The 45,829-nt window shown below is 64.1% G+C and carries 30 protein-coding genes (1 of these 30 running past the window's edge); 2 read left to right on the top strand and 28 right to left on the bottom strand.

Annotated features, from left to right (window positions below; genetic code table 11):
• The 17 genes from NFL01S_RS18220 to NFL01S_RS18295 all read right to left on the bottom strand — a co-directional run.
• Window positions 1-3,993: the 5' portion of an NAD-glutamate dehydrogenase gene (locus NFL01S_RS18220; RefSeq protein ID WP_168433951.1), read on the bottom strand. Its footprint begins 930 nt before the window's first position; 3,993 of the gene's 4,923 nt are visible here — the first part of the coding sequence; the start codon lies at window positions 3,991-3,993; the stop codon falls past the left edge of the window.
• Between the two features lie 141 nt (window positions 3,994-4,134).
• Window positions 4,135-4,419, bottom strand: coding sequence for a hypothetical protein (locus NFL01S_RS35570; protein ID WP_157116654.1), 285 nt, complete (start codon window positions 4,417-4,419; stop codon window positions 4,135-4,137).
• A 471-nt stretch (window positions 4,420-4,890) separates the two neighbouring features.
• On the bottom strand, window positions 4,891-6,012 hold the full coding sequence (locus NFL01S_RS18230; protein WP_062976854.1) for a discoidin domain-containing protein: 1,122 nt from the start codon (window positions 6,010-6,012) through the stop codon (window positions 4,891-4,893).
• 86 nt (window positions 6,013-6,098) lie between these two features.
• Entirely contained in the window at window positions 6,099-6,440 is a 342-nt protein-coding gene (locus tag NFL01S_RS18235) for a helix-turn-helix domain-containing protein (RefSeq protein WP_062976856.1), read from the bottom strand.
• 16 nt (window positions 6,441-6,456) lie between these two features.
• Window positions 6,457-8,172, bottom strand: coding sequence for a type VII secretion protein EccE (gene eccE / locus NFL01S_RS18240; protein WP_062976858.1), 1,716 nt, complete (start codon window positions 8,170-8,172; stop codon window positions 6,457-6,459).
• Window positions 8,169-9,521, bottom strand: coding sequence for a type VII secretion-associated serine protease mycosin (gene mycP, locus NFL01S_RS18245; protein WP_062976860.1), 1,353 nt, complete (start codon window positions 9,519-9,521; stop codon window positions 8,169-8,171). Before mycP ends, eccE begins: the two co-directional genes overlap by 4 nt.
• Window positions 9,521-11,065 (bottom strand): type VII secretion integral membrane protein EccD, encoded by a 1,545-nt coding sequence (gene eccD / locus NFL01S_RS18250; RefSeq protein WP_062976862.1) that lies wholly within the window; start codon window positions 11,063-11,065, stop codon window positions 9,521-9,523. Before eccD ends, mycP begins: the two co-directional genes overlap by 1 nt.
• On the bottom strand, window positions 11,062-12,069 hold the full coding sequence (locus NFL01S_RS18255) for a MinD/ParA family ATP-binding protein (protein WP_245670766.1): 1,008 nt from the start codon (window positions 12,067-12,069) through the stop codon (window positions 11,062-11,064). Before NFL01S_RS18255 ends, eccD begins: the two co-directional genes overlap by 4 nt.
• 634 nt (window positions 12,070-12,703) lie before the next feature.
• Window positions 12,704-13,555 carry an ESX secretion-associated protein EspG gene (locus tag NFL01S_RS18260; RefSeq protein ID WP_062976865.1) on the bottom strand — a complete coding sequence of 284 codons (852 nt, stop codon included), beginning with the start codon at window positions 13,553-13,555 and terminating at the stop codon, window positions 12,704-12,706.
• A gap of 60 nt (window positions 13,556-13,615) precedes the next feature.
• Window positions 13,616-13,912, bottom strand: coding sequence for a WXG100 family type VII secretion target (locus NFL01S_RS18265; protein ID WP_062976867.1), 297 nt, complete (start codon window positions 13,910-13,912; stop codon window positions 13,616-13,618).
• A gap of 34 nt (window positions 13,913-13,946) precedes the next feature.
• Complete coding sequence (locus NFL01S_RS18270) at window positions 13,947-14,324, bottom strand: hypothetical protein (RefSeq protein ID WP_062976869.1); 378 nt, start codon at window positions 14,322-14,324, stop codon at window positions 13,947-13,949.
• 30 nt (window positions 14,325-14,354) lie between these two features.
• Window positions 14,355-15,689: a PPE family protein gene (locus NFL01S_RS18275; RefSeq protein ID WP_062976871.1), complete on the bottom strand. Its 1,335-nt coding sequence runs from the start codon at window positions 15,687-15,689 to the stop codon at window positions 14,355-14,357.
• A 17-nt stretch (window positions 15,690-15,706) separates the two neighbouring features.
• Window positions 15,707-16,018 carry a PE domain-containing protein gene (locus NFL01S_RS34575; protein ID WP_168433950.1) on the bottom strand — a complete coding sequence of 104 codons (312 nt, stop codon included), beginning with the start codon at window positions 16,016-16,018 and terminating at the stop codon, window positions 15,707-15,709.
• Between the two features lie 115 nt (window positions 16,019-16,133).
• Window positions 16,134-20,087 (bottom strand): type VII secretion protein EccCa, encoded by a 3,954-nt coding sequence (gene eccCa / locus NFL01S_RS18280; RefSeq protein ID WP_063915985.1) that lies wholly within the window; start codon window positions 20,085-20,087, stop codon window positions 16,134-16,136.
• 59 nt (window positions 20,088-20,146) lie between these two features.
• Window positions 20,147-21,688, bottom strand: a complete 1,542-nt coding sequence (eccB, locus tag NFL01S_RS18285; RefSeq protein WP_245670768.1) for a type VII secretion protein EccB — start codon at window positions 21,686-21,688, stop codon at window positions 20,147-20,149.
• A gap of 117 nt (window positions 21,689-21,805) precedes the next feature.
• A complete protein-coding gene (gene eccA, locus NFL01S_RS18290) occupies window positions 21,806-23,617 on the bottom strand; it encodes a type VII secretion AAA-ATPase EccA (RefSeq protein ID WP_245670769.1) in 1,812 nt (603 codons plus the stop codon).
• Between the two features lie 413 nt (window positions 23,618-24,030).
• Entirely contained in the window at window positions 24,031-25,008 is a 978-nt protein-coding gene (locus NFL01S_RS18295; RefSeq protein WP_245670770.1) for a C40 family peptidase, read from the bottom strand.
• 165 nt (window positions 25,009-25,173) lie between these two features.
• Here NFL01S_RS18295 and NFL01S_RS18300 point away from each other — a divergent pair, with 165 nt between their 5' ends.
• On the top strand, window positions 25,174-26,247 hold the full coding sequence (locus NFL01S_RS18300) for a hypothetical protein (protein WP_062976879.1): 1,074 nt from the start codon (window positions 25,174-25,176) through the stop codon (window positions 26,245-26,247).
• A gap of 115 nt (window positions 26,248-26,362) precedes the next feature.
• On the opposite strand, the gene NFL01S_RS18305 is transcribed toward NFL01S_RS18300, so the two are convergent.
• The 11 genes from NFL01S_RS18305 to NFL01S_RS18355 all read right to left on the bottom strand — a co-directional run bounded on the left by NFL01S_RS18305 (window position 26,363) and on the right by NFL01S_RS18355 (window position 43,064).
• Complete coding sequence (locus NFL01S_RS18305) at window positions 26,363-28,729, bottom strand: hypothetical protein (RefSeq protein ID WP_062976880.1); 2,367 nt, start codon at window positions 28,727-28,729, stop codon at window positions 26,363-26,365.
• A 79-nt stretch (window positions 28,730-28,808) separates the two neighbouring features.
• Window positions 28,809-30,704, bottom strand: a complete 1,896-nt coding sequence (locus tag NFL01S_RS34580; RefSeq protein ID WP_084492848.1) for a type VII secretion target — start codon at window positions 30,702-30,704, stop codon at window positions 28,809-28,811.
• Window positions 30,705-30,771: 67 nt separating this feature from the next.
• Entirely contained in the window at window positions 30,772-32,688 is a 1,917-nt protein-coding gene (locus NFL01S_RS18315) for a type VII secretion target (protein WP_062976884.1), read from the bottom strand.
• 91 nt (window positions 32,689-32,779) lie between these two features.
• The gene (locus NFL01S_RS18320) at window positions 32,780-35,203 is read right to left on the bottom strand and encodes a hypothetical protein (protein WP_157116656.1); all 2,424 of its coding nucleotides are present in this window, start codon (window positions 35,201-35,203) and stop codon (window positions 32,780-32,782) included.
• 5 nt (window positions 35,204-35,208) lie between these two features.
• Window positions 35,209-35,520 carry a hypothetical protein gene (locus tag NFL01S_RS18325; protein ID WP_062976889.1) on the bottom strand — a complete coding sequence of 104 codons (312 nt, stop codon included), beginning with the start codon at window positions 35,518-35,520 and terminating at the stop codon, window positions 35,209-35,211.
• A 22-nt stretch (window positions 35,521-35,542) separates the two neighbouring features.
• Window positions 35,543-35,896 (bottom strand): hypothetical protein, encoded by a 354-nt coding sequence (locus NFL01S_RS18330; RefSeq protein ID WP_062976891.1) that lies wholly within the window; start codon window positions 35,894-35,896, stop codon window positions 35,543-35,545.
• 34 nt (window positions 35,897-35,930) lie between these two features.
• Window positions 35,931-36,596, bottom strand: coding sequence for a hypothetical protein (locus NFL01S_RS18335; RefSeq protein ID WP_062976893.1), 666 nt, complete (start codon window positions 36,594-36,596; stop codon window positions 35,931-35,933).
• On the bottom strand, window positions 36,593-36,961 hold the full coding sequence (locus tag NFL01S_RS18340; RefSeq protein WP_245670771.1) for a YbaB/EbfC family nucleoid-associated protein: 369 nt from the start codon (window positions 36,959-36,961) through the stop codon (window positions 36,593-36,595). Before NFL01S_RS18340 ends, NFL01S_RS18335 begins: the two co-directional genes overlap by 4 nt.
• A complete protein-coding gene (locus NFL01S_RS18345; RefSeq protein ID WP_062976895.1) occupies window positions 36,958-38,412 on the bottom strand; it encodes a PPE domain-containing protein in 1,455 nt (484 codons plus the stop codon). The genes NFL01S_RS18340 and NFL01S_RS18345 overlap by 4 nt, the downstream gene beginning before the upstream one ends.
• 31 nt (window positions 38,413-38,443) lie before the next feature.
• Window positions 38,444-40,321 carry a hypothetical protein gene (locus NFL01S_RS18350; RefSeq protein WP_169812143.1) on the bottom strand — a complete coding sequence of 626 codons (1,878 nt, stop codon included), beginning with the start codon at window positions 40,319-40,321 and terminating at the stop codon, window positions 38,444-38,446.
• A gap of 568 nt (window positions 40,322-40,889) precedes the next feature.
• Complete coding sequence (locus tag NFL01S_RS18355; protein WP_062976899.1) at window positions 40,890-43,064, bottom strand: hypothetical protein; 2,175 nt, start codon at window positions 43,062-43,064, stop codon at window positions 40,890-40,892.
• A gap of 461 nt (window positions 43,065-43,525) precedes the next feature.
• Here NFL01S_RS18355 and NFL01S_RS18365 point away from each other — a divergent pair, with 461 nt between their 5' ends.
• The gene (locus tag NFL01S_RS18365) at window positions 43,526-45,727 is read left to right on the top strand and encodes a hypothetical protein (protein ID WP_157116659.1); all 2,202 of its coding nucleotides are present in this window, start codon (window positions 43,526-43,528) and stop codon (window positions 45,725-45,727) included.
• Window positions 45,728-45,829 lie beyond the last annotated feature (102 nt).

Here is a 45,829-nt window from a genome sequence, read left to right on the forward strand (position 1 = left end):
CGGGAAGTACTCCGCGAGCACGGCGGCGAAGGCCGGATTCTCCGGCAGGTCGCCGGCGAGCACATCGGTTTTCAACCCCAGCTTGACATGGGCCATCAGGGTCGCCAATTCGGCCGATGCGAGACCGGAACCCGCGGCGATACGCCGCTTCATCTCCGCATCCGCGGGCAATGCCTCCAACCGGCGGTCGAGTCCGCGGTTGTTCTCCAGATCGGTGAGCAGGCGGCGGTGTACCGCCGCGTGCGCCTCGGCAGTGGTCCGGGACAGCCCCATCCGGAAGTTCTGGGAAACGTTGTCCCGCAGCACCAGTGCCGCGACCTCGTCGGTCATCGCGGCGAGCAGCGGGTTGCGCTCGGCGGCCGGCAGTTCCCCGCTGGAAACCACGGTGTCGAGCAGGATCTTGATATTGACCTCGTGGTCGGAGCAGTCCACACCCGCCGAGTTGTCGAGTGCGTCGGTGTTCATGCGGCCACCGCCTCGGCAGAATTCGATACGGCCCAGCGAGGTGGCGCCGAGATTGCCGCCCTCACCGATCACCTTGACGCGCAGCTCGTCTGCGTTCACCCGGACCGTGTCGTTGGATTTGTCCCCGACATCCGCGTGGGTCTCGCTGCTCGCCTTGATATAGGTGCCGATACCGCCGTTCCACAGCAGGTCGACCGGCGCGGTGAGGATAGCGCGGATGACCTCCGGCGGAGACAACCTGGTGACGTCGGCCTCGAGGCCGAGCGCCTGCCGGATCTCGGGGGTGATGGTGATCGCCTTGGCGTTGCGGTCGAATACGCCGCCGCCCGTGCTGATCAGCGACTGGTCGTAATCCGCCCAGCTCGACCGGCTCAGTCCGAAGAGGCGTTCGCGTTCCCGGTACGATCGCGCGGCATCCGGTTCGGGATCCAGGAAGATGTGCCGGTGGTCGAACGCGGCCACCAGCCGGATGTGCTCGGAGAGCAGCATGCCGTTGCCGAAGACGTCGCCGCTCATATCGCCCACCCCGACGACGGTGAAGTCCTGTTTCTGGGTGTCGATATCCATCTCGGCGAAATGACGTTTGACACTTTCCCAGGCACCCTTTGCCGTGATGCCCATGGCCTTGTGGTCGTAGCCGACCGAGCCACCCGAGGCGAAGGCGTCACCCAGCCAGAAGCCGTGCCCGGCGGCCACCTCGTTGGCGATATCGGAGAAGGTGGCGGTACCTTTATCGGCGGCAACGACGAGATACGGGTCGTCGCCGTCGCGGCGCACCACGTTCTCCGGCGGCAGGACCGCCCCGCTCACCCGGTCGAGATTGTCGGTGATATCGAGCAGGCCGGCGATGAACATCCGGTAGCAGGCAACACCCTCGGCCTGGCGGTTACGCCGATCCTCGGCCGGGTCGCCGGTGGCGGCCGGTGGGCGTTTCACCACGAAACCGCCCTTCGCGCCGACCGGCACGATCACCGCGTTCTTCACCGCCTGGGCCTTGACCAACCCGAGGATCTCGGTCCGGAAATCCTCCAGCCGGTCCGACCACCGCAGTCCGCCACGAGCCACCGACCCGAACCGCAGATGTACACCCTCCATCCGGGGCGAGTACACGAAGATCTCGTACCGCGGACGCGGCTGCGGCAGGAATTCGATCTGCTGCGGATCGAATTTCACCGACAGGTAGGACAGCGGGGCGCCGTGTTCGTCGCAGCGGAAATAGCTGGTGCGCAGCGTCGCCGAGATCAGCGCCAGGACCGCGCGCAGGACCCGGTCGGTATCCAGGCCCGTCACCGCATCGATCTCGGCCTCGAGCCGGCGCGTCGTCTCCCGGGCCCGCTCGGCGGCGTCCTCGGCGGCGGCCGGGTCGAAGTACGCCTCGAACAATTCGACGAATCCGCGGACGGTCATCGGGTTGGCCAGCAGTACCCGGGTGATGGCAGCGATGCCGTAGCCGAATCGCGACTGTTTCAGATACTTCGCATAGGCCCGCAGCATCGTCACCTGGCGCCACCGCAGACCCGCCCGCAGCACCAGCTCATTGAGCCCGTCGACCTCGGCCGCACCGAACCACATCGCTTCGACGGCGTCCTGGAACCGCTGGGCCAAACCGTCACCGGAGCGGTCGTCGCCGGGGACGGCCTCACCGAGATCGGCGGAGCCGCTGTCCAGCACATCGCGCAGCAACTCCGCCGGTACGCGCAGCGTGAAATCGTAGATCCAGCGTCGCCGCCCGTCGCCCAGGACCAGCGGATACGGCCGTTCGTCGACGACTTCGACACCGAGGCTGTGCAGGACCGGCAGTACCCGGCTCAACGAGACGCCCTCGCCTGCCACATAGAGCACGAACCGCCAGGCCCCCTCCGGACCACCGGCCTCCCGGTACAGCGCCGTACCGATGGCACCCTCTTCGAGACGTTCGAGCCGGCGCAGTTCGGAAAGGCCGCGTTCGGGTTCGAACTCCTGTTGGTAGCCGGCCGGGAAGGCGGCGGCATATTCCCGGATCGTGGTCCGGGAGAGATCCGCCGTTCCGCCGGCGGCGGATTCCAGCCGGTCCGCCCAGGTGCGGGTGGTGGCGAAGAGCAGGTCCTGGATCCGCTGGCGGTTCTCCTCGGAGAGGTCGGCCGGCGGCGTGCCGGTGTCGCGGTGCACGGTGATGTAGACGACCGCCAGATCGGATTCGGTGACCCGGGCCGAATAGCCGATCCGCCGCCCCTGGAACTCGCAGCGCAGAATATCCTGCATGCGCAGCCGTACCTGGTTGGAATACCGGTCGTTGGGCATATAGACCAGGCAGTACACGGCACCGCTGCGGGAATCCTCCCGCAGGAAGAGCCGGACCTGGCGGCGCAGACCCAGATTGACCACCGCAGAAACGGTCTCGAACAGCCGGTGGAAATCGGCGGTGAACAGTTCGGCGCGCGGGACGCTCTGCATCACTTCGAGCATGCCCTGGCCGGAGAACGAATTCAGGTCGAACCCGGCGGTTTCGATGACCTGGTGCACACGGCGCGAGATCACCGGGATATCGAGGATGTCCTCGTGCAGCGCGGTGACGGTGAGCGTGCCCACGAAGATGTGCTCGTGGTAGGGCGGCGGCACGTCTTCGCCGGACTGCTCCCGTGCGGCGGGGTCGGTGCTCTCGACAACGCTCACGAAGTACAGGTCCGAGGCTCCCGGAACCGCCGAATCCGCCGAACCGTTGGCCATCCGCAGCGCCTGATCACCGGGCCCCGGTGCCGGGATCTGGATATCGGCGGCTGATCCGGCGCGCAGGACGCCGAGACCGGTGTCGGGAATCGTCTGCGCCGCCGCGTCGGTATCCACATCGGCGAGAGCAGGGTACACCTTGCGCCCGGTGTACCCGAGCACGGTGAAATGGCCGTCGGCGAGCCAGCGCAGCAGGTCGACGTAATCGGTGAAATCGATATCGTCGCCACCGCCGGCGGTACGTTCGAGCCGCTCGGCGACATCGATCAGGGCCTCGGTCATCGCGGGGGTGTCCTCGTCGACCGCGCGCAGACCGGCGAGGAGCTGCGGTATCTCGCGTTCGATGCGGTCGAGCAGTTCGTCGGGAACCGGGGCAGCGAGTTCGATATGCATCCAGGATTCAGCAGTGGCCGGATAGATCTGCCCCGCGCGTTCGTCGGCGGCGCGCGGGGCGATATCGCGCAGCAGTCCCCGCACATCCCGGGTCACCTCGAAAACCGGGTGCACAACACCGGTTACGGCTGCACCGAGCTGGCTCAATCGCGAGGTGACCGATTCGACCAGCAGCGGCATATCGTCGTTGACGATCTGCAATGCCACGCCGAGCCCGCTGGGGTCGCCGGCCCGATAGAGCCGAGTCGCGATCTGCCCCGGTGTCCGTTGCTCGGCGAGCTCGAAATGATGCTGGAGGATTCGCTCGGCACGGCCGGCGATCGCCCAGGTTGCCGTTTCCGATCTACTCCACCGGAAGTAGGCCGATTCGAGTTCGTTCGGATCGCCCCGGAACCGCTTCTGCGAAACCGTTTGCTGCACTGTGGTCACCTCGACACCTGCACTTTCCCTCACCGGATACGCCACCAATCCAACCGAAGTTTGATGTACCGTTACTTAACGGTACATCATCAGCGAGCTAAAGCGTAGACCCGGCTACCACCCAAACCGGCTGGCAGCGGGAACTCTCTGCTACCCCAGCAACCCAGAACGAGACAGAAACGTCTGTGCCGCAGCCTTGTTCGCGAACGATCCGGTGTCTATCCGCAGACCCGAATCGGTATCCGCGTACAGCACCGACGAGGAGGCGCTGATCGACGCGAAGACCATGCCGTCGGATACCACACTGCCCCCGGTCGACCGCCACTTCCGGACAGTCTGAGTTAGCTCCACCGGAGCCACAACCTGCACCCGCAACAGCAACTCCCCGCCCCCAGTGATCCCGCCGGACAGCAGCGGGTCGCTCGCGGCGATCACACACCGCTCGACACCGTTCGCCTGATCAGGCGGCTCGCAGACCGCGGTCGCCAACGGCCCGGGCAACGCTGGAGCCGGGCCATCCGCCAGTCCCGGAGTCGTGAAACCACCACCAGGCGGAGCCGGCAGCGAACACGACCGGATCATCAGAAAGGCCAACAGCAACACAGCCGCAACTAGCACCGCGCCCGCCGCCCGCCATTGCCAGGCCGGATGCTTGTCGAGTACAAGCCTTTCTGCCTCGGGCACCATACGTGACCGAATCGCCCCCATAACGGAAGCGGCCACCGCTTTCGGGTCCGGGACGCTACCGCGCCCATGCTCCTCCTGCGGCCCGGCCGAGCCTGGTGACGCCGCGGCGACGGCCGGACCCAGGTCCGCCGGCGCCGGTGCGCCGCAATGCGCGCAGACCGCTCCAGATACTGAATGACCGCAGTATCGACAGTTCAGCCCGGCCACCGCCGCTACCTCCTATTGCCCGGTGATGACGATCGAAGAGATCGCGACGGTGTTGGCGGATACTTCGCCACTGGATTTCAATACGGTGAGCACGATCTCGTTCGCGGTCACCGGGGGGTCGATCTTCGTAACCACCAAGGAACGCTGATCGAGCGTCTCCTGGGTGAACGTCGTCTTGTCCGTTTCCTCGTTCCCGTCGTCGAACTCGTAGGACACCCGGCTCACCGTCCGAAACTTCGTCCATTGATCGGTCCCGTCACTGCCGACGTGGTCCCAGCCCGGCACAATCCCGATCGAGTCCACTTTGTATTCTTTGCCGAGGTCGATCCGCAGGACCTGCCCGTCCACCTTGTACGCCCGAACACACGACCACGCCTTGTCCGGGGCACCCGAGAAGGCAGCCATCCCTTCGGTGCTGCCGGGTGGACATTTCGATTCGGCGGATTGTACCTCGATGGTGCCACCGGTCTCGGCCGCATCAACCGGCGGCGACGCTGCCGACGTGGGTGCTGGAGTGATGGCAAGCGGCCGTGTCTGCTCGTTGTTCTCCCCGCCGGTGAACACGAGCAGCACCACGATCAGCAACGCCACCACCGCAGCCACCGCCAGCGCTACCTTGGGCTTCCGTAGCTGAGTGGCGACCTCCTGCACCATCTGCTGCGGACTGGGCTTCTCGTTCGCGGCCGAAGCCGCCGCCGGCGTCTGCTCCGTGCCCTCCTGCCGGCCCTGGGCTTCCCTGTTGATCCGATCAGCAGCTGCCTGGGCGTAATCCGGACCGAAATCGTCGTCGACGCGAGGCGACTGACCGCTCAACAGCGCGTTTATCCGCTCACTGGCCGAAGGGCCTACCGAAGATCGTCGTGGTGACGTCGTTTCGACTGGCTCGTCGTCCGGCAGCACGTTGCGGTCGAGGGCAGGCTGTTCCAGCGGTGGAGAGTCGGATAGTACGAACAGAGAATCGTCCACCAGGGGCGCCGAAACATCTGATCGCGCGGAGACAGCGCCCACAGCATCAGCCGCGGACTCCTCGGCCGTATCGTTCTCCGAGGCGCCGAAATACGGATCTGACAGCAGCGCATCGAGAATCACACCGCGATGGCAGAGAAATAGATCTCCCGGATCCGCGTCGGGCATAGCCGGATAGTAGCCGCTTTCACCACGGCATCGGGGCCGCTATTCCCGCGCCCGAGAACACAACAGGACGCGAGAACACGGGGCGGCTACCGGACGAAATACTCCGGTGGCACATCGAATACCCGGGCCAGCGCGATGATCAGGTCCAATCGCGGAATCGCGTCACCGTGTATCAGCCGATACAGGCCCGACTGCGATACCGGTACGTCCGGATAGGCCAGCTCCAGGTGCTGGGCCAACGAGTACAGGGTCAACGAACGGGTCGACCCGTCTTCGGTGGAGACCACCGATTCGGCGATCAGCTCCGATAATCGACTGGAAAAGATCGCTGCCGCCGCCCGCCGGGGAGTCAGCTCGTCTCCATTACCTGGGTGCTCGACAGCGTCGACCCCCGAATGAGAATCCTCCGGTGTCACAATGAACGACATTACCTGCCTGTCCGAATCACTGGGCCCGACGCCCGATAGGTCGCGAAAGCGGTGTCGTCACGCCGGCCGAAGCAGGTGGCGGTGCGACCTGCCGCCCGGGTTCGACGAATTCGAGATAGCGGGTTTCCCCACGCGGTTCGATGAGGTCGACCCGCACCGTACGCATCGGAATGCTCACGTCCAATGTGGACTCGCCAACCTGTTCGATGGCCAGGTCGGCCGAACGACTCCGGCGGCCGCCGGGATCATTGATCGACACTGCCGTGGGTGCCGCAGTGCCCTGCACCGGAACCTGATCAAACACCGCGATGGTGGCGTCAGTGCTCGAGGTGCGCTCGTCACCTCCAGATTCGCCGGCGAGCCACAGCGACCGAGGATCACCGACCGCGCTGACCAGATGCTGCCAGCGTTGCGGCCGGCTGGTATGGACCTCGATATCGGCGCCGGTCACCGTCGCCCGCAGGATGATCTGCTGGGCCACCGGCAAGTCGGCGTGGACGTCCACGGACCGGCGGCGCGGATTGTAGCGAGCGGGGTCGAACAGCGGCATCGCCAGGCGGTGCCGGGGTTGACCACTGATGGCACCCAGGATCTGTCCATTCGGCCCGATCGGCACGGACAAGCGGCCGGCGATCTCCTCGAGTGCTGAAGACACGGCACGTTCGTCGCGGGTGAGGTCCCGGACGGAGGTTCCGGTGGGTAGCGTTGCCCGGAAAGCCGCGAGCTGCTGCCCCGGTAGCCGGCGCAGATAGTCGGGCAACACGTCCTCCATTGCGGGTCCCACGTAACGCACCACCGCCCGCGGACCGTGGTGCAGTCCGGAAAGGCTCACCACCAGCGTGGTGCGGCCATTGCTCCAGGTCCAGCAATCGTCGAGTGTAACCTCCTCCAGGCGGTTCCAGTCGATTCCGAAACTGGTGACGAAGCGGCCGGGCACCGCGGTCGGCACGCAATGCCACGCCTCCCGAATATTGTCGAGTTCGATACCGGCGTGCAGAGCACCGAACGCATCGGCCAATGCGTCGGCGGGTAATGCATGTGCCGCCACCCCGCGTTCGCGCAACCGGCCCGCGATGCGATGCGCGGCCGTGGCGAGTGCCTTCGGTGCCACCACCGAACAGGGGCCTCGTTTGGCGAGCGCGGCCAGATTCCGCTGCTGGTCCAGTCGCACCACCAGCCAGGTCAGCCGATTGCCCACTACGGGATTCGGGCCGATCAACTGGTCGTAGAGCATGCTGTAACTTCCGGCGGAACGCACCCGCTGACCGGTGGTGACAATATCGATATCGACCACGATCCCGTACTGATCGAGCATCGGCAGCAACGCGGCCGGCCCTACCGTGTCCTCGGTGTACACGGTCTGCTCGGCGATCACCGTCGGCAGGTCGAGATTGGGTGCCAGTTGGATCATCGCGACCATGACGTCGCCGTCCTCCTGGATACCGCAGACCCCGGCCGGTACCCGGACCTCACGGATCGGCGGCAGACCTACCAAGGCCGATATCTGTCTGGTTCGGCCTCGCCGGAAAGCGACCCAGTCCAGCCCCCAGCGCACCGGAGTCCGGCCGCGTATCCGCACAGTCACCGACAGGATCACAAATCCGAAGACCACCGCGCCCACCCACAGCGGCGCCTGCGGAGTCAGCCCGACTCCCACGACGCTGCCTCCGACCACGGCACAGGCGAAGGGGCCACGCTCCACTCCGGCGACCCGCTGATCGGGCACATTCACCGCGCCCCTCGCTTCGTACCGCCCCGGTACGCGGCTCCCGCACCGAGCAGTACCGCCACCACGATCACAATGGCGGCCACTGTCCCCGGCGTCCGGTCTGCGGGACGATCCGGCGGCGGTAGTTCCAGCACATACGCCTGGAACAATCCCTCGGGCGGCTCGGGCGGGGTCCGATAACTCAATGCCCGCAACGGATCGATCACGCCTGCTCCCACGGCATTGTCGACGCCCCGGGCGGGAGCGTGCGCACTGGCCTGCAAACGGGCAGTAATCTCTGCAGGTGTCTCGTTGGGAAAGCGAGACCGCAACAGCGCTGCAGTACCCGCGACGTACGCGGCCGCAAACGACGCTCCACCTACCGGTACCAACCGATCCGGGGTGCCGACACCGTTGATGAGTCCGCCGCCACCCGGGCCCAGCGATTCGATTCCGGTGCCGGGCGCAGCCACCGAGACCCACGGACCGGTCAAGGTTTCGTCGGCGACCGCCCCCGAGGCGGTGGTGAATCCGACGGTGAGCACCGCAGGACTGAACCACCCGGGCGCGGAAATGGTTTTCACGTCACGCCAGTTCCGAGGGTCACCGGGCCGACCGGGATCGATCGCGGGATTCTGCTGACAGCCCTCGCTACCGGTGTTGCCGGCGCCGGCAACGATCAACGAGCCTCGGACATGGACAGCGTATCCGACTGCAGCCGACAGCATTGTCTGGTCGATCCCTGCCTCGGCTGGCAGGCAGACAGGAACCGGGACGACAATAATACCGGCACCCAGATTGGTCGCATGGGTGATCGCCTGCGCCAGCACCCTGATCTGGGATGCCAGCCGTTCGCGCTGATCCGGAGAACGACGTTCCGGACGGAACGCCCCCGACCGGTATCTGATCGAGATAATGCGCGCTTCGGGCGCGACGCCACTGAACCCGTCGGCCGGGTCGGCAGCTGCTCCGATGATCCCGGCGATCAGAGTTCCGTGCGCGTCACAATCCGACAGCCCGTCGCCGGCTGCGACATAGTCGCCGCCTCCCACCAGATTGGGCAATCGAGGGTTCGGCGCGACACCGGTATCCAGGACGGCGACCGTTGTCCCGGCCCCACGGCTGAGCGCCCGCGCGCGGGACAAACCGAGCGCCAGGTCCGGTGGCGGCACCCTGGAGATATCGCTGTCCGGCAGGACACCTGCGGCGAGACACCCCTTATCTTGTTCGGTGGGTTGCTCAGGGGCGGGTGGCCCGTCGGGCGGGGGCGCTCCGATGATTACCTCTGGAGGCTCGAGAGCCGTCGCCGGGGCCGCGCTGATACATACCACCAAGCCTGCCAGGGCTGTGGTAACGGCCCTGCCGAATCTCATCAGATCCCTCGCATGGCGGTATAGACGCCCATAATCCAGAACGCGATGACCGGCACCACGAGAATCAAGAGGTACTCGATCAAGTCGATCACTCTGCGGGTCACCGGTGTCAACCGCTTCCCGGGCAGACGCAACGCGGCAATACAGGCACCAGCCGCTGCCAGTGCCACAACGGCGATGACGATCAACCTCGGAAGCGGTGTCCCATAGTGACCGACAAGCACGGCGGCGAGCCCCAAGACGATCATCGCCGAGCCCGTCACCAACGCTATGGCTTGTACCCGATCCGGATACCACCGTGATCGCATGGCCAGCAGTCCCGCCACAGCCACGCCCATGACGATCTCCCTGATTCCACCAGGACTCACAGCGGCGGAAGTTATCGTAGCCACCGCCAGCAGAGCCGAGATCGCGATGATCAAACCTCTGAGGCTTGTCACCGCCAACCGCGCCCGGCTTTCGATTCCCGCTTCGGTCCGCTGCCGTTGCTGCTCGGCGTCCGCAGACTGCTCGGCGTCGAGATCGCTCTCCGGAGTTGATGCAGCATCGAAGATATCGGTCAGTGTCGTGGGCGAGACCTCACTTCCCGGATCAGGCAGATCCGGCGGACGGATCCGGGCGATGGCAACCGATATCCGCGGCGCCTGGGTCAACAGGATCAGTCCGACGAAGACGGATCCACCGGCAACCTGCCGGGGCAGGAGATCGGTATATGTCAGCGGTACTGCCGCCGCGGTCGAAACGATCCCCAATCCGGTAACGGCCATCAGCGTGGCTACTCCGGTTCCGGTTGCCCGCAACATGGCGGCCATGGCAACCGCAACGACCACCGCTCCCGCTGCGATGTTGGCGGGCGCAAACGGTCCCGGCTCACCGTGAGCGGGTGGCACGAACATGGCGCTGCCGGCAAACAACAGTGGTACGGAACCCAGGGCAAATCCCAGCGAGATCCGCTCCGCAGCACCGCGGTTGCGGGCGACGTAACCGCTTACCCAGCAGGCGATGCCCAGCAGCAGTGCGAGAATACCGCACCACAGAGCCGAACCCGATTGCGACCACATCCACGAGAGCAACGCGGCCACCGCGAACGAGCCGATCCCCAGTACCCCAAGCCCGGTAAGCGCTGCACTGTCGCTGTCGAACTCTGCGAACTCTTGATCGTTGATCAACGCGAGCGCGTCGGTGATGTCCTCCACAACCGGGGTGAAGACCTCGGCCGACTCCACCGTAGCCAACATGAGCGCGGTACCATCGACGACATCGTGATCCTCGAGGCTGCGCCAACGTGGAATCGGCTGTTCGCCCGGGCGCGCCAAGCTCCACTGGCCGTTCGGTGGCGTGAAATCGACCTTTTCGTCATCGATTGCCGCAGCCAGAACACTCACGAGGTCGTCGATAAATGTCTCGACGGTGAATTTGGTGGGGACGACCACATCCACTTGGTAGGTCGCCACCATCACGGCGATCCGGGCACGGGCGACTTCCGCCAGCGCCCCACCTCCACCGCCGCCCGCCACCGATGGTGCGGACTGGACTGTCGTCACGCCCGTCCTCCGAAACCCGCGGGGCCTACGTCGTAGCCGGGGAAATCGTCGGCAAGCCCGGCGGCCAACTCCTCGAATGCCAATGCGGTCTCTTTATCTAGCAGTCTCAAATCGACTTCCCCGCCCTCCGCCAAGTGTGCGTCGAAGGGTATCCGGCGGGTGGGCCGCTGTGCACTGGCGAACAGCTTCTCTATCGCTTCCACGTCGACCGTCGGTTTCACCGGTTGATGGTGAACGATCGCCACCATGGAGGCGGCAATAAGATGGTCGAAACCATGTGAACTCAGCCAATTCAGCGTTGCGACCGCTCCGGTTACCCCACCTACCGTCGCCGGGGTAACCACGAGGACCGCGTCGCTGGAGCGCAGCACCATATCGGTCACCGAATCCAGAACGCCAGTACCACAATCTACAAGCAGCAAATTGTAATGCCTACGCAGAGTCTCTACTCCAGTGGCATATTCGGTACCGGATAAGGCTTCGGAGGCATCACTGTTCCATGGCGAGGCAATAACCGCCAGGTCTGCCGCATTGACCGCCGTATATGCATGGACGGACGAGAACGAGTCCAAGGGATGCGAGGCGGTGGCCAGGTCCCGCAGCGTCAGCCCGTAGGGATGGCGTACGGTGCGGGTGGCCAGATCACCGAAGTCAGGGTTGGCGTCTACGGCAGCCACCCGATCCGGTCTCAACTTCGCGAACGTGGAGCCGAGTGCCGCAGCCGTGGTCGTGCGGCCGACGCCCCCTTTCACACTCACCACCGCGATCTGGTACGGCGTTGTCAACGCCCGACGGATTCGATTACGCCGATCCTCGGCGCGTTGTTCGGCGGGCGATAAGCCGAAGCTGAAGCCGACCTTGTTCAAGGCGCCCCGCACTCCCGCGGTGGAACGCAAATGTGCTTGGCGTACGGCAGCGATCTCGGCCAGCAACTCCGGAGAAGCCAGCGCGGGCGGCAGAACTGCCGATCGATTGTCGTAGGCGGGCCGGACCCGCTCGAGCACTCGTCCGGGATCACTGTGTGCCATATTCGGCGCCCCCGGCGTCGAATAGCGGGGTATCGGCGAATCCGGATTGCCCGGAGGTGCCGACAGCGTCGACTGCGACTGAGCGGCATTGGAACTCGCAGCCGACGACGCCCCTTCTTGCCATTGCGCGACAGATTCGCGCATCGGTGGTGCGGAGGTTCGCCTCGGCCTCCCATCGTCCGGGGATTGAGCAATCGCCCCAGGGGCGGGCGGAGCCGCAATATCGTTTGCGACCGCGGGCGGACCGCTTTCCGGAGCTGGCCCGACCACCGGTTGCGCGGCAACTTGCCCTCCGGTCTCGAGCGGTGCCGAGGGAGCAGATTGCCCTTCGCTCGTGGCGGCCCCTGCTGGACCTCCTGGCACAGTCTGACCACCTCGTACCGACGGTGACGGTGCTACCGCCGGCGCACCGGCTACCGAAGGCTCCGGCCGACCTGGCTCAACCGTACCGGGGGTGACCGCCGCGGCGGCCGCAGTGGTGTCCGCGGTCTGGTCGACCTGTGCGAAGTAAGCGTCATATCCCCCCTGTGCCAACGCCGACGCGGCCGGATGACCGTTCGTTGTCGATGCTCGGTTCATAATCGTCGTCCTCTCGTCGAGCACAGGGACGTCACAGGGTACGGGACGTTTCGAACCAGCTCCGGCTCGGCAGCAATTCGATCAGTGCGTCGATACCGGCCTTGATGGCGGCATCGTCGCCGGGCTGAAAGGTCGACCAGATCTCGCCGTCCATGGCGGCACTGGGGGTGACCACAAATCTACCGGAAAACGTATCCAGCACACCCACGGACGCCTTCGAAACAATCGAACCGGCCCCACCGTCACGGTGTTCGGTCATGACGAGTTCCGCCCTTCGTACCACCTCGCCCAGAGCGCGAGTCAGTGCGCTCGCAGTACGCGGTGAAGCTCCGAGCTCGCGTAGTACCGTCCGGCTGGTTTCCGGATCGGCAGGCACTTCGGCAAGCGCTGCGGCGTCGGCAGTGAACGGATCGATATCCAGGATCGGATACTCGCCCAGCGCGGCCTTCACAGCGGCCGACAACACACCGTGGTCGGCTCCTTTGGCGAACACCGGCTGAATCACAATGTGATCGTCACAGCGGACGGCGAGTACGTGATCCATTCCGCGGCGAGCCAACGACATCCGAAGCATTGTTGCCTCATGGTCTCCTGCACCGTTGTCCAGAATTCGCATTTCCAACTCCGAATCCGGGCGGTACAGGCAGTTCAGCCAGTCCTCCACGAGCGGATGCACACGGTCGCCGTCGACCACGCCCGCCGCGGCGAGCTGCTCGATGACAACCGCGTGCACGCGGTCGCGGTCCTCGATCTTGTATATATTCGGAAGAACGGCGAGGACAGACGGGTAGGAGTCGATGCCGGCCATACGCTGAAGCGCCAGCGCGGCATCGACGTTCAGATCAACGGAAACGGGTCCCGTCTCCGCGTGGTCACCGAACATGGAACCTTCCGGAACGGCAAACCTGCACGATGATCACCTCGGTAACAGTAGAGCGTACTGTTAACTGATCGCCAGGAAACGTGCACCCTGTGCCGAGTCGGTCTCCTTCATGAAGCCCTCGCTGCCCGTGGTCTTGTCGATCTGCTCCCGCACAGCGACCAGGTTCGACCGATAGTTGGTCAGGTCGCTGACGAACTGACGCATCAACGGATGGGCGACCTCGGCGGCGTCACCGCCGAGGACCTCGTTCAGCTTCCTGACGATTCCATCCAGTCGGCCGCAATTCTCTTCCATACCACCGCACAGCGAGGCAACATTCAGCGATGTGGAATCGACTCCGGCATAGTTGAACAGCATTTGTCCGATCCTTTCTCGATCAAGTGTTTCGGCGTCAGAACGCGTTGAGGTCGAGTTTGCCGTTGGTACCCAACGACTGGGTATTGCTACCCAGATCGTTGGCCGCAATAGCATCGTCGAACTTGATCTGAGCGGCCATCTCGAGGTCCATCCCGTCGACCTTCACGCCGGTCTCCTTCAGCGTGTCCAGAATCTGCTGCATGGTCCCGGCGAGCCTTTTGCCTGAGTCGTATGCAGCCTGCATGGTGAGCTGAATCTGCTTGCCGGTTTCATTGCCGTTTACGGCAGCCTGGTAGTCGTCCTTCAACCCCATCCAGGAACTCAGGTACCCTTCGAGCTCGCCGTGTAGACCGTAGCCCTCGGTGGCAGCGGCGATGACATCTGCCGGGTCACCAAAATATGCGGTTGCCATGATCGGATCCTCTCTCGATTCGATTCATCGTCAGTTCGACGTATCTCGCCGAAGACGTTCTCGGGTCTCGGCATCCGCGATGTCGAAACGTTCCAGTACGCCGACCAGGAGCGCATCCGAAGCCATTTCGTCCTGCCGTTCGTCGATGTCTTCCGTATACCGAATGACGCCAATTTCCGGCGGGCGTTCCAACACCGGGACGTCGTGCTGCTCGCCGGGCACGAAGACCTTGGCCGGCTCCTTCTCGTCGTCCTTGCGTCGCCGTCGCATCCGCGAGCCGGGAGCACTCACACCACGTCGAGGCGCAGCATTTCCGGCCGAGACGGGAGGGGTGCCGGTGCCGGCACCGAACGCGCGACCGGCTGCGGGAGACCAATTGGCCGGCAGACGGAAACCTGTCGAAGCACCCGACATGCTTCCGAGCCCGCCACGCATCATGCCCACCGCGACCATGCTGCCCATACCGCCGGTCAACCCGGACAGGGTGGACGAGTACGGGGAGGTGCCGTAGAAACCGTGTTGCTCCAAGGCGCCACTGTGCGCATCACCGAGGCCGGGGTCGGCCAGCGAATCGTTCATCGACGACATGGCCTGTTCGACCTGTGATATCGCTTGATCGGCCGACGGATTCTGCTGTACCAGATCGGTCGGCGACTCGGTCGGCGATTGCGTGAGATCCGTGGGCTGCCCCCCCGGCCCGTCCGTTCCACCGATGGCAGGCCCATCCGTCCCTCCGCCCGGCGGTGGGCCCGATCCCGGATCGGTGGGGATATCCGTAGGCGAATCCCCACTACCACTCTCGGTGATCGGCGGTGGAGGCAGTGGTCGCAGAGCACCCAGAGCCGTGGTAACGGTCGTCGCCGCGGCATCATAGGCCACCATTGTCGAGGCCGCCTGTATCCACATGCCCAAATACAAGGTCTCGTTGACGGCAATTTTCGCCGCCGTGAACACCCCCAGCCCCGACGAACTGGTTACCGCGTATTCAGCCGCAAGTTCGATGGCGTGCGCCCGATTCGCCGTTATCAATCCTAGCGGGGGCATCGCCTTGAAGGCCGCATCGTATGCGGCGGCCCCTCCGTCCGCGAGCCTGGCCACGTTCATGGCAATTTCCGCCTGCTCGCGCAGCCAGGATGCGTGCCGACGAAAAGCCGCCTGCGCCAGGTCCGAAGAGGAACCATTCCAGGACACCGCGAGGTCGTTGGTCGACCCGTCGGAGCCGTCTGCGGCCAGGTTCAGCGCTTCGGCCATTCCGGAGTATGCCGCGGAGGTTGTCAGTAGATGGGCAGACCCCGGACCGAAGGTCAGGCGAGCCGAATTGACCTCCGGAGGGAGCGCGTAGTAGTCACCTGTCAACATCGGCATGGCGCAACTCCAGTTGGCTAGTCACCGAATCGATGCACTTGGCAACCGACCGCCGCACCATTACCGGTATCGGTGGTCTCGTAGTCGATACTCACCGGGACCAGTACCTCGGAGCCCTGTTGCCAGCGACTCACGGCTTCTGTGGTGGGGGTGTAGAAAGTCGGCTGATAATCGCAGAATTCCTTCGCCATACTCGTGCTCACATCGTCGATCGCCGGTGGTAGTGGCAGTGACGCGGTCTGAGAAGCCGATACCACAGCAGAGAGGGTGGATTCCGCCACCCCCAGCTTGGCAGCGATGACCGGCAGGTTCTCTGGGGTAATGGCCAATGACACCATTGATGTCTCCAATCATCAGATGCCTACCCGGCAACCAGGTGGTTCACTAAAACGCTAAGCTATTCCCAGCTTTGGGATCCCGCACCACAGTGCCGTTCCGCGGCACTCACTGTGAAACCGTGGCCGTCTGTACCAGATCCTTTCTGGAGTGCAGCGGCTCGACGAAGATGCCGCGGCCGGTGGGCTGCTTGGTGGGCTTCACATCTCCGATGAGCATCCCGTCGAACTTTGTCCCGTCCATGATCAAGCCCGACGAGTTGATGTTCTTCATCTGCCCGAGCACCGGGTCGTACATAGCGGTATCGGCCTGGGCGATATTGCGGGCCGCAATCAGATGGAAGCCGGTATCTCGGGCATCGACGATGATGTCGCGGAGCGGCTCAAGCGGATTGAGCTGACCGCGCTGGGCCACCATGTGGTAATCGTCGACGAAGACAAAGATCTCCGGGCCACTCCACCAGGACCGCTCCTTCAGTTGCTGAGCGGTCACTCCGTCCGGCGGCCGCCGGCCGGCCATCTTAGCAGCGAATCCCGGTATGTTGTCCCGAAGGTCTCGATCACTGGTGAGATACCCGATCATGTACTCCTCACGCGCGGTATCGAGGTGCCGGCGACGGTAGTCGATCAACAGGACTTTTGCCTGCTCAGGTGTAAACCGGTGCTGAATAGAATGGAGCAGAGCCTCGAGAACCGTGCTCTTGCCACACCCCGAGGAGCCCAGAACGATCATGTGCGCGGAGACGTCGAAGTCCATCACCGCGGGCCCCAGGTCAGATTCCCGGACCCCGAAGGGCACCGCCAGGCGTTCGGCCAATGTTGTCGGCGCAGGAAGATGAGCAGTCACTTCCGCAAGCGCGATCCGGTTTGCCAGCAAACGCACCTCGGGCGCACGCCGTCCCTCGTAACGACGACTTACCTGCTCGACCGCCGCCGCCATTCCGGCAGCGACGGTTTCGGCGTCGCCGATCCCGTCGGTGCGTGGCAACGCCGTAAGCATGTGTAGGGCTTCACTGGAAACGCAGCGTCCGGGCTTGTCCTGCGGAATCGCAGCGATCACGTTGCGGTGACCGGTGAACGAAGTATCGGTGAGATCACCGAGACGCATCTCGATGCGTGTCTGTAGGAGGTCCTTGATCGCCGGTCGTATCGCAGCCCAGCGCGAACTGCTCACCACGAGGTGCACACCGTAGTTCAGCCCCTGCAGCGCTATCGCTTCCACAAGCGATAGGTACTCGTCATAGAAAGGCCCATTGACCGAAAAGCCGATATCCCAGCCATCGACGACCAGAAATACGTCGCCATGTTGGTCGCCATAGGCGCTGAGCTGGGCAGATTCTACCGGCACCCCCCGGCGCCGCCGGAATTCCCGCATACTGTCGATACCCAGCTCACCGAATACTGCCTGACGGCTGGCGATCAGGTTGTTGATGAGCGCGAAGGTACGCCGAATTCGGTCGATGTCCCGAGCCGAGGACACAGAGCCGACGTGGGGTAGATTGCGCAATCCCGAGAGTCCGCCTGAGAAATCGAGACAATAGAACTGAACCTGCTCGGGCGTATGGGTGAGCGCAGCCGAAAGGATCAAGGTCTGCAGCGCTGTAGACTTGCCTGACTGGGGACCCCCCACCACCGCCACATGTCCGCCGGCAGCCGAAAGGTCGACCGCCCAGACATCCTGGCGCTGCTGCCGGGGCTTGTCGACGATAGCCCACGGCATGCGCAGGGTTCCGGGTTCTACAGCAGGAACCAACCGTTCGATGGTCGCCGGGACCCCGAGCGGCGGCAGCCACATTTTGTGGGCAGGCCGCCCATGTCGCGCGAACTGCTGGAGCACCGTCTCCATGACCGTGATCGGCTCGCCCTCGGCGTCCCCCTCGATCTCCGCCGGCCGGGGCGGTTCGGCGACCATCTGCGTCGGCCGGATATCGGGAATGTAGGCCGCGGTGAATCGCTGCGGCGGACGATATCCACCACCGAGCCGGCGAGCACGATGTGCACTGACCGCCGATGTCTGTGCCGGCGGCGCGTAGGGACCGCCCACGTATGCGGCCTGGAACCGCTGCAGATCACCGGCACCCACCCTGAGGTAACCCGACCCCGGCTTCTTCGGCAGGTGGTAGGCATCCGCGGTGCCGATGGCATCGCGGGAGTCGCTGGTCTGGTTGGTACGCAGGGCGATCCGATAGGAAAGATGCGCCTCGAGCTCGCCCATCCGGTTCGCGGGCACCTTCTGAGAGGACAGCAGCAGATGGATACGTAGCGAACGGCCCAATCGCCCGATGGCGACGAACAGCTTCGCGAAGCTCGGATGCTGTTCCAGCAGTTCGGCGAACTCGTCGAGAATGATCAGCAGGGTCGGCAACGGGTCGAGTTGTGCTCCCTGTTCCCGCGCCCGTTCGTAGTCGGCGACACTCGCGAAATTTCCGGCGTCACGCAGGATTCGCTGACGCCGCGCCATCTCACCGTTGATCACGTCTTCCATACGGGTGACCAGGTCTGCTTCTTCCTCCATGTTCGTCACCACCGCGGTGACATGGGACAGCCGGTCGAAACCGAGGAAGGTCGCGCCACCCTTGAAGTCGACCAGCAGTAGATTCAGCACATCGGGTGAATGCTCGGCAATGGCGGACAACACCAGAGTGCGCAGGAACTCGGACTTCCCCGAGCCGGTGGCACCGATGCACATACCGTGCGGGCCCATACCCTCTTCGGCGGATTCCTTGATATCGAGATGGACCGGCTGGCCGGTCGGATCGTGCCCGAACGGAATATTCAATCGATTGCGGTCGGCATCACGACGCGGCGGCCACTGGAGGTCCACCCGGACCCTACCCGGGTCCTGGATATCGACCATCTCCTCCCAGGAGGTACCCACGCTGGCCTGTTCCGCGGCAACGGCTTCGACAACCGTCGACAGTCGATACGGCGACAAACTCCGCGCCAATGCCGTCATCGCGGCGGTCGACATACTGTCGGCGGTTCCGACCAACCGCTCGCCGCGGGAGGTGATCTCATTGAGTGTGCGGTCCTCGGTGAGCACGAACTTCAGCGATCGCGGCAACATCTGTTCCATGTAGCCGAGGCGGAGCCAGGTACAGCCATCGATTCCCGAAATATCACGCTCGGTTGCGGTGCCCCCCACATCGACGATCAGAACATAGTGCTTCTTGTCCAGTGATGGCTCGGCATTGGCGGAGAAAGGTCCGCGGTTCAGCCTGGCGAGTGCCTTCGTACGGAGCTCTGCGACGCTTCGATAGATCATCCGGCTGCTGCCGATCGCATCGGTTTCATCCGGATGCTGAGTGTGCGGCAGCCACTTCAACCATGACCAATGAGGCGCGTCCGGATCCATGAGCACTGCGGCGACGCCGACTTGATCCGGTCCGTGCAGAACCGTGATTTCGGCGATCATAGAACGGACCAAACCGGCTACCCGCTCCGGGTCCCCATCGATCCCGACCAGTGGGGTCGACAGCAAGTTGATGGCCACCGGCATTCCGCCGACGGTGGAATACGCTTTTGCGAAGCGCATCAGTTCGACCACGCCGACCGGGTCCAGATCCGAAGTGGGCGCCGCTTCGGGGACGATCACCCGGACCTGGTTCGCGATCCGCCCACGCCCTACGCGGACCCGAAGATACTGCGGGCTGGCAACCTGAACTTCCCACATCCTTTTCCCGCCGACGAGGCGGCTGAGCCCGATCGGGCCTGGATGCGTGTAGCTGAGGTAATCGTGCAACTCGGCTTCGGATTCGTGCACGGTCTTGCGATTGTCGGTAATGCTACGCAAGTAGTCTTTGCGTTCTTCGTTCAACCCGGCCGATGTGCTGTTCGCATTACCACCTCCCCCCATGCTCCCCCCGAGCATGCCGAACATCGACACAACCATCATCAGCGGGAAGAACAGCATCATCGGCGACATCACCCGCCCGCCGCTGAACATCATCGCAACCATGCCGATCATCGCGGTCACCATGATGATCGGCATGATGATCTTGATCTTCGACATGGGCACCGGACGCGGCAGCTCGGTCGGCGGCTGCAGGCGCAACTCGGTCACCGCCGGAGCTGCCGGACCTCGAACCACTCGCGCGGGCCGGACAAATCTCCTGGTCGCCGTCATGAGGTAGCCTTCTGCACCGCGGCCCCCCGAAGGTTGGTCGGAATGCCGTCGTGCTGAATGAGCGCATCCTGCACAGACAGCGGGGGGCCCACCGCGAACAGTGAAACCACACTCCATGGCGCGGTAACCGGTTGACGGAGCCCCAACGCGCGAAGCGTCTGGTCGGATGAGGCCTGACGGCCGCCTACCACGGCCAGGCCGTATCGCACGCCGCTATCGGAAATCCAGTACAACGATTCTCGTCGTGGTGAACCCGGCTCGGCACCGGTGACCTGAACGAACTTCCCGCTGTCACGGGGGAGGTAGGCCGAGTCGGCCGTCCTGCCGCCCGAGGCGGGTGCGGTCACCAGATCAACCGTCCGGCTCTGCTCCTCCTTGTCCAGCGGTAGCTGACGGCCGACCAACAGCCGGGTATGTGCGTCGGGGTCGGTACCGGTGCGGGACCAGTGATAGCAGGTGACCCCCAGCCGGACCGGGTCGACGACCTCGACCGGCTCCGTAGGATAGGTAGCGGTCCCCGGCCAATCACCGGGACGGAGGTTGGCAGCGGCAACAGCCGGGCTGATCGTGGTCGTCGCGACGGCGCCGTGCAGTTCGGAGTTCCGGATGATCGCGGCGAGCACCCGGCTGATTCGGACGAGTCCGGAACTCGAAACGAGATAGTACATAGCAGGCTCGTCCGGTGTGGCCACCGTGACGACCGAACCCACCACCACTTCGATCGCGGAGTTCAACGACATCGGCCGTCCGGCTTCGGGCACCTCCGGCACCCGAATGGGGGCGACCTCGGGAATCGCATCGATCAAACCCTTCGATGCGGCCACCACCTGGTGGGAGGCCTTGATTCCCAAGGCCAGCATGACCGGTGAATCAGCGAGGTTCACCGCCGCCTTCACCACGCCTTGTGCGACGTCGGTATACACCAGCCAGGTCGTATTGTCGCTTCGCATCAACCGGGCTTCACGACCGCCCAGTTCGCGTACCGCATCGTTGTCCACGGTGAGCGGGCCGCCGATCGCGGTGGAGCGCACCGCAGAATCGGCCACAGTAGGAAGCCCGGTACGTGGATCTATCGGAGCGGCCGCCCCGGTACGGGTCGTATCGCATACCGTCCATTCGGAGTCGCGCTCGTCCTTATCGGCGATCTGACCGGGCGCACCGGGAATTCCCACCCACGGACCGCGCGCGAACTTTTCCAGCTCGCTACTCGACACCTTCTGCGGATTCTCCGGGGATCCGATGATGAGTCGTGCAGAAGTGAGATTCAGTGCCGGGTGTAGCCGCCCATCGATCTTCACATACAGCGCGCCCGTGTCCTTATCGGCGACAATACGCGAATCACCGACCGGTTTCGCGGGCTTGAAAAATGCCAATACCGCGGCCCCGGCTACGCCGACACAAGCCAAGACCACTCCGATCATGAGGGCCGTAGACCTGCCACGCTGCGGATCGTCGATCATCGATGCGTCGCGCCGCACGAGGGCGTGCTCGATCCGATGCAGTAAGAAGCGCCATCCAGAAACCTGGTGTTTGGTCACTACCCGGAAGCGTGCCACCGGTCCTCATTCCTTCCGCCGATGCCGGTCACTGCCGCGGACGCGCCGCCGAGTTTTTCCTGCACCGGACACCTTCCACAGGCCCGACAGGACGAATACCTACTTCGAAGACGACGCCAACCCCGCCAGCGCTGCGGTGATGTCGAAGGCGTCGACAGTCATCAACTCTTCGTTCGTCATCGACGCGATATCGATGTCCCCGCGGGTGAAGCGGAAGTCTCGCTCGGCCTCCGCCGCCTCGACCACGTTGCGTACGAACCGCCCGTTGCCGGCCAGATCGATCAAGCGACGACCGTTTTTGCTCTTCTCCGACATCTCCAGGCAGCGATCCCGGAGTACCTCCCGGGCCTGATTGGAAAGGATGGAGTCCTTCTTGCCGGCAATGTGGTCGGCGATCTGCACGAGCTCATCGGGACCATAACTAGCGAACCTGATCCGCTTCGTGAAGCGAGAGGCCAGACCCTCGTTCGAACTCAGGAACCGATCGATCTCCTCCTCGTACCCCGCGATGATCACGACGAGCTTGTCGCGGTCGTTCTCCATCCGGGCGAGCAGAGTGTCAACGGCTTCCTTACCAAAGGCATCGCCGCCGGACAGCCCCTCCTGGATCAGCGTGTACGCCTCGTCGATGAACAGCACTCCGCCCAAGGCCGAATCGATCAACGCATTCGTCTTCGGAGCAGTATGTCCGAGGTGGGTTCCGACGAGATCATTGCGCGATGCCTCGATGACATCGGCGTTTTCGACCACGCCCAGGCCGGCGAAGATCTTGGCGATGACCCTGGCGATGGTTGTCTTACCGGTTCCCGGAGGCCCGGAGAAGATCAGGTGGTTCGATCTCGAGTCGACAGCCAGTCCGCGCTTGGCACGCACCTGGTCCATGAGCACGCCTGACTTCAGGCGATCGACTTGCTCTTTCACCGAGTCCATACCGATTTGACCTTGAAGCAGATCGGATGCCTCCGCGAGAAGGGCTTCCCGTTCCACCTTGGCCGCACTGGCGGCCACTTCGGCCGGATCGTCGCCGGATTTGGGATCCCAGACATCGGTACGCGACGCAATGACCGCCGGTGTCGTTACTTCGAGCCGGAAAGTCTTGTCCTCGACTGCTTGCCGCCATTGCGGACGGCTGGGCCAGAGACCGGACCCCTGTAAGCCTTTGAGGATTTTTTCCGCGGAGTCGTGGTCGCCGATGTGACGCAAAACCATGCCGAGCAAATAGTGCGCGTCGGCCCAGATATAGGACAGGTTCCCGGATCGGCTGTCTTCCACGATCCGTTGAGCTCGCGGTAAAGCCTCACCGAAACGCCCCAAGTGCGCCAGCGCACTCGCGGTCATCAGTTCAGCGGCGATATCCAGCAATCCATCCTCGATAACCGGCTTGGCGGATCGGGCGTCGAGGACATCCGGCCATCGGCCGGTCCGGTAGTAGAGGGAGAGGCGCACAAAATCGGCGACGTCATCGCCACGCAACTCGTCGAGGATTGCTGCGGCTTCCTGCCACTCACCTCCGTCAGCGTATGCCGTCGCCTGAGCGATGGAGATCTGATCGCGGTCCGCCATGGCAACCCGCAGGCCGTACATACCTATCTCGACCTGGCACCACAGCGCCCGGTCGACCAGACCGGCACGCTGCTGGTCGCGATACAGGTTGTGCACCGACCGATAGGCACCGTAGATCACTTCCGGGCTGATATCGCCCACCATCGCCCGGCCGAGCCAGGCATCACACATATCCGGGTCAAGATCCGTGGCCGCCGTGAAAGCGGCTCGAGCGTTCAGCTCGTTACGCACCCCACCGGTGACCAAACCAAGACTCTGAACACCCGTGTAGAACGCGTCTTCGGCCGCTGACACCTCGGACTTTTCCTTCCCGCCGCCACAGATTGAGCTGAAATGACGATAGGCCACCGGTCACATACCCACCGCCCCAGCCGATTCCCAACAATGGGAAGATGCATTTGACCCGGGGCGCACCGCGATTTGCCCGTACGCGACACACCGGGCCCTCGACTCCCTCAGCAGCAACCCGTAATTAAGACGTTATCGAACGGTACATTACTTCGTGGTACGGTTCCTTCTGATCGTCAGTTCCCTCATCCCTGACGATCGAGAAAGGGTGGTCGGCGGAACAGCGAACCGCCGGCCACCACCCTAACCTCCCCTCCGGACGAACAGAATGAAGATTCCGGACGCACCGGCACGACATTTCCGAGGCCGCCGCAGCGTCACGCACACCGGCGACGCCACCTACCGAACGGCCGAAAGCCCGGCCGCGAGCACCACAACCGGACAACAACATATTCCGACGCATTCCGGACGACTCATATGACCCGGACAACGACCGAATTACCGGACATCTGCGAGTACTTCACCGTGGAGCCGGTGTAAGGCGCTTCGATCACCATCCCGTTTCCGACCGCCAACTGAACGTGCTCCGGCCCTCTGGAACTGAACGAGCTGCCGGGGAACACCAGATCGCCCGCACGCGCATTACTGGGGTGTACGCGTTCCCCCGCATAGATCTGCTCGTAGGTGGTACGCGGCAGGACGACCTCACCGTTGGTTGCCTGCGCCACGGCGTACTGGGTCAGACCGGAACAGTCGAAGCCACCACCGGAAGGACCGCCGGCACCGCCACCGCCCCACACGTACGGCGTGCCCAGCCACGCGTTAGCCGCATTCACAGCACGCCCTCCGGCCGTACGGTCCGACGGAACCCGAATCCGTGGCTTACGGGTTCGCCCGGCTACATACCGAGGCCGGTGACGGCGCCTGCGCCGTACCGGCGCGGAGCGATGACTTCTGGCCCGCGGCGCGATCGGCGGCATGATCCGAGCCGCTTGCTGGCGTGCCGCGTCCACATCGGCATTGACCTGCCTGGCTGCACTGGTGATGGTGCTGTGTGCGGATTCGAGAAGCGCCGGACCACTGAAACGCGTATCGGCGATCGTGGCGATAGCCTGAATCCTGGTCTGCAGATCTGCGATCTGGTTCGTGAGCATCCCGCGCCCGTTCAGGGTTCCGCTGCCCGAATCCGCGACAGAACGCTGCACTAGCCCATCACGTCCGAATTGCGTTTCGAGCAGCGTCTTGTGCGAACTCTGCAAATTGGTATATCCGGTGGCGAAGCCGCCAGACTGCATCTTGACGTCTGCCGCAAGAGACTGTGCGACCGACCTCATCGCCTGCTCCGACGGCTGCCCAGCCCCGTACAATCCGAGCAGGTTGCTCAGTACGCTGTTCACGTCGTCGGTCAGTGTGGGCATTCGACCAACTTGTTGTCGCGTTTCACCGACCACCAACCTCCCGGCCCCGGGCCCCGTTCCATTCGTGCCCGGCCGCCTCCCCTGCACGGGCTGTTTCGACTATGCGCCAGACGGGTGCCCCGACGCGCGAACTGTATTCCCATTCAGGGGAAGCGAACACAATGAGAACCAGAAATTCAGGAAGGCGGGTGTCCGCATATGACGGTCGGCACTACTGATACGACCGACGATATCGAGACCACCGATGGATCGACCGAAGATGAATCGACCGCCACCACGGATACGACCTCGGACGACGGTGTAACGGACGCGGAAACAACCTCCGACGAGACGGCCACGGAAGACCAGACCGCCACCGAGGACGACGAGAAGGGCCTAGAAGCCACATCCGGGGACACTGGCTTGGGCGATGCCGTTGGGAGCGAGGGCAGATACTGGACGGTCGAACTGGTCGAGCCCCCTGGCGGCTCTCCCGGTCTGCTGTCCTACATCTCCATGTCGGAGGCCGCGATACAGACAGCCGTGGATTTGCTCGGGCGAGGGATGCCGCAGCCACCACCCAAGGTCGACGATCTGTTGACCACGGTCACCCAGGAAACCCTGGGCAAGGGCGAAGCGGAAGAGTCCTACCAGACAACACTCACCGCCGTGCAGGCCAGGCAGACCTCCTTGCTCGCCATGGACAATCAGGTCATCGACACCTCCATTGTGATGGCGGCCGAGCAGGATCAGACGCTCCGCTCGATCATCGGCGTCGTCGAGCATGTCAACTCGGTGCTCGCCTCCGTGGGGAGCGCCGACCTCAAGCCGGCGCAGGAGGCCAAACTGATGGACCTCGTCGGGACCGCGGTAGAAGTCGTGTCCGCGAAAGTCACCGCGGTCTCCGACTTGAGTTCCCAGATGGCCGGTGATTCGGGCGAGCAGGGTTCCGGATCGGGCGGATCGCAGACCGGAGGCGGGAACGGCAACGGTGCGGCCCCGGCGGCTGGCGGGCTCGGATCCATAATGCCCATGCTAGCCATGCTGCCGATGGCGCTGATGCCTCTGGCACAAATGCTGCCCGAACTGTTGAATCCCGAAGAGAAGGACAAGGAGGACGAGGAGGGGCAAGCCGAAGAGGAGACACCACCCGGCGAACCTGCGCCCGCGCCTACCGATCCAACCGCGCCCCCCGGCGCCACGACCGCGCCGGCAGACCAGCCCGGTGCACCCGCGCCCACGCCACCCCCGGAGGGGACAGCCCCTCAAGGCAGGCCGGAGTCACAAGTCTGACACGGGAGGCGGGTTCGAAACGGCGACTTCGTCGTCCGCCCCGGTCACTGAGCCCGGCACGAATCGTCGACTACAGACACAACTCGATGGCAGACCCAACCTACTTCTCGTCACATCAGCGGACTTCCATGGTGGCGGGCGGAGTCACGGCGGGAGGCGCCGCGGGGGCGGTCTGCTGAGTCGTTGCGACCGGGGGCGGAGACGCGGCACCAGCGGTCGCCATATCGTTCACCTCATTGACATCGGCTCCGCTCGGGTGGAAGAAGCCCCGGAATCCCCCATATCCACCTTGACCACCATCCGGCGGGTTGTGTGGATCCAGCGGCACCAGTTCGCCGTTCACGATGACCTGCAGGCCGGCGTCACCGACCACCACCAGCGCTGACCGGTTGTCCCATTGCGCGACATCCCCGGTCGCCACGGACGCGCTCTCCACAGACACCCACGGACTACCGGCGCTCGCCTCGCCCGGGGTGCCCTGATAGGCGGCACGCGCGTCACTACCGTTCGGATTGTTCAACTCACGGTTCACCGCGTCGGCGACAACCGAAGATACGCGTTGACTCGTTCCATTCGGCAGTTTCATATCCACCATGGACTTCTGAGTCATCGAGGCCGCAGGAGGTGGAGCGTCCTGCGGCGCGGGCGCTTCCGCAGTTCCGGGCGCCGGCGCCGCCGTCGGCGGGGCGGCCGCGGGACCTGGCGCCTGGGCCGACTGGGGTGCGTCGTCGCGCTCACGGTCGCGGTCCTCACGCTCACGCTCACGCTCACGCTCGGCCCGCTCGGCATCCTCCTGCCGCTTTTGCATGGACTGCTGCATCATCTGCGACATCATGCTCATCATCATCATCGGCATCATCATGCTCATCATGTCGCCACCACCGGCTGCCTGCTGAGCCGCGCCACCCCCGCCGGACCCGGAACCGGACATGATCGCCTCACGAATCGGCTGCAGCAACTGCTCTATCGGCGAACGCGGCCCCTCGTCGGTTTCGGAACCCTCCGCGCCGGTCTCCCCGGATCCCGAGTCTTCCGGCCCCAGAAGGTCTTCGTAGGTATCGCTGAAATCCGTGACGGCGTCGTCGAGTTCATTACCCGTGCCCGTATCGGTATTCGTACCGGTTCCGGTATCGGTGTTCTGACCGGCAGCTGCCAGGCCGGCCTGATAGCCGTCGTCATAGGCACTCTGGTAGTCGGTGGAGTTGTTGTCGGTCTCCTCTTCGTTCTCGGTATTCTTGTCCACGGCATCGAGGACAAGGGTCATGACCTCCGAGATCGTCTCTTCCATACTGCCGAACAGCGCTTCCACCACCGAGCGCTTGAGGTACTGGTTCTCGATAACTTGCGTTTCCCCAGCCACCCCCGGCTGTACTACTGTTTCCTCCGTGGTCAGGTGCTCTTCCCCGATCGCACGAAGTTCATCGTCGAGATCCTCGATTTTCTCCATTATCTTGTTCAAGGATTCGGTGTTGACGGCGTCCGTGTCTATGGCAATTTCTTCGATTCGCTCGTCGTGACGCCAGAATTTATCCTTGATCGCCGACTCGTCGTTCAGGTGTGCCTCGTACTGATCGACGAACTCCGATACATTGCCTTCTTCGAAGAGGTTCTCGTTTTTCAACCACTCGCGCACATCCTCGGCCAGATCTGCATCACCGCGAGCGAAACAATCGACCTGATACTGCAGAACGTCCTGAGTGAAGTCGATCATCGGGTGGAGAGTTTCTTCTTTGTCCTGATATTCCGGCAAGTAGAGCAGAACCAATTCCGCGTGGGCGGAATCATCCTTCTCCCGGATAGTCTTCACGAGCTCACCGTCGGCATCCAGAATGACAATGGAACCGTCGTCTCGGACAGTTATATAATTCTCGCCATCGGAAAGGTATTCCGCCACCTTCGCGCCGGAAACACCCCACAGCTCATTTCCTTCGGAATCACGGAGGATAAGCCGGTCATGTTCGTCGAGCGACAGGGTGTAGCCGTTTTCCAGGCTCGTCAGCGAACTGATCCCCTGAGACTCGTCTGTCGTCAGCCTTTCCCCGGGAAGCAGCTCGTTGGCCCCGGCACCGCCTCGCTCCCTCGACTCCCGGTAATCGGGTTTCGATTCGTCGACCTGGATATGAGTTCCCTCGACCGCCCTTCCCGGGTCGTCGTACCCCGCCTCTTCCGCGGCAGCTTCGACTTCGGCCCAGGTATCAACCTTGCCGTCCCTGTCGTTGCCGTCATAGATATTGTCTTTTATGTCCCACTGATAGCGAGCGTCGAATGCACGACCATCGTTGGTCAGCATCCTCGGATTCTGATCATCCGGGTCGAACAGGTTGAAGGTCTCGTAGTCCTCGACCCGGGTGGCGTCACCTTCGCCCGCTTGATACAGAGTGAAGTTGTAATCATCGTCAACTTCATAATAGTAACCAGAGCTGGGCGGTTCAGATTCCGAATGCTTTTCGTTGTTTTCGTCGAACCAAATATAATTCGTCATTCAACGCTCCGGTTCGGAGAATAAATCCGCACTATGGCAAATTTCTCGATAGCCTCGATAGGAATGGACCTCAACAGAATCACCGCCCATGCCTGCGTATATCGATATTTGGCGCCGCGGACACGGCAGCCGTCGCGGACCCGACCACGCTCACACCGACCGGCGTCGTCCCCGGGACCACGTGCCCGGCCGAACCGCGGCGTTCCTGCGGGGCGCTCACCCCGGGCCGTCCACCGGGCCGCAGTCGCCGTTCGGCGACCTGTTCATGCGCGTAGATCACATCGCGGAACAGCTGATACCCAGGTTCTCGCTGCATGAGCAGCACGAGCTCGGTGCAGCGGTGCTGGTCGATCAGATCCCGCAGCGAATTCGGCATACGAGAACTCGCCAGGTCACCCACGCCGACGCCGGTTGCATCGATACGACGACCCCGTACCAACCGGGCCAATGCTCGATCTGCTCGGCGCAGATCCTCCCACCAGTGCGGTGGTACTTGCTGGTCTGCCTCCAGTACTGCGAGGATCCGATCCCGCAGCCGCGCCGATTCCGCGGCCTCCGGAGGTGTCGCCCCTCTCCGCATCAAGAGCAGATGAGCCTCGTTCGCCAACTCCACGCAACGCTGTCGTCGCCCGCTGCGGGGCAGGTCGGCCACAGCGGCGAGCGCCTCGACCGAACCTGTCAGCCCCAACCTGTCCACCGCCCCTGGACCGGGAACACTCAGATCCGGAGAACGCGAGGGGGTGACTCCGGATGCCGTCTCGACATTCCGGAGGTACATCGCAAGCCGAGGATCGAGACTTCCCGATGTCGCCAAGGCTGTTATTGATGCACCGGTCTTGGCTCCCCATACCCCGGCGAATTCCACGAGCACCCTGGCGGGATCACCGAGCCCCTCCCACGTCTCGGAAATAGCCCCGGCGGAGTCCCGGAGCATCTCGTCCCACATCCATGGCGTGGATACTTCGCGCGGCAGATACAGGCCCGGCGGCAACCATCCCCGACCCTCGTTGGCGGTGATGAACAATCCGGCACCGGCGGACCCGCGCAGTACAGCCACTGCCCACAACACGCCGTATTCCGCCGAGTCGGTCGCGCCCAGTACCGCCGCGAGCAGCGCGCTGGCGGTGAGCAGATCGGCTCCCGCGGGAACCTTCGGGGTGGCAGCCGCCTCCCGAGGCCGCGTCGAAGCTGTTCCGGCCGCCACCGGCATACTGCCCGGGCGCGGCGTCGACGGCCCCGGTTCATGGCGGGCCGGGGTTTGCCCGGACGATATGTCGCGCGGGGGCAGGCCACCGCCACCCGAGGGAGGTCCGCTGGGCGGACCGGAGGGCGGCGGGGTGGGCGTCGGCGCAGTGACCGCAGGCGCGGTGACAGTCGGCGGCGTCGGCGAAGCGGCGCGCGGAGCTGGTTCACCGCCAGGGGGTGCGGCAGTGGGCCGAGGTTGCCCCGGGAGGGGAGGAAGGTACGGGAGTACGGGGGAAGCAGGTGGAGCAGACGTTTCCGGTCGATTGTCCGGCATCCTGGACAGCTGCGGTGCTCGTCCGGTCGGAACAGCCGTACGAGGCTCGCTCTGCGGAGCCGTCGTAGACGGAAGCGGAGTTACGATGACAGGGCGTGCCTCGCCTCCGTTCACCGGATGCATGTCCCGTGGTCCTCCCCCGAACCGGCCACCCGTATCTCCCATCCTGCCACCGCTGTCGATATCGGCCCGCTCGTAGGCCTGAGCGGTCTCTCGCAGTTTGCGCGCGGTCTCCAGATGCTGGTCGGCCTTCTTGTTACCCGCTACTTCCCGGGCGTCGTAATAGCGGACCATGGCGTTGTACACCGGCTGGGCGATCGTGCCGTAGTTGTGGATGAACGTACCCAGCCATTGCTCCGGCTTCTGGGCCCAGCGCCGGGCCCGGTCGGCCGCGACTTCATGACGGTCCGCCATCCGGCGGAGTGCGTCGGGATCGACGTCGAAACGGTTCGCCATCCTGTCCGGCAATCCTTTCCGTGTATGCCCGGTGGCGGCTTCTCATCGGCGCGGCACCCACTCCATCTCAATTGCGCTCCACCCCTGCCGGCGGCACTACCGGTGGGGCGACGGCATTCTTGGGCGGACCGCTGACTGCAGGAGGTGCGGATACCTGTGTCGGTGAAACAGTTGCCGGAATCGGCTCCGGCATTTCCGCTTCGGTTCCGCCAGCCGTTGGCACAGTGTGGATCCGCTGTTCCTCGTCCACCGAGACGGCCGGTGGTGCCGCAACGAACGACGGGTGACGGACGATCTGCTCGTGAACGTAAACCGAGTCTCGCAACAGCTGCCGGCTGTCGTCGTTGTTCAGCAGAAAGACCAGTTCGTTGCAGCGACGTTCCCACGCCATCGTGCGTAAGGCGGTCGCCTCGTCGTCGACTCGTAGGTCCCCCAGGCCGACCCGCCCCACGTCGACCCTGTGCGAGATCATGGCGGCCGCGACGAGATCATCGGCCTCCTGCAGATCGTTCCACCATTCCCGGGGCACTTCACCACCTGATTGCAGGCGGGCGAGGATCCGGTCACGCAGACTTCGTACTCCGCCGATCTCGGGTGGTGGGGCTACTGAGCGCACCAACTGCGACTGGGCGTCCAGCGCGAGTTCGAGGCAGTGCGCCCGCACCCGGGAATCCGGAAGGGCGGCCACGCTGTCGAGAGCCGAGACGGATCCCGCAAGACCCAGCCGGTCGACGGTATCGGGTGTGAACACGCGGAGGTCCACATCATAGGCCGGGCGGACCATACCTTCCATCGGAACCTGAGCCAGGTGTGCGCGCAGTCCAGGATCTATGGGGCCAGAGGAAACGAGAGCGGACAGTTCGGCATTCGCTTTCGCACCCCACGCCAGTCCGAACTCCACCAGCACGCGCGCCGGATCGGCTACACCTTCCCACGGTGACCCCGGCGACTCGGTGGCGCCGAGCAACTCGTCCCACAACCAAGGAGTGGATACCTCGCGTGGCAGGTACAAGCCAGCTGGCATCCAGCCGCGACCCTCGTTCGACGTGATGAATATCCCTGCGCCACCGGGTCCACGCATCACCGAAACCGCCCAAGCCATGCCGACGGACGGTTCGACCGCGGCCAGCACGGCGCCCAACAGAGTGCGAGCGATAACGAGGTCTTCGCTGACTTCTTCACCCACCACATAGTCCGGTTCGGCAGCCTTGTTCTTCGCGGCGGCCACCGCTGCGCCGAATGGAGTGGGTACGACGGGAACAGGCATCGCGCCCGGAGCAGCGGTACCCGACTGTCGCTGATCAGCCGGGCGCTCCTCGGCACCTGCTGCTCCCGCGCCGACCGCGCCGAGCGGCAAACCGGCCGACCCGAGCGGGGGTAGGCCTCCACTCGGAGCTGTGGGCCCAGCGGGCGGGCCACCGGCGGAGGCCGCGCCGTTCGTACCGCTGTTCGCCCCGGCACCGGCAGACGCTGCCGGGGCGCTTATCGGCGCGCCCGGCGCTGCGGGACCGGTTTGCGCGGCGGGCGCCGACTGCTCCGGAGCGGCGCCGACACCGGCCACCGGCGCGCCGGAGAGGCCCCCAAGGGCACCCCCGATCGGGCCGGGCACGCTGTTCGTGCCGGAAGGCGGAACCACGGACGGGGCCGGTGTCCCGGCGGGCACTCCGGTGAAGCTCTCTTCGTTCCGCCCTATGCTCGCGGCACTTTCCGCGTCCGCGCGCTCGTAGGATTCCGCGGCCTTCAGCAAGGATTCGGCAGTCTGGTCGTGTTCACGGGCAAGCGCTTCGCCCGCCCGCTGACGTGCGTCGTAGTAGCGTTCGAGAGCGACCTTGACAGGATTGGCGATTTTGCCGTACGTCGGTTCGAAGTTCGCGAGCCATTCGACCGGAGGCTTGGCCCACTCACGAGTCTCCCGTGCGACCTGCTCGTGTTGACCCGCGAGCTGGCGCAGAATCGCAGGGTCGATTTCCAGCCTGTCCGGCATGCCAGATCAATCCTTTCCCGCCACCCGACTCCCCTATCTATTGTCCAGCCTTCCCATACATGGGAGGAATATCGGTGCGATAAGGCGCTGGTCAGCGTGGGCCGTAAACCGCCCCGGTTGACGGTCCACGGCTCATGGGATCGGCCGCGTGCTGCCGAAAACTGGGGTGCGACAATATCTGTGCGTGCGCGTACACCGCATCACGCAGAACCTGCCTGCCGCCCGGCTCCCCCAGCAACAGCACCAGTTCATTGCAACGCCGTTGAAACCCTATATCACGCAAGGTGTTCCGGCGCGGGTCCGGAAGACCGTCGCCTCGCTCGGGACGGAGCTCACCGAGCGCCACGCTCGCTGTATCGATCCGGTAGCCGAGTGCCGAAGCCGCCAGCAGGTCATCCGCTTCTTGGAGTTCGTCCCACCAGCTTGCCGGGAACTCCCGGGCGTGACGAAGCGCACGCAGAATCCGTAGACGGAGCTCAGGCGCCTCGACCGACGGCAGCGGAGCGCCATCGACCTCTTCCACTCTCATATGAGCGTCGACGGCCAGTTCGAGACACCGTTGCGCCAGCATCCCATCCGGAACCTTCGTTGCACGCTCGATCAGCCGTGTCGATCCGGTCGTTCCCAGCCGGTCCAGCGTACTGGCCGACGGCATCGAGAGATCCATCCGAGCCGAGGCCGGCACACCACCCGCGAGACCGATATCACCGAGTCGGCGTTCCAATTCGGGGCCGATCGGCCCCGAGGACGCCAGCGCGGCGAGTTTGGCCCCGGAACGGCCACCCCATGCGAGAGCGAACTCCACAAGTATCCGGGCCGGATCGGCCACACCTTCCCACCCCGCGTTCTCGGAAACGGACCAGAGCCACGGGTTGGACACTTCGCGCGGCAGAAACAGCCCTGCCGGTAGCCAGCCCCGCCCTTCGTTCGAAGTGACGAAAGCACTGACTCCACTGGGTAACCGCATGATCGAAACGGCCCAGTCCACCCCGATCAGATCCGTGTCCACAGCCGCGCGGATTCCAGCGAGCAAGGTGCGTGCCAGTGTCAGATCACCGTCCACGCGGTCGCCGACCACGAACGAGGGTGCCGCGGAGGCAGCGAGTGCCGCGCCCACAGAATCCCTGACGAGGTCATCGCTGTCTTTCGTGGAAGGCTCCGAAGCCCCCCGCGCTGGAACATCGGTGGCGTCGCGAGGTGGCACGGAGGCTTTTCCGCTCGTGGGAGCCGTGACGGCCGGCTGGGCGGCGCCCGGTATCTGGGCAGTAGGATACTGGGTGGCAGCCGGTTTTCCGACAACAGGCGGGTTTGCTCGAATCGGCTCTCCCAGTGCTCCCGCCGGTGCCGAACGCCCCTGCGCGCTGGTGGGGGCAAGGACCGCGTTCGGCCCGATCGCCTGTAACGGGACAGGCGGCAGCGCGCCGGGCTGGCCAGCTTCTGCGGACGTCGTACTCGGGGCGACCACCGGGCCCGACATTCGAGGATCTACCGTGACATCGTCCGACGATCCGGATCCCCTTGCCGCGTCGGCGTGTTCCGCCTCGACCGGACCGGATTCGTGACTCTCGCGGACCGACTCCGGCGAAACCACCTCGGCACCACTCGGCTGACCTGCCGGACGTCCCGCCCCACCGATTGCCATGTCCGCACCGGGTAGTCCGCCCGACGGCACCGGCGTTGATCTCGTCTCCGGCGACGCTCCGACGGGTCTGTCCGGTGAATTCGCAGGTATCGCCTGGCCCGTACCGCCCTCGGCGGCCCGGACTTCGCCCGGGTCCGGTGAATTCGTCCCCCCCACATCCCCCTCCAGGTCCATGGTCCCGGGTAGATGGTCGTTTCGCAGGTCCGGTGGCGTGAGCTGAGGGTCCGGCAAAGGGACAGAAGTGGGCACATCGGCCTGGGGAGGCAGGTTCGGCCCAGAGGCGGGGGGCTCGATCCACGGCTCCGGCGAAAGGTTTCCGGGCTTCCATGGACCGGGCTGTCCCAGCGCCTCCGCGATATCGTCCAGCGCCGGCAGCCCTTGGGGCCCGATATTGGCCAGTGTGGTCTCGATGATATCGACGACATCCGCGCGCGCCCGGGCCACGATGGAATTCACAGTGTTCGCATCGGTCTCGTCCCCTTCTTCGCCATCCGAATTGTTGTCTCCAGCGGTCTCCCTCCGAATCCGGGCGTCGGCGCCGTCCACCACGTCCAGGATCTGGTTCCGGGTCCGCCGGACGAGCTCCGCGATATCTCCGAATGTATCCGCCGCCGCGTACAGGGCCTCCACGAAGGCCTGCGGATTGTGCTGGAGGGCGGCCATCGCAGCGCGAACCGCCTGCAGAGCCTCGGCCGAGCGTACCGACTCGTCGAAACCCCGAAGAGCCCCCGCAGCATCACCGGTGTTCAAAGCATCCGCACCCTCACGCGCAGTGGTTTCCAGTGAGCGCCAGGCGCTGGGGGAAATCTCGGGCCAGTCGTTACCGACTATCCGATCCCAGTACGGGCTGTCGCGTTCCGGATACATCGGCACAGCGATCAGTATGCAGTTTCGTGCACAGACCTACTGCTGTCGAGGTCCGCGTCGACCAGCGCCGTGGCACTGACGACAGTATTGTCCACCGTCGTTTCGGCTTGCCCCACACAATCTTCCACCGCCTCCGTGAAGGTGGTCTGCATCCAGTCCAGCTGGCCGAGGCACGCCCGATCCACGCGACAATTCGAGGTGGAATCCAGCGATAGGCCGAGTACGTCGAATAACGCACCTACATCTGTTGCCGCGGTGGTGATCGCGGTCCGGAACTGTCCCGCGGCCGCGACGACCTCGTCGGGCTCGTCCATATCCAGCATATCGACTCCTGTAGTCGGTAGATCAGTGCGCGCGAGGACCGAAGGCCTCTTGTTCCATCGCGCGATATCCGGCTTCCGTGGGAAGTCCGAACGAGTCGATCGTGTAAGATCGCGTCCCCTTGACCTCCATCTCTTTACGCAAGCCGAGACGAGACTGCATATGGGCGAGCATTGCCAGTTTCACGATCTCGGACGAAAGCCATGAATCACCGGATTCTCGCGCGTCGTCGGTGATATGCAATCCGACGACCTCGCCATCACGATCGCAAGCGACTCCGACGGTGTTCTCCGGGTTGAATACCTCGTACGTTGTCTTCTTCGGAGGAGGCTGTGGTTCGTCGTACTCGAAATCGTGGTCATCATAGGGGCTGCTCATCGAATGGTCTCCACAGTATCTCGGATGATGATTTTCATCGGTCGGCTCCCTCGAGTGCCGACGCGAGGGCCGACCACGGTTCGTCCGCGATCGTCAGCACATGGTCCAGTTGCCAGAATCTGGGGCCCAGATACATCTCACCGGAACCATCGGGAGCCAACTCCAAGTAGTCGGCACCATCCATTGCCGAATTCATCGACACAGTCGTCACCGGCGGCCTCCCGTCATCGACGCTGATGATCGCGCCACCGCCACCCGGGATGAAACTCTTCTTACACCGCGAACTCGACCCGATGGCCACTTCACCGCTGTTGGTGGTGAGCGTGATATCGGGATTGAGCAGCAACTGCAGGGCCCAAAACCGGGTTGCCAGTTCCGGCCTGTCGCCGTTCACCGCGATCATCAGCGAACCGGACAGGTCGACCACCAGCAGTGCAGCGGAAGTGGTCACCCCGACAGTCACGAGCCGACCGGTGGTCTCGATCGGAGCCGGCAATTCGTCGGCACCGCACGAACTGGAATCCTTGTTCGTAGCCGGAAACATGATCACCAAGCCGCTGTTCACATCAACAGTGAATGCGGCGGCCGGACCAGTGGCTTCGCCGAGCGCGGCCAACCGCGCTAGCCCCTCTTCTTGAAGCCAGGACACGGCGTCGACAACCGATACCTCGTTGTCTTCGGCAACCCCGGCATCGGTCACGAGACCGGCTCCGATGCGGGTACCGGCGGGTTGGGCTCACGCGACTGCCCACCGTTGCGGGGGTCACCGGTGATGGAAGCTTCCATGATTGTCCGGTACTGCCGTGCCGCGTCCACCGTACTCTCCCGGATCGCCGCCATGATCTCACTCGCCAACTCGTCATTGGTGAATCGCGATGTGGTCCCGGGCGTCAAGTACAAGCTGGTGAGACGACCCATGGCATCTACCTCCGGGATCACCGCACCGCTCGGCGAGGGCCGCCGTGCCCGTATCCCATCGATCTTCTCTCGCATATCGGCAATCCGGTGCCGGAGATCGCGGGCCGCGTCCAGTGCGGCCTGCACGTCGGGGTGAATATTGCTCATGCGGTTCCTCCGGAACGAGCCGGCGCCTGGTTCGGCGGCGGCGGGGTCGGTGATGTGACCGTGGGGGCGATAGTAGGACGCTCGCCGATCACCTGCTCGGTATGAGGTGTGTCGTCGACATACATCAACCGGTCCGGGTGCCAGGCGACCACCCGGTTGCGCTCGTTTCCACCCCCGCCCGCTCCACCGGCGCCGGGCGCCATCGGCATCATCGGCATGTAGGGCATACCACTGCGACCGTAGGGAGAGTTGGACGACGACGAAGGTGACGCCGATTCCATCACCGGAACCCGCGGCGCCGACCCGAGCCCCGCACCTGTTCCCATTCCGATCCCGGCCGAAACCGGCATCACACCGACAGCCTGCGATTCGACATCGGCAGGACTGGGCACACCGACCGACGGGGAGCTTCCGCCCGGCGGGCCCAGAGAAGGCACCCCGTAGTCGCCGACACCGTAATCGTCATAGTAGTCGTCGTAGTAATCGTCCGAGACCTCCTCGGTGAGCGGCAAGCCGTTCATCCCGGCGCCCATCATGCTCATCAGTGCCGGCAGCATCTGGGCGAGTCCACTGCTGTCTGCCGCACCGCCTTGGCCGGCGGCACTTCCGTCCGCAGCTCCGCTTGCGCCGGTTTCGGCCGCATAGGCACCGACAGTCTCGGCGGAACGAGTATTGTGCTCCTGGAATTTGGCCAGCGCCGCCTGCACACCGATCTCGTCCTTCGCCCGCATGGACCGGGCGAGCTCCTTGCGGGCGGCGATGATCTCCTCCGGGGTGGGGTGTTTCGCCTTCGCAGTGGCGAAGGAATCACCGTAGGTGGCAGCGCTGTCGGCGAGCAGGGTCAGCCCGGTCCCGATTTCGTCGAGCCATCCTCGGTATTTCGTGAGCTTCTCCGCGACACCGCTACCCACCGGTGTCCAGTGCTGTAGCGCCGATGCGGCGCTGTCCATATCGCCGCGAGCGGTGATGACCGTATCGGCGTTGAACGCGCGCACCGAATCCGCGAAACGACGTGCGGGTTCCGGGCCGGGTCCGCTGTGCAGTTGCTGGGCGAAGACCAATGGATCACCGGTCGTGCTGGTCATACTGCTCAACGGCTCCGGGACTCGACGGTATCCGAGCTGCTCCACCTCGGGTACTGGGTTCGTCACATCGTGGCCACCGCCGAGACCGGCCAACGTCCGCGCCGACTCGGCGTCGGTGGCCGCATAATCCACCGCGGCGGCACCGACGTTGTGCGAAAGCTTTTGAACCTCGTTCAACACGTTGATGACACCGTTGAAAAGACCTGCGGCCTGAGCGTTGAGACGTGGTACCGCTTCAGCCGAAATCGGGTCGGCACCCGCCGGCAGAACCCATTCCCGTGGCAGGGCGGCTCCAGTCGTTCTAGCCATCTCGGCGGCTCGCCCGGCGACCGTGACCAGTTCGCCGAGATCGACGTTCAGTGCCATTCATCCGACTCCTCTCACGAACCGCCGACTGTCAGGCCGGTGCGGCGACAATCGGCATATCGGCACCGTTCGATTGCTGGTCCGTCGCCGCCGCTCCGTCCGCGGACCGGTCCTTTCCGCCACCGGCCTCGATGCCCGGCGGGTGCATGAAACCGACGAACTGACCGAACTCGCCGGTGCTGTCCTTCATCTCCGGAGAATACGGCTGCAGCTCGCCGTCCACCACAACCTCCAAGGTGCCTTCTTCTCCGGATCCGAATACGACGAGAACCGCAGTGCGGTCGTCCCATACGGCCACATCTCCGGTTATCAGCTGGTAGGGATCGACGCGCTGGCCAATCTCTTTCTTGTCGGTCCACTTCGCGGGAGTCTGCGCGTATGCCTCCTGGGCATCGGTCGTCTTGATATTGCCGAACGCCTTGTCCAGCACATCCGCCACTGTTGGGGATACCTTCTGGGTCCGGCCGTCGGGGAAGGTGTAGACGACGCTGCCGTCCGGGTTCTGGCTACGGGGCGGCGCCGAAATGGTCGACGGCGCGGTGGCACCAGACGGGGGGCCGGTGTGCGTCTGCGCGGGCGCTGCGGTCACCGGCGCCGACGGCTTGGACCACGGCGTTGCGCCGGGATTGGGCGCGGCCGCCGCCGCGGGCGGCGCAGGCGGCGCGGCCGTTATGGCCCGTTCACGGTCGTACCTGGAAGGATCGATATCTGCACGGCGCCCGGCCAGGTCTGTATCGGTTGCCCCCCTCATCATGGCCTGGCTCAATATCATCGGCAGCATCGAACTCCACATGTCCATGCCCCCCATGTTCGCGGCGGGGCTCATCCCTGCCGCGTTCCCACCCGGGGTCAACCCAGGGGAATCAACACTCGGCGTAGTTCCGGATGGATTCGTGGCCTGGTCCACCGCCGCCGGATTCTCGGCGTCGAGTTTCGGCGGAGTCAGATCGTCCAACTCTGAGGGGTCGGTCAGGCCGGTCCCCGGCTGCGTCGCCCATTGACCCGGGTCGAACTGGTTACCCTCGAATTCGCGGACCGCGTCGTCGAGTTCTTCGTTCTTCTCCTCGTCCTGCTCCAGCATCTCCTGCTGCTTTGCCAGAATCTCGGCCAAACCCTGGTTCGATTCGTTCGCCGTTTCCACGAAATCCGCCACCAGAGTCATTGCCTGAGCGAGCATCTCCACGAACCCGGTCTCGGACCCGTCACTGGTGGCCACCAACTGGTTCATCTCGGCGATGAGACGCTCGAAATTCTCTTTGCCCTGGGTCGTAACCTCTTCGACTTCCGGCATGACTTCGAGCATGTTCAACTGAGCAGTATCGAAGCGCTCCGCCGCAGTCGTGAGAGAAGCGAGTGTCCCACCATACGTTTCCCCAGCGGCGGACTCGCCCAGCGACACACCCTGGAAGCGAGGAGCGGGTTCGAAGGCCAGATCCTCCGCCGTCTCCGCCGTGTCGAAAAGCACATAGTTGTCGGCTATATAGGATGCCACCGAATCAGTTGCCCCGCCGTGTGCTTCGGCCAGGGCATTGTTGATCTCGGCGAGATCCCAGGGCTGGAGGAGGTATCCGTTACCGTCGCGAGTTTGGTAGGTGGGGTCTTCGGTGAAGGGGCCCTGCCCGATTACACCGGCGTTGATTGCCGCCTGGTCCCCCACCCAGCGCAGATCGATCGTCGTGACACCGGTATCCGGATCCGTTTCGGTATCCGTGCCTCCGTTGCCGGCGTTTCCACCGCCGTCCCCGCCCAGCCAGCCGATACCTTCGAAGATGTCGTCTGCGAACAGGCCGGCCGACGCAGCGGTGCCGGTGAGGAGACCGCGTCCACGGCCGTGCCACCATCTAGGATTGGCATCCGGCGCGTTCAGGAACCGATTCCATCTGTCCATCCGCTGTTGGCGGCTTGTCATGAGATCGAGATTCTCTTGGGCATCCCGGCGACCGATGGCACCGGCTTCGCGCGCATCCCGCGCAGCGTTCAAACGAGCTTCACGCAGACCGGGGAGCGCGTTTTCGGCATCTCGCCGAGCCCTGTTCAGGGGATCCGGATTGGCTCGTGTCCGTCCTAATCGAGAATTGTTGAGTCCACGGCGGAACCGGCCTGCGCCGTCGATACCATCCCGCGCTTCCCGGAGTGCTCCATATCCTTCCCTGAAGTTGTCGCGAGCTGTCAGGTAATTCTGCGCGGCTGTCGTCCGAGTTCCCGCCGTTTCTGCCAACCTCCCGGCCTGCGTTGCCAGTCCACGCGCACCCGCGGCACCCGCCGTGCCGAACACACCCCCGAGCACAAACCCTTCACCGAAATTCTCGGGGGTAAAACCGTTCGCGATCATATTTCCGCCGCCACCGCCCAGTGCGGACACGACCCCTGACCTGACGATTCCCGCGGCACCTGCACCTCGGCCGGCAAGCGCGGCCGTAAAGCCTACCTCAAACGCGACGCCGCCTAGCTGATCCCAGAAGCCCATTCGAAACCTTCTATGCTGGCGCCGCAGCCACAGCTGCGGTGGTTTGGTCTATAGGCAAGGCGGTATCCGGCGTTTCCCGCGCCGACACCTGCACCTCTATGCCGACCGGGTGGAAGAAACCGGCAAAGGCACCGAAGTCGCCTGCTTTATCCGTCATTTCGCCGACAAAGGGACGGAGTTCGCCGTCGACGACAACCTCCAACGTGGCGCTGGTATCGGTTTCGAACGCCACCAGTATCGCCGAGCGTCCATCCCAAGCAGCCACGTCGCCGGTCATCACCTGGTGCGGGTCGATACGAGACCCACTCGCCTCCTCACGATTCCATTTGACAACGGTCCGCGCGTACGCCGCCCGAGCATCGGTACCCGCCGCATTGTCGAAGGCAGCATCCAAGGCTTGCGCGACCACGACCGCAACTTCCTGCGTGCGCCCATCCGGGAATGTGTACACAATCGCTTCCTGAGGACCGGGCTCCTTCCGGGCAGAAACAAGGGTAACCTCGGAAGGACCGGCCGGGCGTGCAACTACCGAGCGGGCAGGAGCGGAGGCGGTACTCTGCTGCGGCGTGGATGCTGCCGGCGTTTGCGTCGTCGGGGAAAGCGTCGTAGGCGTTGTGGCGGCCGTCTGGTCCTCCTTAGGCCTTCCGGTCTCGCTCCGGCGATTCACCGGTTCGCCGGCATCGGGTGTGCGGCCAGGCTGCTGATTGGCGTTCATCAGAGCATTTATCGCCGCGGGGAGCGCCATGGATTCGAGCCCGGAACCTGGGGTTCCCGCCACTGCCGGTACCTGGCTACCGGCCTGTAGCGCATCGGACTGAGCTCCCGTGCGGTCGGCGGACCTCTGTCCGAGCGAACCGGATTCTTCGGCAGTTCGGCCGGTAGTGGTTGTCGCGTCCAGGGCCGGTCCACCGAGGTCCCATGCGGCCGGCGGGGTCAACTGTGCGAGATCCTCGAGTTGGCTCGACTCATTCGCGTATTCGCGGTCCAGCAAGTTCTCGGTCCCCGTATCGGTCTGGCGGTTCTGTTCCTCTTCGGACTCCTCCGGAACCTCCGCCGCCAGCGCCTCGAACTCACCGGCGAACATCCTCATATTCTCCTCTGATGTAACGACTGATGATTCGATCAGAGTGAACACATAGTTGTCCTCGGTGGGCTCCGCGGCATTGATCAGGGCCAGGTCTTCCAGGATGAAGCTCCCGGATTCCATGCACCGTGTCTGATACTCGACGATCAGGTCGACATTCGCCGGGTGGAAGGTGGCGAATGTGCCGAGTGCCTCGACCGAAGCACCTACCATGTCCTGGCAGGCCAATGCGAGTTCTTGCGTGGATTCGTCTATCTCGGGAATCAATTCCGCGTTCGCGGACATCTCCTCCCATTTCGACCGCATGGCCGCCACCCGCTGCGCGTAGTTGTTGATATTGGCCATTTCTTCCCCGGAGATATCCGAAACGGGAGGATCCGGAGGGAGCAGAGTCCGTACCCTCGTGCGGTCGCCACACGCTTCCCAGTTCCCGATGAGCAGCACCGGTATCACATCTTCGTACTGCTGCTGAACCGGCGGAGAGAAGACCAATCCCTCGGGCATGCCCTGCGGATCGGGCATGTAGATGGTGGGCATCTCCTCCGGTGATCGCTCCTGTGCGATCGGAATCACCGGTATCTGTGCCAGCGCATACTGCTCGTCTCCGGAGACCTGCGTCGGATCCGGCGTCATCGCTCGCCCGGAAGCATACGAGAACCACGTCGACCCGAAAGTGAGTCCACCGTGGAGATAGGTCTTCCATGCTTGCTGATGCGCGCCACCGACAGCTACTGGAATCGTATGTCGTAAGAGCCCGTTCTGGCTTTGGGCAATCTTCGGAAGTAGTTTCGCCGCACCGGATCCGGCGTTGGCGGCAGCTGTCCTGCCGATCTCGTCCGCGAGCTGGACTGCTTTGCCGCTCCGCAGCGCCCCTTTGATACCGATGCCGCCCATGCCGCCCATGGCGCCGCCGGCCGCACCCATGGCCATGCCGGTGAGGATCTCTTCGGTGGTCTTACCGGAGCCCCAAGCAACGGCGCCGCCGACAGCTCCCCCGAGAATCGCCCCGCCGGCGGGGCCCAGCAACGCCGTACCGACCAAGCCGGCACCGGCAACGATCAGGTCGCCGCCGATACCCCCGAGAAAGTCACTGAACCCCATCACTCACCTGCCCAGCGGAACATAGATGTCAGCGCACACTGTCCACCTGTCATTGTCGGCATGGGGCAGCAAGCAGGCGCGCCACCTCCATGAGTTGTCGCCGACTGCTGCCTACCATGTATGAGCAGTTTCTTGCGTAGGACCCATTGTCGAGGATTCCCAGCAAAGGGAAGTGCTGTCCGTTGTCGCCGGGTCAAGATATTGTTCTCGACTCGGCAGTCATATCGCCCCGGCTAGCTCGCGGCTCCCGGGCGTCGGTCACGGAAAGCAGGAGGAAGTACCGTATGCGCCTCCGCCGCCCGATCAGCACCCGCTCACGATCGTCGAGCGATCTCCGCACGGAGAGTGGGCAGTCGGCGAATACGCCGTCATCGGTTTCGACAACTGCATCACCGCCCGCATACTCGCCGAACCCGGAGACCTCCGGATGGGATCCCCTTCGCTGGTACCCGGATACGCTCATGCGACGGCTTCGATGCTGGCTGAACGATCATCCCTGGAAGCGGCGAGCATTGTGGCTGCTCGGCATCATGTTCGGATTCGTGGTGTTTCCGGGAATCATCGGCGTGGTCGCCGGGGCGCAGACCAGCAGCGGCGTATCGCAGATCGACGGCCTCAGCTGGATGAATGTCCGGGACTCGAACGGGGTTCCGTTGGCCAGTTATCAGTTCGTCACAGATCCAGGGAGCCTGTTCAACCCTGGCAATACCGTACTCTGGGCGATACTCGGGATTCTGTTCGTGGGCTACATGGCGATCGTCACTTCCGCGATCTGGGCTGTGACTTTCACATTCAGTTTCACCTGGCTGGACATGTTCGCCGCAGCCCTCACGGGCACCGCCCAAACACTCGCCCGTCAGATAGCCACGCCGATAGTATTGATCACTGCGGCCACCATCGGTGCGTTCTTCGTGGCCTGGTTCACCGTTCGTGGGTTCCATGTCAAAGCGACGATGCAGGTCGTGACCATGATCGGCGTAGCGATTCTGGGCCCCCTGTTGTTGGCCAATCCGCTGGAGGATGTCCTGTCCTCTGACGGGCTGCTGACCCAGGGCCGGGACGTCGGCCTGTCAGTGGCGGCAGGGCTCAACGGAAACGGTAATCCGAACCCCGAACAGCTCGTGACGATCATGCAGCACGACCTGGCGGACAACTTTGCCCGTAAACCCGTGCAGGTCTGGAACTTCGGTCACATCATCGATCGCACCGGTTGTGAGTCCGCATGGACTGCAGGTGTTATGGCCGGAGATCCGGACGACATCAGGTCGGCAGTCGAAGGGTGCGACAGCGCCGCTCACTCCAGAGCAGAGAATCCAACCTTCGGCCAGATCGGGACGGGACTGATACTGCTGGTCTGCGCCACCCTGCTGATGCTCTTCGCTGTGTACCTCGGTTTGAAGGTCACCAAAGCGGCACTCGATGCCATCTACCACGGGTTCATGGCAATCTTCGGGTTCGCCGCCGGAGGTTTCGTCTACGGCCCCACGCAGACGTTCCTGGTCCGCAATATCGTCGATACGTTCCTCGCGGCCGCCAGAATGGCTGCCTTCACCGTATTTCTGGGCGTCTACGTCCTTTTCATGGGCGACCTGTTCCAGCAGGCCGGTGATCAGGTGATGTCGGTGATCGTCATCGCCTGTGCGGTGGAACTCGTCGCCATACTCCAGTTGCGCCGACTCAGTGGCAGCTTGGACAGGGGGAACAATTGGGTTGCCAACCGCTTCGCTCTGGCAATTCAGGGCGGCGGAGGCGGGTCCGGTGGCAGCGGTGGTGGGTCGGCTCTGGGCATGGGGGGCGCCCAGCTTCCCGGCGGTGGAGGTGGCGGTATGGGCGGTCTCGCAGCTCTTGCTGCACTGAATACGGTCAACTCCTCCCCGCTTGTGGCATGGTTGGCTCTGCGGACACCCAACCCGCTCAACCCGCTCGCCCGGAGGAAGAAGATCTCCGATCTGGCGAACTACCACACCGCCGATTCTCGGATGGAGATGTACGAATGGAGCCAGCTGGGCCGCAACAACTGGCGGAACAAAGCCATCGTCCGTGCCGCGCCACACGGCGGGGTCACCAACGCCATCGGCCTGGCCAACGCACTGGACGGACTGGGCGACAGCCGGGTTCCGGACGCCAACAGGGCGCCGATCCTGCTCAGTCTCGGAGCCAATGACGTCGCGGTTCACCAAGCTGAGCGTGCGGTCGCGGTCCAGGCCGCGAGTATGTCCAAGAATCCGTTCGGTTTCGCGCCACTGCAGAAGGCTGTGGCCGCCGCCCGCGCAGTCGAAAATCATCTCGAGGGCCAGACTCCGGAAGCACGCGCCGCGTTCGCCGCTCAGGCCGAAATCGCGGCCACAAACTTCCTCCGGCACACCAACCGGCCGGCTCCGGGGGCCGAAATCAATCAGCGTTTCGTGAACCGCGTGCGGCAGAATTGGGATTCCGACCTGGCGCTCCGAAATGCAATCTCGCCGCGCCAGTGGAACCAGATCGACCGCAATACCCGTTTCGCAATCGGTCACGAGGTCGCCGAAGCACAACTCGCCGCCGCGGAGCGATACCGTATCAACCCCACTGCGGCGAACCGTGCGGAATTGATGCGGTGGACCAATCGGATCGCCAGCCTCGACCACATGGACCCGAACATGGGGCTTGACCCTTGGGATCCGTAAAATAACATCAAACCTGAGGCCGCACACCTGGCCCCTCTATTCATCTGGGGTTGTGCTCTCGCTTTGCGGCCGAAGGGTGATTTTCCCCGGTCTCCGGCGTAT

It is taken from the genome of Nocardia flavorosea NBRC 108225, assembly GCF_001613385.1.
Taxonomy (GTDB): Bacteria; Actinomycetota; Actinomycetes; order Mycobacteriales; family Mycobacteriaceae; genus Nocardia; species Nocardia flavorosea.

Coding starts and splice junctions, on each gene's coding strand:
- NFL01S_RS18230 (WP_062976854.1), bottom strand. CDS start 6,012: ATGCCCGACGCGGATCCGGGAGATCTATTTCTCTGCCATCGCGGTGTG.
- NFL01S_RS18235 (WP_062976856.1), bottom strand. CDS start 6,440: ATGTCGTTCATTGTGACACCGGAGGATTCTCATTCGGGGGTCGACGCT.
- mycP (WP_062976860.1), bottom strand. CDS start 9,521: ATGAGATTCGGCAGGGCCGTTACCACAGCCCTGGCAGGCTTGGTGGTA.
- NFL01S_RS18260 (WP_062976865.1), bottom strand. CDS start 13,555: ATGTTCGGTGACCACGCGGAGACGGGACCCGTTTCCGTTGATCTGAAC.
- NFL01S_RS18265 (WP_062976867.1), bottom strand. CDS start 13,912: ATGCTGTTCAACTATGCCGGAGTCGATTCCACATCGCTGAATGTTGCC.
- NFL01S_RS18270 (WP_062976869.1), bottom strand. CDS start 14,324: ATGGCAACCGCATATTTTGGTGACCCGGCAGATGTCATCGCCGCTGCC.
- NFL01S_RS18275 (WP_062976871.1), bottom strand. CDS start 15,689: ATGCCGATGTTGACAGGTGACTACTACGCGCTCCCTCCGGAGGTCAAT.
- NFL01S_RS18300 (WP_062976879.1), top strand. CDS start 25,174: ATGACGGTCGGCACTACTGATACGACCGACGATATCGAGACCACCGAT.
- NFL01S_RS18305 (WP_062976880.1), bottom strand. CDS start 28,729: ATGACGAATTATATTTGGTTCGACGAAAACAACGAAAAGCATTCGGAA.
- NFL01S_RS34580 (WP_084492848.1), bottom strand. CDS start 30,704: ATGGCGAACCGTTTCGACGTCGATCCCGACGCACTCCGCCGGATGGCG.
- NFL01S_RS18315 (WP_062976884.1), bottom strand. CDS start 32,688: ATGCCGGACAGGCTGGAAATCGACCCTGCGATTCTGCGCCAGCTCGCG.
- NFL01S_RS18325 (WP_062976889.1), bottom strand. CDS start 35,520: ATGCTGGATATGGACGAGCCCGACGAGGTCGTCGCGGCCGCGGGACAG.
- NFL01S_RS18330 (WP_062976891.1), bottom strand. CDS start 35,896: ATGAGCAGCCCCTATGATGACCACGATTTCGAGTACGACGAACCACAG.
- NFL01S_RS18340 (WP_245670771.1), bottom strand. CDS start 36,961: ATGAGCAATATTCACCCCGACGTGCAGGCCGCACTGGACGCGGCCCGC.
- NFL01S_RS18345 (WP_062976895.1), bottom strand. CDS start 38,412: ATGGCACTGAACGTCGATCTCGGCGAACTGGTCACGGTCGCCGGGCGA.
- NFL01S_RS18350 (WP_169812143.1), bottom strand. CDS start 40,321: ATGACAAGCCGCCAACAGCGGATGGACAGATGGAATCGGTTCCTGAAC.
- NFL01S_RS18355 (WP_062976899.1), bottom strand. CDS start 43,064: ATGGGGTTCAGTGACTTTCTCGGGGGTATCGGCGGCGACCTGATCGTT.
- NFL01S_RS18365 (WP_157116659.1), top strand. CDS start 43,526: ATGCGACGGCTTCGATGCTGGCTGAACGATCATCCCTGGAAGCGGCGA.